This window comes from Isoptericola croceus, from assembly GCF_029382255.1.
GTDB classification, from domain to species: domain Bacteria; phylum Actinomycetota; class Actinomycetes; order Actinomycetales; family Cellulomonadaceae; genus Isoptericola; species Isoptericola croceus.
The window spans coordinates 113,226-168,855 of sequence record NZ_JARLLG010000009.1; the positions used below are offsets into that span (position 1 = coordinate 113,226).

General features: G+C 72.6%; 54 protein-coding genes (1 of these 54 running past the window's edge). 35 read left to right on the plus strand and 19 right to left on the minus strand.

Translation table 11 applies throughout. The features are described 5' to 3' along the window. On the plus strand, positions 1-349 hold the 3' portion of the coding sequence (locus PZC42_RS17195; protein WP_277212821.1) for an NUDIX hydrolase. The gene continues 149 nt to the left of window position 1, outside the view; the window shows 349 of its 498 coding nt (coding positions 150-498); the start codon falls outside the window, past its left edge; it ends in the stop codon at positions 347-349. A 10-nt stretch (positions 350-359) separates the two neighbouring features. After that, a complete protein-coding gene (locus PZC42_RS17200) occupies positions 360-767 on the plus strand; it encodes a pyridoxamine 5'-phosphate oxidase family protein (RefSeq protein ID WP_277212822.1) in 408 nt (135 codons plus the stop codon). On the opposite strand, the gene PZC42_RS17205 is transcribed toward PZC42_RS17200, so the two are convergent. Beyond that, on the minus strand, positions 752-991 hold the full coding sequence (locus tag PZC42_RS17205) for an RNA-binding S4 domain-containing protein (protein WP_277212823.1): 240 nt from the start codon (positions 989-991) through the stop codon (positions 752-754). The genes PZC42_RS17200 and PZC42_RS17205 overlap by 16 nt on opposite strands. Before the next feature lie 74 nt (positions 992-1,065). On the opposite strand from PZC42_RS17205, the gene hisD reads away from it, so the two are divergent. After that, a complete protein-coding gene (hisD, locus tag PZC42_RS17210; protein ID WP_277212824.1) occupies positions 1,066-2,388 on the plus strand; it encodes a histidinol dehydrogenase in 1,323 nt (440 codons plus the stop codon). A gap of 13 nt (positions 2,389-2,401) precedes the next feature. Here the strand turns inward: hisD and PZC42_RS17215 are convergent, their stop codons facing one another. Continuing rightward, entirely contained in the window at positions 2,402-3,259 is an 858-nt protein-coding gene (locus PZC42_RS17215; RefSeq protein ID WP_277212825.1) for an alpha/beta hydrolase, read from the minus strand. A 122-nt stretch (positions 3,260-3,381) separates the two neighbouring features. Between PZC42_RS17215 and PZC42_RS17220 the strand changes: the two genes are divergently transcribed. Continuing rightward, positions 3,382-6,750, plus strand: coding sequence for a hypothetical protein (locus tag PZC42_RS17220; RefSeq protein ID WP_277212826.1), 3,369 nt, complete (start codon positions 3,382-3,384; stop codon positions 6,748-6,750). Positions 6,751-6,807: 57 nt separating this feature from the next. Here the strand turns inward: PZC42_RS17220 and recQ are convergent, their stop codons facing one another. Then, positions 6,808-8,658, minus strand: coding sequence for a DNA helicase RecQ (recQ, locus tag PZC42_RS17225; protein WP_277212827.1), 1,851 nt, complete (start codon positions 8,656-8,658; stop codon positions 6,808-6,810). A gap of 120 nt (positions 8,659-8,778) precedes the next feature. Between recQ and PZC42_RS17230 the strand changes: the two genes are divergently transcribed. Beyond that, the gene (locus PZC42_RS17230; protein WP_277212828.1) at positions 8,779-12,066 is read left to right on the plus strand and encodes a DEAD/DEAH box helicase; all 3,288 of its coding nucleotides are present in this window, start codon (positions 8,779-8,781) and stop codon (positions 12,064-12,066) included. Here PZC42_RS17230 and PZC42_RS17235 read toward each other — a convergent pair. The 5 genes from PZC42_RS17235 to PZC42_RS17250 form a co-directional block, all read right to left on the minus strand. Beyond that, positions 12,063-12,743, minus strand: coding sequence for an ABC transporter ATP-binding protein (locus tag PZC42_RS17235; protein ID WP_277212829.1), 681 nt, complete (start codon positions 12,741-12,743; stop codon positions 12,063-12,065). The genes PZC42_RS17230 and PZC42_RS17235 overlap by 4 nt on opposite strands. Then, entirely contained in the window at positions 12,743-14,812 is a 2,070-nt protein-coding gene (locus PZC42_RS17240) for a bacteriocin-associated integral membrane family protein (protein ID WP_277212830.1), read from the minus strand. The genes PZC42_RS17235 and PZC42_RS17240 overlap by 1 nt, the downstream gene beginning before the upstream one ends. 74 nt (positions 14,813-14,886) lie before the next feature. Further along, the gene (locus PZC42_RS22700; protein WP_368860278.1) at positions 14,887-15,153 is read right to left on the minus strand and encodes a lactococcin 972 family bacteriocin; all 267 of its coding nucleotides are present in this window, start codon (positions 15,151-15,153) and stop codon (positions 14,887-14,889) included. A gap of 216 nt (positions 15,154-15,369) precedes the next feature. Further along, entirely contained in the window at positions 15,370-17,628 is a 2,259-nt protein-coding gene (locus PZC42_RS17245; RefSeq protein ID WP_277212880.1) for a RecQ family ATP-dependent DNA helicase, read from the minus strand. A 264-nt stretch (positions 17,629-17,892) separates the two neighbouring features. Next, a complete protein-coding gene (locus tag PZC42_RS17250) occupies positions 17,893-18,306 on the minus strand; it encodes a hypothetical protein (protein WP_277212831.1) in 414 nt (137 codons plus the stop codon). A gap of 52 nt (positions 18,307-18,358) precedes the next feature. On the opposite strand from PZC42_RS17250, the gene PZC42_RS17255 reads away from it, so the two are divergent. The 7 genes from PZC42_RS17255 to PZC42_RS17285 are packed head-to-tail and all read left to right on the plus strand — an operon-like array spanning position 18,359 to position 23,391. Beyond that, positions 18,359-18,829, plus strand: coding sequence for a QcrA and Rieske domain-containing protein (locus tag PZC42_RS17255; protein WP_277212832.1), 471 nt, complete (start codon positions 18,359-18,361; stop codon positions 18,827-18,829). 35 nt (positions 18,830-18,864) lie between these two features. Then, complete coding sequence (locus PZC42_RS17260) at positions 18,865-19,995, plus strand: histidinol-phosphate transaminase (protein WP_277212833.1); 1,131 nt, start codon at positions 18,865-18,867, stop codon at positions 19,993-19,995. Further along, a complete protein-coding gene (gene hisB / locus PZC42_RS17265) occupies positions 19,995-20,597 on the plus strand; it encodes an imidazoleglycerol-phosphate dehydratase HisB (protein ID WP_277212834.1) in 603 nt (200 codons plus the stop codon). Before PZC42_RS17260 ends, hisB begins: the two co-directional genes overlap by 1 nt. A 4-nt stretch (positions 20,598-20,601) precedes the next feature. Beyond that, positions 20,602-21,141, plus strand: a complete 540-nt coding sequence (locus PZC42_RS17270; RefSeq protein WP_277212835.1) for a hypothetical protein — start codon at positions 20,602-20,604, stop codon at positions 21,139-21,141. After that, positions 21,138-21,878 carry an imidazole glycerol phosphate synthase subunit HisH gene (gene hisH / locus PZC42_RS17275; RefSeq protein ID WP_277212836.1) on the plus strand — a complete coding sequence of 247 codons (741 nt, stop codon included), beginning with the start codon at positions 21,138-21,140 and terminating at the stop codon, positions 21,876-21,878. Before PZC42_RS17270 ends, hisH begins: the two co-directional genes overlap by 4 nt. Before the next feature lie 47 nt (positions 21,879-21,925). Further along, entirely contained in the window at positions 21,926-22,657 is a 732-nt protein-coding gene (gene priA, locus PZC42_RS17280) for a bifunctional 1-(5-phosphoribosyl)-5-((5-phosphoribosylamino)methylideneamino)imidazole-4-carboxamide isomerase/phosphoribosylanthranilate isomerase PriA (RefSeq protein ID WP_277212837.1), read from the plus strand. Beyond that, the gene (locus PZC42_RS17285) at positions 22,654-23,391 is read left to right on the plus strand and encodes an SseB family protein (RefSeq protein ID WP_277212838.1); all 738 of its coding nucleotides are present in this window, start codon (positions 22,654-22,656) and stop codon (positions 23,389-23,391) included. The genes priA and PZC42_RS17285 overlap by 4 nt, the downstream gene beginning before the upstream one ends. 10 nt (positions 23,392-23,401) lie before the next feature. On the opposite strand, the gene PZC42_RS17290 is transcribed toward PZC42_RS17285, so the two are convergent. The 5 genes from PZC42_RS17290 to PZC42_RS17310 form a co-directional block, all read right to left on the minus strand. After that, positions 23,402-24,142: a S1C family serine protease gene (locus PZC42_RS17290; protein ID WP_277212839.1), complete on the minus strand. Its 741-nt coding sequence runs from the start codon at positions 24,140-24,142 to the stop codon at positions 23,402-23,404. Beyond that, entirely contained in the window at positions 24,139-24,720 is a 582-nt protein-coding gene (locus PZC42_RS17295; protein WP_277212840.1) for a hypothetical protein, read from the minus strand. The genes PZC42_RS17290 and PZC42_RS17295 overlap by 4 nt, the downstream gene beginning before the upstream one ends. Position 24,721: 1 nt before the next feature. Continuing rightward, positions 24,722-25,084 carry a DUF1844 domain-containing protein gene (locus PZC42_RS17300; protein WP_277212841.1) on the minus strand — a complete coding sequence of 121 codons (363 nt, stop codon included), beginning with the start codon at positions 25,082-25,084 and terminating at the stop codon, positions 24,722-24,724. 115 nt (positions 25,085-25,199) lie between these two features. After that, on the minus strand, positions 25,200-26,648 hold the full coding sequence (locus PZC42_RS17305; RefSeq protein ID WP_277212842.1) for a catalase: 1,449 nt from the start codon (positions 26,646-26,648) through the stop codon (positions 25,200-25,202). A 65-nt stretch (positions 26,649-26,713) separates the two neighbouring features. Next, a complete protein-coding gene (locus tag PZC42_RS17310) occupies positions 26,714-27,157 on the minus strand; it encodes a Fur family transcriptional regulator (protein ID WP_277212843.1) in 444 nt (147 codons plus the stop codon). Positions 27,158-27,577: 420 nt separating this feature from the next. On the opposite strand from PZC42_RS17310, the gene infC reads away from it, so the two are divergent. The 12 genes from infC (at position 27,578) to PZC42_RS17370 (ending at position 38,641) form a co-directional block, all read left to right on the plus strand. Beyond that, entirely contained in the window at positions 27,578-28,246 is a 669-nt protein-coding gene (infC, locus tag PZC42_RS17315) for a translation initiation factor IF-3 (protein ID WP_277212881.1), read from the plus strand. Between the two features lie 100 nt (positions 28,247-28,346). Further along, a complete protein-coding gene (gene rpmI / locus PZC42_RS17320; protein WP_106267914.1) occupies positions 28,347-28,541 on the plus strand; it encodes a 50S ribosomal protein L35 in 195 nt (64 codons plus the stop codon). A 62-nt stretch (positions 28,542-28,603) separates the two neighbouring features. After that, the gene (gene rplT / locus PZC42_RS17325) at positions 28,604-28,987 is read left to right on the plus strand and encodes a 50S ribosomal protein L20 (RefSeq protein WP_106267912.1); all 384 of its coding nucleotides are present in this window, start codon (positions 28,604-28,606) and stop codon (positions 28,985-28,987) included. Between the two features lie 43 nt (positions 28,988-29,030). After that, on the plus strand, positions 29,031-29,906 hold the full coding sequence (locus PZC42_RS17330; RefSeq protein ID WP_277212844.1) for a TrmH family RNA methyltransferase: 876 nt from the start codon (positions 29,031-29,033) through the stop codon (positions 29,904-29,906). Positions 29,907-29,914: 8 nt separating this feature from the next. Beyond that, entirely contained in the window at positions 29,915-30,559 is a 645-nt protein-coding gene (locus PZC42_RS17335) for a 2'-5' RNA ligase family protein (RefSeq protein WP_277212845.1), read from the plus strand. Between the two features lie 89 nt (positions 30,560-30,648). Then, entirely contained in the window at positions 30,649-31,593 is a 945-nt protein-coding gene (locus PZC42_RS17340) for a metal ABC transporter substrate-binding protein (protein WP_277212846.1), read from the plus strand. Then, positions 31,590-32,333 carry a metal ABC transporter ATP-binding protein gene (locus PZC42_RS17345; RefSeq protein ID WP_277212847.1) on the plus strand — a complete coding sequence of 248 codons (744 nt, stop codon included), beginning with the start codon at positions 31,590-31,592 and terminating at the stop codon, positions 32,331-32,333. Before PZC42_RS17340 ends, PZC42_RS17345 begins: the two co-directional genes overlap by 4 nt. After that, entirely contained in the window at positions 32,330-33,247 is a 918-nt protein-coding gene (locus PZC42_RS17350; RefSeq protein ID WP_277212848.1) for a metal ABC transporter permease, read from the plus strand. The genes PZC42_RS17345 and PZC42_RS17350 overlap by 4 nt, the downstream gene beginning before the upstream one ends. Beyond that, on the plus strand, positions 33,244-34,140 hold the full coding sequence (locus tag PZC42_RS17355) for a metal ABC transporter permease (protein ID WP_277212849.1): 897 nt from the start codon (positions 33,244-33,246) through the stop codon (positions 34,138-34,140). The genes PZC42_RS17350 and PZC42_RS17355 overlap by 4 nt, the downstream gene beginning before the upstream one ends. Before the next feature lie 40 nt (positions 34,141-34,180). Further along, the gene (gene pheS / locus PZC42_RS17360) at positions 34,181-35,242 is read left to right on the plus strand and encodes a phenylalanine--tRNA ligase subunit alpha (RefSeq protein WP_277212850.1); all 1,062 of its coding nucleotides are present in this window, start codon (positions 34,181-34,183) and stop codon (positions 35,240-35,242) included. Next, positions 35,242-37,815 (plus strand): phenylalanine--tRNA ligase subunit beta, encoded by a 2,574-nt coding sequence (gene pheT, locus PZC42_RS17365; RefSeq protein ID WP_277212851.1) that lies wholly within the window; start codon positions 35,242-35,244, stop codon positions 37,813-37,815. Before pheS ends, pheT begins: the two co-directional genes overlap by 1 nt. Continuing rightward, entirely contained in the window at positions 37,808-38,641 is an 834-nt protein-coding gene (locus PZC42_RS17370) for an SDR family NAD(P)-dependent oxidoreductase (protein ID WP_277212852.1), read from the plus strand. The genes pheT and PZC42_RS17370 overlap by 8 nt, the downstream gene beginning before the upstream one ends. 6 nt (positions 38,642-38,647) lie before the next feature. Here the strand turns inward: PZC42_RS17370 and PZC42_RS17375 are convergent, their stop codons facing one another. The 6 genes from PZC42_RS17375 to PZC42_RS17400 all read right to left on the minus strand — a co-directional run bounded on the left by PZC42_RS17375 (position 38,648) and on the right by PZC42_RS17400 (position 43,832). Next, positions 38,648-39,427 (minus strand): LLM class F420-dependent oxidoreductase, encoded by a 780-nt coding sequence (locus PZC42_RS17375; RefSeq protein WP_277212853.1) that lies wholly within the window; start codon positions 39,425-39,427, stop codon positions 38,648-38,650. A gap of 9 nt (positions 39,428-39,436) precedes the next feature. Then, the gene (locus PZC42_RS17380) at positions 39,437-40,087 is read right to left on the minus strand and encodes a response regulator (protein ID WP_277212854.1); all 651 of its coding nucleotides are present in this window, start codon (positions 40,085-40,087) and stop codon (positions 39,437-39,439) included. Continuing rightward, entirely contained in the window at positions 40,084-41,232 is a 1,149-nt protein-coding gene (locus tag PZC42_RS17385) for a sensor histidine kinase (RefSeq protein ID WP_277212855.1), read from the minus strand. Before PZC42_RS17385 ends, PZC42_RS17380 begins: the two co-directional genes overlap by 4 nt. Before the next feature lie 14 nt (positions 41,233-41,246). After that, complete coding sequence (locus tag PZC42_RS17390; protein ID WP_277212856.1) at positions 41,247-41,888, minus strand: DUF2306 domain-containing protein; 642 nt, start codon at positions 41,886-41,888, stop codon at positions 41,247-41,249. A gap of 117 nt (positions 41,889-42,005) precedes the next feature. Beyond that, the gene (locus PZC42_RS17395) at positions 42,006-42,803 is read right to left on the minus strand and encodes a methyltransferase domain-containing protein (protein WP_277212857.1); all 798 of its coding nucleotides are present in this window, start codon (positions 42,801-42,803) and stop codon (positions 42,006-42,008) included. Positions 42,804-42,848: 45 nt separating this feature from the next. Beyond that, positions 42,849-43,832, minus strand: a complete 984-nt coding sequence (locus PZC42_RS17400) for a quinone oxidoreductase family protein (RefSeq protein WP_277212858.1) — start codon at positions 43,830-43,832, stop codon at positions 42,849-42,851. 72 nt (positions 43,833-43,904) lie between these two features. Between PZC42_RS17400 and argC the strand changes: the two genes are divergently transcribed. From argC to tyrS, 11 genes are all read left to right on the plus strand, one after another. Beyond that, on the plus strand, positions 43,905-44,984 hold the full coding sequence (gene argC, locus PZC42_RS17405; protein WP_277212859.1) for an N-acetyl-gamma-glutamyl-phosphate reductase: 1,080 nt from the start codon (positions 43,905-43,907) through the stop codon (positions 44,982-44,984). Beyond that, complete coding sequence (gene argJ / locus PZC42_RS17410) at positions 44,981-46,171, plus strand: bifunctional glutamate N-acetyltransferase/amino-acid acetyltransferase ArgJ (protein WP_277212860.1); 1,191 nt, start codon at positions 44,981-44,983, stop codon at positions 46,169-46,171. Before argC ends, argJ begins: the two co-directional genes overlap by 4 nt. Next, entirely contained in the window at positions 46,168-47,112 is a 945-nt protein-coding gene (argB, locus tag PZC42_RS17415; protein WP_277212861.1) for an acetylglutamate kinase, read from the plus strand. The genes argJ and argB overlap by 4 nt, the downstream gene beginning before the upstream one ends. Further along, entirely contained in the window at positions 47,109-48,365 is a 1,257-nt protein-coding gene (locus PZC42_RS17420) for an acetylornithine transaminase (protein ID WP_277212862.1), read from the plus strand. The genes argB and PZC42_RS17420 overlap by 4 nt, the downstream gene beginning before the upstream one ends. Beyond that, a complete protein-coding gene (argF, locus tag PZC42_RS17425; RefSeq protein WP_277212863.1) occupies positions 48,365-49,297 on the plus strand; it encodes an ornithine carbamoyltransferase in 933 nt (310 codons plus the stop codon). The genes PZC42_RS17420 and argF overlap by 1 nt, the downstream gene beginning before the upstream one ends. Further along, the gene (locus PZC42_RS17430; protein WP_277212864.1) at positions 49,294-49,830 is read left to right on the plus strand and encodes an arginine repressor; all 537 of its coding nucleotides are present in this window, start codon (positions 49,294-49,296) and stop codon (positions 49,828-49,830) included. Before argF ends, PZC42_RS17430 begins: the two co-directional genes overlap by 4 nt. Before the next feature lie 46 nt (positions 49,831-49,876). Next, a complete protein-coding gene (locus tag PZC42_RS17435) occupies positions 49,877-51,106 on the plus strand; it encodes an argininosuccinate synthase (RefSeq protein WP_277212865.1) in 1,230 nt (409 codons plus the stop codon). A 2-nt stretch (positions 51,107-51,108) separates the two neighbouring features. Further along, positions 51,109-52,569, plus strand: a complete 1,461-nt coding sequence (gene argH, locus PZC42_RS17440; protein WP_277212866.1) for an argininosuccinate lyase — start codon at positions 51,109-51,111, stop codon at positions 52,567-52,569. 4 nt (positions 52,570-52,573) lie between these two features. Next, positions 52,574-53,176 carry a uridine kinase family protein gene (locus tag PZC42_RS17445; RefSeq protein ID WP_277212867.1) on the plus strand — a complete coding sequence of 201 codons (603 nt, stop codon included), beginning with the start codon at positions 52,574-52,576 and terminating at the stop codon, positions 53,174-53,176. A 9-nt stretch (positions 53,177-53,185) separates the two neighbouring features. After that, positions 53,186-53,863: a DNA-3-methyladenine glycosylase gene (locus PZC42_RS17450; RefSeq protein WP_277212868.1), complete on the plus strand. Its 678-nt coding sequence runs from the start codon at positions 53,186-53,188 to the stop codon at positions 53,861-53,863. A 98-nt stretch (positions 53,864-53,961) separates the two neighbouring features. Then, a complete protein-coding gene (gene tyrS / locus PZC42_RS17455) occupies positions 53,962-55,221 on the plus strand; it encodes a tyrosine--tRNA ligase (protein ID WP_277212869.1) in 1,260 nt (419 codons plus the stop codon). Positions 55,222-55,630 lie beyond the last annotated feature (409 nt).

Consider the following 55,630-nt stretch of genomic DNA (forward strand, 5'->3'; position numbering starts at 1 on the left):
CGGCCACGTCGAACCGGGGGAGTCGGTGGTGGACGCCGCCGTGCGCGAGGCGCGCGAGGAGCTCGGGGTGGAGATCACCCCGGCGGACCTCGAGCCGGTGACGGTCTCGCACCGGGGGATCCCCGGCGGCCCGGCGCTCGAGCAGCGGGTGGACTTCTTCTTCGCGGCGAGCCGGTGGGAGGGCGACCCCGCACTGCAGGAACCGCACCGGGCCGCCGATCTGCGCTGGTTCCCGTTCGTGCACCTGCCCGAGCCGGTGGTGCCCCACGAGCTGGTGGTGCTCCGCGGTCTGCACGACGGCGCGGTGCCCCGCGTCCTGACCCACGGCTTCACCGACGCCGGAGCGTAGGCTCGCTCCCGTGATCCGACTCAACCCCGAGCAGCTCGTCTTCGTCACGGAGCGGCACCTGGCCACGCTGACCACCCTGCGTGCGGACGGCACGCCCCACGTGGTCCCCGTGGCCTTCACCTGGGACGCGGACGAGGGCGTGGTGCGGATCACCGCACGCCGCACGTCGGTCAAGGCCCGCAACGCGGCGCGTCGGTCGGCGGACGGGGCGCCGCCGCGCGCTGCGGTCTGCCAGGTCGACGGCGGGCGCTGGCTCACGCTCGAAGGACCGGTCGAGGTGGTCGAGGACGCCGACCAGGTCGCCGATGCCGTCCGGCGCTACGCGACCCGCTACCGCCAGCTGGAGCACGACCCGGCCCGGATCGTGCTGCGGCTCGAGCCGGACCGGGTCATGGCGTCCGCCTACATGTCGTCCTGAACCACGACGGCGGTCTCGTCCCCCTCGGGGCCGGAGACCGTCACGCGCGCCCCGGGCCGGAGCTGGCGGCCGCGCCGGGTCTCGGTCTCGCCGTCGACCTGGACGTCGCCGTCCGTCACGAGGTCGCGGGCGTGGTTCCCGGACTCGGCGAGGCCTGCCAGCTTGAGGAACTGGCCGAGCCGGATGACGTCGTCCCGGATGGGGACCTCGATCGGGGTGTCCATGGCACGCATTCTCCCAGGACCCGCCGTGCGGGACGACCGGCCGTGCCGATTCCGGTGGGTCCTACACTGGTGGCGTGATCCGACGTATCGACCTTCGTGGACAGGTCCTGTCCCGCACCGAGCTGCTCGGGGTGCTGCCGCGCCCCGAGGTGGGCGTGGAGCAGGCTGTCGAGACAGTGGCTCCCGTCCTGGCCGACGTCCGGTCCCGGGGCGCTGCGGCGCTGCGGGACCTGGCCGAGCGTTTCGACGGGGTTCGTCCGGAGCATCTGCGGGTGCCTCAGCGCGCGATCGACGAGGCCCTCGCGAACCTCGACCCGGCCGTCCGTGCCGGGCTCGAGGAGGCGATCGTCCGGGTGCGTGCCGTGCACGCCGACCAGGGGCCGGCCGAGCACACCACGGTCCTGGCGGACGGCGCCGAGGTGCGCCAGCGGTGGATCCCGGTGCAGCGCGTGGGCCTGTACGCGCCCGGGGGTCTCGCCGTCTACCCGTCGTCGGTGATCATGAACGTCGTCGCCGCCCAGGAGGCGGGCGTGCCCGCCCTGGCGGTGGCCTCGCCCCCGCAGAAGGACTCGGGTGGCCTGCCGCACGGGACGATCCTGGCCGCCTGCGCGCTGCTGGGGGTCGACGAGGTGTATGCCGTCGGCGGCGCGCAGGCCGTGGCGATGTTCGCCTACGGTGCGGCCGGGAGCGAGCCGGTCGACGGTGAGCTGCTGTGCGAGCCGGTCGACGTCGTCACGGGCCCGGGCAACGTCTACGTCGCGGCCGCCAAACGGCTCGTGCGCGGTGTCGTCGGGATCGACGCCGAGGCCGGGCCGACGGAGATCGCCGTCCTGGCCGACCACACCGCCGACGCGGGCCACGTGGCGCTCGACCTGATCAGCCAGGCCGAGCACGACCCGATGGCGGCCTCGGTCCTCGTCACACCGGCGGTGGAGCTCGCCGGCGCGGTGGAGTCCAAGCTCGTGGACCTGGCCGAGGCGACGAAGCACAGCACACGGGTCACGACGGCGCTCGCGGGCCCGCAGTCCGCGGTCGTGCTCGTCGACGACCTGGACCAGGGGCTCGCGGTGGTGGACGCCTACGGCGCCGAGCACCTGGAGATCCAGACCGAGGACGCCGCGACGCTCGCCGAGCGCGTCCGGTCGGCGGGGGCGATCTTCGTCGGCCCGTACTCACCCGTGTCCCTGGGCGACTACATGGCGGGCTCCAACCACGTGCTGCCGACGGGCGGCACGGCGCACTTCGCGAGCGGACTCGGCGTGCACGCCTTCCTGAAGTCGGTGCAGGTGATCGACTACTCCCGCGAGGCGCTCGCAGAGGTGGCCGACCGCCTGGTCGCCGTCGCGAACGACGAGGACCTGCCCGCGCACGGTGAGGCGGTGCGCGGGCGCTTCTGAGGTGCACCGGTCGTCACCGGTCGTCGACGGTTCGCTCGACCAGCCGTGCCACGGCGTCGGCGACCTCGGGCCCGAACATCACCGGGTCGTTGTGGTCCGCTCCGGGCAGCACGAGGTGCTCGGCGAGCCGTGGTGCGGCGTCGGCCACCGCACGGCTCTGGCCCGGTGGGACGACCGAGTCGGCGTCGCCCTGCACGACGGTGACCGGGACCTGGGTGGTGGCCACGTGCTCGCGCACCTCGTAGCGGTCGCGCAGCAGCGTGTCGATCGGCAGCACGGGGTAGTGGTGCGCACCGACGTCGGCGATCGAGGTGAAGGGTGAGCGCAGCACGAGTCCCGCCGCCGGCACCTCGCTGTTGAGCCGGGCTACCACGGCGGTGCCCAGGGACTCGCCGAGGTAGACGGTGCGTTCCGGCGGATAGCCACGGTCCTCCAGCGCCTCCAGCGCGGCGCGCGCGTCGGCGTGCAAGCCGTCGGCGGACGGGGATCCCGGGTTGCCGCCGTAGCCGCGGTACTCGAGCAGGAGCACCGCGAGCCCGTGGTCGGCCAGGTCCGCGGCGAGGTCCGCCCGCCCGAGACGGTTGCCCCCGTTGCCGGGGGCGAGCAGCACGGCGGTGTCGCGCTCCGGCGCTCCGGCGGTGGGCGGGACGAACCAGGCGGTGAGCTCGAGCCCGTCGGCGGTATGCAGCGCGACGTCCTCGCCGCCGTCGACGGCGGGTGCGGCAGGTCCGGGGTCGCTGCGGTCCGGGAAGTAGATCAACCGGTCCTGTCCCAGCCACGCGGCAACCAGCAGGAGGCCGGCGCCGAGCGTGAGCGCGCTGCCGGCCGCGAGCAGGCGACGCAGCCACCGTCGGTGCGGGTCGCCCTCCATCACCCCATCATCGCTGGCCGTGGATGAAACTCCCACCAGCCCGCCCCCGCGGGTCCCGCGCGGTCGTACGATCGACAGACCGACCAGGTGCCGGGAGCCGCGCGGCAGCAGGGGTGACGACGATGGCGCACGACGACTTGGGCACGACGGCCCACCCGGGCCGGCGACCGGCCTTGTCCCGGCGGCGTCTCGGGATGGTCGCGACCGCCGTCGCACTGGTCGCACTGGTCGTGCTCGTCGTGCGCCCGGCCGGATTCTGGCCAGGGATCCTCGGGAGCCTGAGCGGCGCGCCGTCGAGTATTCCGTCGACCGAGCCCGTCGGCGAGCCGGGCCCGGTCCCGGTGTGCGGCTTCCCGGTACTGGACGCCATCACGCAGGACGGCGTCGACGAGGCGGAGCTCGACGGGGTGCGCACGATCGTCGCCGACGTCGCGACCGTGGGGGACTCCGAGCCGGTGACGTTCCGCATCGCCGCGGGCAGCGCCTTCGTCCTCGAGCGGGAGGACGCGACGTACACGGTGACGCGGTACGACCTCGCGTCCGGCGACCGGACTGCCACCACGACGATCGAGCTCGAGGCCGACGACGACACCCAGCTCTTCAGCACCGACTACGTCGAGGTCGACGAGGCCGGCGACATCTTCCTGCTCGACACCTTCGCCGGTCGCCGGGACCTGCTCAAGGTGTCAGCCGACGGTACGGTCGACTGGCGCACCGCGCTCCCTCAGGGGCCGCAGACGACGGGCAGCGTGGTCGACCTCTACGGCGTGGTGCGCTGGGAAGGCGCGGCCGGCGCGGAGGTCGTCGGCGTCCAGGACGCGGGGGAGCTCCTGCATCGCGTGACCGGTGACGGGGAGCTTCTCGAACCGCTCGACCTCACGGGACGCGTCGTCGGGCAGCTCCCGGACGACCGCGTCGTCGTCGCGAGCGACGAGAGCGACGGGCAGGTGCACCGCGCCGGCCTGCGCGCGGTCGACGCCGCGGGCCGGACGAGCCTGCACCTCGGTGCGTCGTGGCCTGACGATCGGCCGTTCGCCGGTTCCGGCGTCGCGTGGACCGAGCCCTCCGGTGTCTCGACGGGTCCGGGCGACGAGGGGATCGTCGTGGCCGAGCCCGGCGTCGGATTCACCTGGTTCGGCGAGGACGGCGTCCAGCGCGGGGTGTGGCCCGACTCACGCCTCGACCAGAAGCAGCCGTTCGCGCTGTGGGAACGCACGCCGTTGCTGCGGGGCGGCGCTGACCCGCGCGCGCCGTACTACGTCCTCGCACGCGGCGAGGAGGGCGGCTTCGCGCTCACCGAGATCACTGCCGAGCGCATGGCGTTCCAGCTGACGGCGACCAAGGAGTACAACGCCACGAACGAGCCGGTGCTCGGTCGGCTGGGCCTCGGTGCCGGCCTCGTCGTCGACCGACCGCACGGCGTCTTTCCTGACGGTGCCGAGCCTGACGTGCGTGCTGTGTTCGACGACACGTGGGCGCCCTGGGCGGAGGACTACCGGTTGCGCTACCAGGTGCGTGGCGACCCGCGCGTGCCCGATCCCGTCGTGGGGGAGGAGACGATCGTCGACCTTCCCCCCGACGGCGGTGAGATCGTGCTCGACCTGCCCGGCACCCGCCCGGGCGTCTACGAGGTGGACGCCGCGCTCGTGCGGGCCGGCACGGGCGCGGCCGTGTCGGGCACGTGCCTGCGGTACACGGTCGCGGCTCCAGGCAGCCCGCTCGATCCCGCGACACTCGCCGACGGCGCCGACTGGGGTGGTGCCAAGCCGTTGCGCGGCGTGCAGCTCGCCGAGCAGCTCGGCATCGGCAGCCATCGCATGCAGCTCGACTTCTCGGCGATCGTGCCCGACCCGACCGAGGACCCGGACCCGGCGGCGCTCGTCTGGGACTCGCTGCCCGTCGTGACGGACCCGTCCGACGACGGCGGTGGGGACGAGGCGGGCGACGCCGACCCGTTCGCCGAGCTCGCCGCGGCAGCCGAGCTCGCGGCCGAGACCGACGTGCTGCTGATCGTTCAGGTGGGCCAGGGCGGCGAGGCGGAGCATGCGGCGGCCGCCGCCGGGACGTGGGAGGGCTGGGTACGACTGATCGCGGCGCAGGTGCAGGCCCGCGCCCCGACGTTGCGTCACTGGCAGCCGTGGAACGAGCCGAACGGTACGGGCTACGAGGACGCCGCGCGCTACGAGAGGGAGGTCGGCGCCCCGTTCGCGCGCGCGGTGCGGGCTGCCGTGCCCGGTGCCGTCGTCGTCGGCGGCAACACGCTCGGGATCGTCCCCGACTGGTGGGGCGACCTGGTTGCCGCGGGCGGGTGCGACTCGCTCGACGTGGTGGGCATCCACCCGTACACGGGGTTCAACCGCTCGTGGGAGGAGGAGGGGTTCTCCCTCGACGGTGCCGAGCTGGACCAGCTTCGTGATGCGATCGGCCCGTGCGGTGACGTGCCCGTGTGGGACACGGAGTCCGGCTGGTGGTCCGACGGCGTGGCGAACTTCCGCGCGTCGGCCTGGGACGTCGCGCGCAAGCTCCTGTGGTACGCCGTGGAGGACGTCGACGAGTGGACCTACTTCTTCTCGGAGGGCGGGTTCGGCGAGGCGGGCGTGTCGTGGTCACTGCTCCAGTACGGCGGGTACCTCAAACCAGCCGGCGCGGTCTTCGCCGCCACCGCCCCGTTCCTCGACGAGTTCGACGGCTTCACGCCGGTCGCGGTGGACGGGCCGGGCATCCATGCCGTGCGTGCGGACACCGCGGACGGCGTCGAGCTGCTCGCACTGTGGACCGAAGACCTCGCGCTCCCGGTGCGGGTCGGTGCGGGAGGAGGCAGTGCGGTGCGGGTCGACCTCCGGGATGCCTACGGTGCCGAACGCGCGATGGAGATCCCGGCTGGCGGGGCGGACATCGATCTGAACGGGGCGCCGGTCTTTCTCGTGGCTCCGGCGGGCACAGGGCTCGAGGTCGCCCCGGTCGAGACGTTCGGTCCGGACGTGCTCGAAGGACGGTCCGCCTCGGCCTCGTCGACGCACGACGACGCGAGTCCGCCGGCCGTGGTCACGTCCGGCACGCTTGCGGTGCGCGACCCGTGGCGGTCGGGGCGCCTCGCCGACGGGGCCGTCGACGAGGCCCCGTCCGTCGAGGTGACGACCGGCGGGCCCGTCGAGATCGACCGCGTCGCCGTCGCCACGGCGGGCATCCGCTGCTGCACGTCCGGGCTGCGCGACTACACGGTCTCGGTGCGGACGCCCGACGGCGGGTGGCGCGACGTCGCCGAGGTGCGCGACCAGTTCTGGGAGCGCGTGGCACTCGTCCGGTTCGACCCGGTCGAGGTCACCGCGGTCCGCGTCCGGGTCCCGATGACGACCGAGCGCGGTGTACCGGTCCTCGCGACCAACCAGACGGGCATCGTCGGCGGGCTGCACCCGCACTTCATCCCGTTGGCGACCGAGAGCGACTGGATCGCGGCCGTGAGCGCGATCCAGGCGTGGGCTCCGCCGTGATCTGGGCGAAGGGTCGTTGCGCGCCACTGCGGACACGGCGCGAAGGCGCCGGCCCGGTCACTCCTGGGCGGTGTGCAGGGCCGCCAGGAGGCCGTCGCCGTAGCGGTCCAGCTTTGCCTGGCCGACGCCGCTGATCCCGCGCAGCGCGTCCAGGTCCGCCGGCCGTCCGGCCGCCACGGCACGCAGCGTCGCGTCGTGGAACACCACGTAGGCGGGCACGCCCTGCTCCTTGGCGGTCGCCGCCCGCCAGGCGCGCAGCTGCTCGAAGACCTCCTGGTCGGCGTCCGACAGGGCGGCCACCTCTGAGCCTGCGCCACCGGCGCGTGCGTGCTTGCGCCCGCCGCCCTGGGGTCGCGGGTCGCGCCGCAGCCGTACCTCGCGGCGCCGGCCCAGGACCTCTGCGCTGGCTTCCGTGAGCAGCAGCGTGCCGTGGTTCGAGTCCACCTCCAGCAGACCCTGGGCCAGGAGCTGGCGCGCGACGGACCGCCACTCGCCGTCGGACAGGTCGTCACCGACGCCGAACACGGTGAGGCCGTCGTGCCCCCACTGGGTGATCTTGGGTGTGGACTTCCCCTGCAGGATGTCGACCACGTGCCCGACGCCGAAGCGCTGGTTGTGCTCACGGTCGAGCCGGTACACGGCCGACAGGAGCTTCTGTGCGGCGATGGTGCCGTCCCAGGCCTCGGGCGGGTTCGCGCAGGTGTCGCAGGCGCCGCATCCGCCGGGGTGGTCCTGGCCGAAGTAGCGCAGGAGCTGGGCTCGGCGGCACTCGACCGTCTCGCACAGCGCGAGCATCGCGTCGAGGTGGGACGAGAGCCGGCGGCGGTGGGTCGGGTCGCCGTCGGACTCGGCGATCATCTTGCGCTGCTGGACGACGTCGGCCAGCCCGTAGGCGAGCCACGCCGTGGACGGCAGGCCGTCCCGGCCGGCGCGGCCCGTCTCCTGGTAGTAGCCCTCCACGGACTTGGGCAGGTCGAGGTGCGCGACGAACCGGACGTCGGGCTTGTCGATGCCCATGCCGAACGCGATGGTCGCCACCATGATCACGCCGTCCTCGCGCAGGAACGTCGACTGGTTGGCCGCGCGCACGTGCGCGGGCAGGCCCGCGTGGTACGGCAGGGCGCGGATGCCCTGGTCGGTCAGCTGCTGAGCGGTCCTCTCGACCGACGCACGGGACAGGCAGTACACGATCCCGGCGTCGCCCGGGTGCTCCGTGCGCAGCAGGTTCAGCAGCTGTCTGCCCGGGTTGTCCTTCGGTGCGATCCGGTAGGTGATGTTGGGCCGGTCGAAGCTGGCGACGAAGTGCCGGGCATCTCCCAGGCCCAGGCGGGTGGCGATCTCGGCGCGGGTGTGCTGGGTCGCGGTGGCGGTCAGCGCGATGCGCGGGACGCCGGGCCAGCGCTCGGCCAGCTCGCCCAGCCGCAGGTAGTCGGGGCGGAAGTCATGGCCCCACTGGGACACGCAGTGCGCCTCGTCGATGGCGAACAGCGCGATCGTGCCCTGATCGAGCAGCCGGGCGGTGGACTCGACGCCGAGCCGTTCCGGCGCGAGGTACAGCAGGTCGAGCTCGCCCGACCGGTAGGCCTGCTCCACGGCGCGCCGCTCGTCCGGGTTCTGCGTGGAGTTCAGGAAGCCGGCCCGGACGCCGAGCGCGTCCAGGGCGTCCACCTGGTCCTGCATGAGGGCGATCAGCGGCGAGATCACCACGCCGGTGCCGCGCCGGACGAGTGCCGGGACCTGGTAGCACAGCGACTTGCCGCCGCCGGTCGGCATGAGCACGAGGGCGTCGCCGCCGCCTGTCACCGTCTCGATGATCTCCTGCTGGTCGCCGCGGAAGGAGTCGTAGCCGAAGACGTCACGCAGCACACGGAGTGCGGGCGCGGTCAGGACGGCGTCCGGGAGCGTCATGGCGGTCAGTGTGCCAGGGGCAGGTGACACGGCCTCTACGCGGCGCCGTGGGAGGAAAAAGTGTGCCAAGCGCGTCATCGACCAACCCGGTACCGCGGCACCACGTGCGAGCATGGGCGCATGCTTGCCCCGCCACCCCGGCTCGACCCGCTCGTCGTGGGCGGGATCGTCGGGACCACGACCTTCCGGCGGGCGCAGGGATACCAGCGGGCGGGGATGGTCGTCTCGTGGCGCTGGGACGCCGACGAGCTCGTCCTGACCGCCCGGGTCGCGGGGAGCGGTCCTCGGCCGTACAGCTGTCGGGTCTGGTTCGTCGTCGCGGACAGCCGCTACGCCTTCGAGGCCTCGACGTGCTCCTGCCCGGTGGCCGTGGACTGCAAGCACGTCGCGGCCACGCTGCTGCACGTCGCCCCGCACGGTGCCGAGGGCCCGGGGCGGCGCACCGCCGCGGGCTCCGGCTGGCGCGGCCGGCTCGCCGCCGTCACCGGAGCGGCCGGCCCGACGGCGGTACCGGAGGCGGGTGGTGTCCTGCCCGTCGCGCTGCGCTTCCGGCTCGACGGGGCGTTCGGCGACGCGGACCCGGAGCTCTCGGTGCGCCCGGTGGTCCCGGCCAGGAACGGCGGCTGGAAGGTTGCCCCGGAAGCGAGCTGGGACGCCCTGACCCGCGGCCTGTACGCGTTCGCCGGGGTGCGGGCGACACCGGCGCCCGAGGTGCGCCGATGGTTCGCCGACCTCGGGGCCACGCTCGCGGACGGCCTCCGGTCGCGGGACGCCTGGCGCCCGCTGTCCTCCGGTGGGCGCGGCCTCTGGCCGCTACTGGCGGAGGCCGCCGACCTCCAGATCCCCCTGGTCGGTCACGGCACGCACGACGAGGTCCACCTGGCCGGCACGGCCGCCGTCCGGCTGGAGATCGGGTCGTCCCACGACGGCGTGCGGCTCGTGCCGACCGTCGCCTTCGACGAGACCGACGCGGGCGACGGAGCCCAGGTCGGCGTCGTCGGGGACACCGGTCTGTTCGCCGTCGAGACGTCGTCCGGACGGACCGTCCTGCGGCTCGGCCCGGCTGCTCGCCGGCTCGGCGAGGGTGTGCGCGAGCTCCTCGCGCTCGGGCGGACCGACGTGCCGTCGTCGGACGTGGACGAGCTCTTCACCGAGCACCTGCCCGCCCTGCGCCGGGCCACACGCGTCGTCTCGGACGGCAGCGTGGAGCTGCCGGAGAACCCGCGGCCGGTCCTCGTGGCCACCACCACCTTCGCCTCGCCGGAGAACGCCGAGCTGTCCTGGGGCTGGCACTATCCGCGGGGTGACGGGGCGGTGCGGACCGTCCCCCTGGCGGGCGGCGCAGTCGACCCGACGCGCGACCCCCAGGTCGAGTCGGAGATCCGCGAGAAGGTCACCTCGGTGGTCCGGGGCGTCGCAGGGTTCGAACGGTTCGAGCTCAGCGAGCGTCAGCGGTTCACCGGGCTCGACGCGCTCGACCTGGCCCACGACGTGCTGCCTGCGCTCGCCGGCACCGACGTCCACCTCCAGGGTGACCAGGTGCCCGACTACCACCACCTCGACGGGCCGGCGCGGGTCGTGGTGGACGGCGCGCCGTCCGGGGGGTCCGACTGGCTCGACCTGGGCATCTCGGTGACGGTGGGCGGGCGGGAGGTGCCGTTCTCCAAGCTCTTCACGGCGCTGGCCCAGGGCCGCAAGCGGCTCCTGCTCGTCGACGGGTCCTGGATGATGCTGAACCAGCCCTCCCTGGGGCGGCTGCGGTCGCTCATCGAGGAGGCGACGGCGATGAGCGACAAGCCCGGGCGGCTGCGGGTGAGCCGCTACGACACCCAGCTGTGGACCGAGCTCGAGGACGTCGCCGACGAGGTGCAGGTCTCCGAGCGCTGGCGCCGGTCCGTGGTCGACCTGCACCTGCTCGCCGAGGGCGGCCGGACACCCGAGTCCCTCGAGGCTCCCGAGCAGCTGCGGGCCGAGCTGCGGCCCTACCAGCACCAGGCCTACGAGTGGTTGACGTACCTGTGGCGCCACCGGCTCGGGGGGATCCTCGCGGACGACATGGGCCTGGGCAAGACGGTCGAGACGCTCGCCTTCCTCGTCCGGGCCCGCGCCGAGGGCGCGACCGCCGGACGGCCCGCCGCGCCATTCGTCGTCGTGGCACCGGCGTCGGTGGTCGGCAACTGGGTCGACGAGGCCGCACGGTTCACCCCTGGATTGCGCGTCGTCGCGCTGCCCGCCACCACCAAGAAGCTGGGGCGCAGCCTGGCGGACGTCGCCGCGGGCGCCGACGTCGTCGTCACCTCGTACGCCGTGTACCGCCTCGAGTTCGAGGCGTTCGACGCGCTCGAGTGGTCGGGCCTGATCCTGGACGAGGCCCAGTTCGCGAAGAACCCTCGCACCCGGGCCAACCAGACCGCCCGGCGGCTCGACGTACCGTTCAAGCTCGCGATCACCGGGACGCCGCTCGAGAACAACCTCACCGAGCTGTGGGCGATGCTCGCCATCGTCGCGCCCGGACTGTACCCGTCGCTGCACCGGTTCCGGGCCGAGACGATCCGGCCCGTCGACGCCGCGGCGAAGGACGACGACGCCGCGGTCGTCGCGGCGGGGAACCGGGCGCTGGTACGTCTCAAGCGCCGTATCCGTGCGCTCATGCTGCGTCGCACCAAGGCGCAGGTCGCACCCGAGCTGCCTGCCCGGCAGGAACAGGTGCTGCGGGTGCCGCTCGCACCCGACCACCGCAAGGTGTACGACACCCACTTGCAGCGGGAGCGCCAGAGGCTGCTCGGCCTGCTCACCGACTTCGAGGCCAACCGCGCGGCCATCTTCCGGTCGTTGACGACGCTGCGCCGGCTCGCCCTCGACGCCTCCCTGGTGGACGAGGCCTACGCCGGGGTGACCTCCTCCAAGCTCGATACCGTCGTCGACCAGCTCACCGAGATCGCCGCCGAGGGCCATCGTGCCCTGGTGTTCTCGCAGTTCACGTCGTTCCTGCGACGCGTCGAGCGCAGGTGCGTCGACGCCGGGCTCACGGTGGCCTACCTGGACGGGAGCACCCGGGACCGGGCCGGAGTGATCCGCGGCTTCAAGCAGGGCACCGCACCGGTGTTCCTCATCAGTCTCAAGGCGGGCGGGTTCGGGCTCAATCTCACCGAGGCCGACTACGTCTACCTGCTCGACCCCTGGTGGAACCCTGCGGCCGAGGCGCAGGCCGTCGACCGCACGCACCGGATCGGCCAGACCCGGCACGTCGTGGTGACCCGCCTGGTCGCCGCGGACACCATCGAGGAGAAGGTCATGGCGCTCGCCCGGCGCAAGGCCGCGCTGTTCGACGCGGTGCTTGACGACGACGCCGGAACGTTCGCCGGCGCGTTGGGTCCGGACGACGTCCGCGGCCTGCTGGACGGCTAGCGTCGGGCCAGGCTCGGCGGAGCCGGTACGGTGAGAGCATTCCGGACCGCGTCGAGGTCAAGGATGCGATTGCACGACCTCGACACCGATTCGTCGTGAGTAGCGACCACGACCGTGGCCCCGTCAGAGGCGAGTTCGTGCAGCGTGGCTATCACCATGTCGGCATTGACGGTGTCGAGGGCACCGGTCGGTTCGTCCGCCAGGATGACGGCGGGCCGTCGGACGATCAGGCGAGCCAAAGCAACACGTTGCTGCTCACCACCGGACATCTGGTGGATGGGGTCTCGGCCGCGTCCGCTCAGGCCGACGCGTTCCAGTGCCGAGTCGACGTCGGCTCGCTGGACACGCCGACGCACACCACCATCGGCGAGCTGGACGTTGAAGTTGACATCGGCGTTCTCCACGAGGGCGTAGTTCTGAAACAGGTAGCCCAACACGTCGCGTCGGACGAGCCGGGCGGCTCGACTACCCAGGTCCGAGACGGATCGCCCCGCCACCATGATCCTCCCGCTGCTCGGGGCCTCCAGCAGGCCGAGGCAGTTGAGCAGTGTCGACTTTCCGGTACCGGACGCGCCGGTGAGCGCCAGGACCTCGCCCGACGCTATGTCGAAGGACAGCCGGTCGAAGAGGACTCGGTGACCGTACACCTTGCGCAGTGATCTCACGATGACGGACATCAGATGGCCTCTCGGTTGCGAGTACGGGACAGGCTTGCCGTGCGGGCAGACAGGTGAGCGATGAACACCAAGGTCGCGACGGCAACGAATGCGGCAAAGACGAAGGGCTGCATGGCACCAAAGGCTGGTGCCGCGGTGTCGACGATCTCGCGTCCGGCCATCTCGGATCGGGCGAGATCGGTCCGGTAAGTGTTCACCTGTGCCAGACCGATACTGCCCGCCAGTAGGACGAGCGAGCCCTCAGCGAACAGGATGCGCCGGTGCGTTCGCAGGAAGGACCAGCCATGGACGTAACTGATCAGCATGAGCTGGGCGTGGCGTTGGACGTAGGTCCGTCCTAGTCCGATCGCGACGACGATGGTGACCAGGGTGGCGACGCCCGCGGCGATGACCGACTGCCAGGCATTGGTGACTTGGTCGGCGTACCAGTCGGCGGCCTCCTGTGCGACAGGCCGGTAGGCGCTGATCATCGGCTGCACGGTCGGCTCCACGCCGGCCGCGGCAGCGACGTGGTCGGTGACGAGGACCCGATTCTGGGTCGCCCAGGAAAGATAGGTGTCCGGTGAGACGATCCCGGTGTCGTGGTTCAGGACGATGACGACGGAGTCATCGAGGAATCTCGGTGCTTGTCGGGTACCGGACTGAGCCTCGTAGGTGAAGTGCTGCTGACCGTCGGCGACGAGCTCGACCGTCACGGTGCTGGTCGGGGACCGAGGGTTCTCTCCTGACGCCGTGAAGTCGAGTTGCTCCCGGAGCCAGCGCTGAGTCGCGGCCATGACCGAAGCCTCATCCGCCGATCGGCCGGCAGGAAGGAGGATGCGCACCTCGTCACCGCCGACGGGATCGACGGCGGTGCCATCGGTCGACCTGATCGCATGGCGCGCGAGGTAGAGATCGTTCACGATGAGCACGTCGTCGGCGAGCTCATGAAGGCGTTCCGGCAGGACGAGCATCGCCGCGCCGGCCTCCTCCAGCGAGTTCAACCAGTACCCGGCGTCAAGCACCCGTGACTCGAACTCTTCCATATCCATGTGCCCGCCGAAGGAGATGCTGACCACGTCCTCGGCGGCCGCCCACGCCGCACGAGAAGCTTCGTATTCTCGGACGTGGGACAGCGCACCGTGGGCAGTGATGACGGCGATCACAGCGAGCAGCGTCGCCGGAATGCGCACCAGATAGAGCATGGGGGTCACATGCGGCGTCGGAGTCCTTCCTTTGATGCCGGCGACCAAGTCCACCGAGGCGACGGCGAACAACATCGTCAGATAGGCGGTGATGGCGCAGGCTGTGAAGACTGCTGCTGTCAGGATCGCCACGGGCGCCACGATCATAAGACGCCGCACACCGAGGTCCGTCACGACGAGTGCGATCGCTGCCAGGATCACTGCCGAGACCGAGACGAGGATCATCGGCCGGTGCGAGGCGAGATCGCGACGAGCGATCACGGCCAAGGAGGTTCCATGGAGCAGCTGGATCGCGTACCTGCGCGAGCCGGCCAGCACGCCGATCCCCGAGAGCAGCGAGACCAGTAGGACGGCGAGCGCCGAGGCATGCCCTGTCGGGGACGAGCCCACGAACTGAACGGTCGCAGCGAGTGCTGACGGTGCTGCGACGAGCGTCGTCTGGAGGCCCATCCCGTCGAAGCCCGTCTGCAAGGCGGTCGCCGACTGGCCAGAGAGCACTGCGTAAATGCCGCGGGGGTCGCGGCCCGTCAGCTCATCAAAACGGTGGACCTGTGTCTCCCGGGTTGAGCTGAATCGTGCGTAGCCTTCGTTGAGCCAGACGTTGCCGAGATCCGGGTGGCTGCTCGGTTCGACGTAGACGTGGCGTACGCCACCGGGATCGTGAAGGTCGCCCACGAGGCGGGCGACCGAACCGTGAGCTGCCGCCACGCCGCGGACGATCTCGGCGGCGTCGTCGCTGTGTGCGGCTTCGGTCGTACCCGATACCTCGATCCAGTGGGTCGGCCCCACGATGTCGAAGCTGTCGGCCTTGTCGAGATAGAGAGGCGGCACGGCAAGTGCCGCGAGAGTGATCAGGACGATCGCCATGACGAACGACCGGTTCATCGATACTCGCTTCGTGAGAGGGACCTTCCCGGAGGCTGGAAGCAGCCTCCGGGGTGGTTTGATCGGAAAGCGCCTCAGCAGAGCCGGTAGTAGGCCCGCGCAACTCCCGAACCGCTTCCATGTTTGGACACGGCAGTGGCGTAATAGCCGGCCGCCCTGCACGTGGATCGAACTAGTTGAGCGTCACCTCTACCCTTCGCGCTGGCACCATGCTTCTTCGTGTCGTGAAGGTACTCAGACTCGGTCGCCGAGGGGCCCATGTTGTACCACCAGTGCCCACCCTCGGGCGGGTAGACGGTGACGGCAAAGGCCGTCCCGGCTGTGGGAACAGCGAGCCCCATCGCGACCACGAGAGCGACGATTATGCGCGCCGAACGCTTTTCGGTTCGCCGTTCATCCTGCTTCGTTGCACAGACTTCTCCTTCGCGAGCTGTGGAAGGTTTCTCAGGAATCCGCGTATCAGCGCGGCGAGGAGAGCATCGCCAAGGGGGGACAAAAAGGACAACTTGGTGCGCGACGTGCGGCCGGGTTTTCCCACCTCCACCGGGCCAAGGCGGCTAGCGCACGCCCAGCACGAACGGGTGGACCGCTGCCGCTCCGGCCTGGCGCAGGAGCCTGGCCGCGACGGTGAGGGTCCACCCGGACTCGGTCCAGTCGTCCACGAGCAGGAGGCGGCGTCCGGGAAGCCCGGCGAGGGCGGCGTCGCCCAGCTCCAGTCGGAGCCGCTGCGCGACGCCGGCGAGGCGCATCGCCGAGTTCACGTCGTGCCGTCCCGGCTCCTCGGCGCCCGGTACCGGCCCGACGGCGCCGATCAACGGCACGCCCAGGTAGGACGCCAGCCCGTTCGCCAGGTGGTACGTCAGCCGGGGGCGGGTCACGGACCGCACCGCGACGACACCCTCGACGAGGAGTGGACGGTCCGGTCCGTCACTGCCGGCCCCGCCGTCGACTTCGTCGTCGTCCCCGCCCCCGGCCCGGATCGCGTCCCAGTCGTCCAGCACCCGCGCTGCCGCGGTGCGGAGCGCGGGCGGGGTCTCGCCGTCGGGCGTCGTGGGTGCGAACAGCTCGCGCACCGGCCCCGACCACCCGAGACCGTCGAAACGCGCCACCGCCCGGCCGGTCTCGGCGCGCTCCGCCTCGGGAATCTTGCCCTTGACGTCCAGGCCGAGGGTCGCCAGGCCGGAGGGCCACATCTTGCGGGGCTCGACCTCGACGCCCGGCCGGTCCATCTCGGAGCGGGCCTCGGCCACCGACTCGGTGGAGGGCGGCGGCGGGAGCGTGACGCCGCCGCAGCGGTCGCAGCGACCGCACGTCCAACCGTCCGGCAGCGCCGGGTCGTCGAGCTGTGCCCGCAGGAAACGCATCCGGCATCCGCCCGTGGCGACGTAGTCCAGCATGGCCTGGGCCTCCGTGCGGCGCGTCTCGGCGACCCGCTCGTACCGGGTCGCGTCGTAGACCCACTCGACCCCCGTGGCGACCCAGCCGCCCTTCACCCGCCGGACGGCCCCGTCGACGTCGAGCACCTTGAGCATCGCCTCGAGGCGGGAACGCTTGAGGTCGACGTACGTCTCGAGGGTCGCCGTCGACATCGTCTCGCCGGTCTGGGCGAGCGCGGCGAGCGTCGCACGCACCTGCGACTCGGCCGGGAAGGCCTGCGCGCCGAACCAGTCCCAGATCGCGCGGTCCTCGTGCCCGGGCAGCAGCACGACGACGGCGTCGTCCACACCACGGCCCGCACGGCCGACCTGCTGGTAGTACGCGATGGGCGACGACGGCGCCCCCATGTGCACGACGAACGCCAGGTCCGGCTTGTCGAAGCCCATGCCGAGCGCCGACGTCGCGACGAGGGCCTTGACCTGGTTCTCCTTGAGGTCCTCCTCGAGCTGGGCTCGCTGGGTGGGGTCGGTACGGCCGGTGTAGGCCGCCACCGCGAGCCCGGCGGAACGCAGCTGCGCGGCGACCTCCTCGGCGGCGGAGACCGTGAGGCAGTACACGATCCCGGACCCGTCGATCTCCTGCAGCGCCTCGACGAGCCATGCCACCCGGGTGGGCTGGTCCCCGAGCTCCAGCACCGCCAGGTGCAACGACTCGCGGTCGAGGGCACCACGCAGGACCAGCACGTCGTCGGTGGTCGCCAGGGCGCCGTCGGCGGTGGAGATCCCCTCGCCGTGGACCGCCATCTGCTCCGCGACGTCGCGCGTGACGCGCTCGTTGGCGGTGGCCGTCGTGGCGAGCACGGGGATGCCCGGCGGCAGGTCGGCCAGCAGGGTGCGGATGCGCCGGTAGTCCGGGCGGAAGTCGTGCCCCCAGTCGGAGATGCAGTGGGCCTCGTCCACCACGACGAGGCCGGCGTCGGCCGCCAGGCGGGGCAGCACCTCGTCGCGGAACGCCGGGTTGTTGAGGCGCTCGGGCGAGCACAGCAGCACGTCCACCTCGCCGGCGGCGATCTGGGCGTGCACCTGGTCCCACTCGGTGACGTTCGAGGAGTTGATCGTCACGGCGTGGATGCCCGCACGGGCGGCGGCCGCGATCTGGTCACGCATCAGGGCGAGCAGGGGGGAAACGATCACCGTCGGTCCGGCGCCGCGCGAGCGCAGCAGGCTGGTCGCCACGAAGTACACGGCGGACTTGCCCCACCCGGTGCGCTGCACGACCAGCGCGCGGCGGTGGAACGCCACCAGCGCCTCGATGGCGCTCCACTGGTCGTCGCGCAGCTCGGCGTCGTCCCGCCCGACGAGCGCCCGCAGCGCCTCGGTCGCCTGCTCGCGGAGCGTGCCACCCGCCCCGCCCGCGGTGTCCATCAGACCGCGCAGCATGGCGAGCTTGGCCCGCTTGGCAGCGTCCGCACGGTCGGTCGGCGCGGGTGCTGCGGCCGTCGCGGGGGCGAGCCTCGTGCCGTCCGGCAGTGCAGCGCCGTCCGGCGGTGGGGTGAGGTCGTCCTCGGGCGGGGGAGCGTCGTCGTCCGGTGGGACGTCGTCGTCGGTCCAGGTGGGTACGAGGTCGGCGTACGGGTCGTCCGAGGAGGTCACCCTGCGATCGTAGGGGGAGCGGGCGACACGCCGCCGCGGCCGTCCACAGCCTCAGTGCGCCTGCTCGCGGACCAGCGCCACGGTCGCCGCGACGACGGCGAGCAGCTCCGCGGCTGCGGCGATCAGCTCGTTCGGTCCCACCAGCTGCGACGAGACGCCCAGCAGGTCCGACGTGGCCGACGTGACGAACGCGAGCAAGGTCGCGGCCGCGAAGACGATGCTGCCCACCAGCGGCAGCCAGTGCCGCCAGGTCAGCAGCAGCACCGCCAGGACCACGCCGCCGACGGCGTTGACCAGGAACAGCGGCCCCACGATGTCGAGGTCGTCGTAGCCACGGGTCCACAGCACGAGGTGCACGAGGGCGGACACGAGCACACCGATGGCGGCGAGGGAGCGCCACACCCACGAGGGGCCGACGGCGGATCGGCCCCGGGGCGCTGGCACCGGGCCGGTGGGGGCGTCCATGATGGACATGCTGCCACCCGGCATGAGCTGCGTCACCACGAGGAGTCACTTCATGAGCGAGATCACCACCTCCCTGAGCGGGTCCACCGGCGCCGGGTGCTGCTCACGGCGGCAGGTGCTGCGGGGCGCGGGTGTCGCGGCCGGCGCAGTGGTCGGCGGCGGTGTGCTCGTGGCGTGCGCCGAGGGCACCGATCCTTCCCGTTCGGTCGACGACGTCGCCACGTCCGGTCCCGGCGAGGTGCTGGTCGCGCTCGCGGACGTGCCGGTCGGCGGAGCGGTGAGCGCCGAGGTGGCGGGAGTGCCGGTGCTCGTGACCCAGCCCACCGAGGGCGAGGTGCACGCCTTCAGCGCGGTCTGCACCCACCAGGGCTGCACCGTCACGCCCGGGGACGGGGTGCTCGAGTGCCCGTGCCACCGGTCGGTGTTCTCCCTGACCGACGCCTCGGTGGAGTCCGGCCCGGCGCCCGAGCCCCTCGGTGAGATCGCCGTCGAGATCTCCGGGAGTGACGTCGTCGTCTCCTGAGCGGACGTCCGTCCTGCCGCTCGTAGACTAGGGCGGTGACCACCCCCGACGCTCCGGCCCTGCCGCTGCGCCCCGAGCTCGCCGACGAGGTGCCCTACGGTGCCCCCCAGCTCGACGTGCCCGTGCGGCTCAACGTCAACGAGAACCCCTACGCGCCGTCCGAGGACGTCGTGGCGACCATCGCCGCGCACGTGGCGGAGGCGGCCCGCACGCTGAACCGCTACCCCGACCGCGACTTCACCGCGCTGCGCGCCGACCTGGCCGCGTACCTGGCCGTCGAGTCGGGCGTGCGCCTCGACCCGGCCCAGGTGTGGGCCGCCAACGGGTCGAACGAGGTCATGCTGCACCTCCTGCAGGCCTTCGGCGGGCCGGGCCGCACGGCGGTGTCCTTCGCGCCGACCTACTCCATGTACCCCGAGTACGCCCGCGACACCCACACCCGCTGGGTGACCGGACGCCGGGCCGAGGACTTCACGGTCGACACCGCGGCGGCGGTCGCCCTGATCGAGGCCGAGCAGCCGTCGGTGATCCTGCTCGCGAGCCCCAACAACCCCACCGGCACGGCGCTGGACATCGCGACGATCGAGGCGGTGCTGGACGCTGCGGCGCGGGTGCCGGCCGTCGTCGTGGTCGACGAGGCCTACGCCGAGTTCCGGCGGGCCGGGACACCGTCGGCCCTGGCGCTGCTCGACCGGTACCCGCACCTGGCCGTCACGCGCACGATGTCCAAGGCGTTCGCCGCGGCCGGGCTGCGGCTCGGCTACCTCGCGGCGTCGACCGACCTCGTCGACGCGCTGCGGGTGGTCCGGCTGCCCTACCACCTGTCCGCCGTCGCTCAGGCGACCGCCCGCGCGGCGCTGGCGCACCGCGACTCGCTGCTCGCCCAGGTGGCGGACCTGCGTGCGGAGCGCGACGCGCTCGTGGCATGGTTGCGTCGGCAGCAGGTCGGCGGACGCCCTCTGCGGGTGGCGCAGAGCGACGCGAACTTCGTCCTCTTCGGGACGTTCGACGATCGGCACGCCGTCTGGCAGGGGCTGCTGGACCGCGGCGTGCTCATCCGTGAGACCGGCCCCGAGGGCTGGCTGCGTGTCTCGGTGGGAACGCCCGGCGAGACGCAGGCGTTCAAGGACGCGTTGACCGACGTGATCGGCGAGAGGGAGAACTGATGGCTGACCGCACCGCGCGCGTGGAGCGTGCCACGAGCGAGTCGAGCGTCGTCGTCGAGCTGAACCTCGACGGCAGCGGTCGCACCGACATCTCGACCACCGTGCCGTTCTACGACCACATGCTCACGGCGCTCGGCAAGCACTCGCTGATCGACCTCACCGTCAAGGCGACGGGCGACACGCACATCGACGCCCACCACACCGTCGAGGACACGGCGATCGTGCTCGGCGAGGCCCTGCGGGCCGCGCTCGGTGACAAGCAGGGGATCTCCCGGTTCGGCGACGCGCTGGTCCCGCTCGACGAGGCGCTCGCCCAGGCCGTGGTCGACGTCTCCGGGCGCCCGTACCTGGTGCACTCCGGGGAGCCCGCCGGGCAGGAGTACCACCTGATCGGCGGTCACTTCACCGGCTCGCTCACCCGGCACGTGCTGGAGTCGATCGCCCACCACGCCGCCATCTGCCTCCACGTGCGCGTCCTGGCCGGCCGCGACCCGCACCACATCGTCGAGGCACAGTTCAAGGCCCTCGCCCGCGCGCTGCGGGCCGCCGTCGCCCGCGACCCTCGCGTCGAGGGCATCCCGTCCACGAAGGGTGCGCTGTAACCGCATGACCGCCGCTACTCCTGACCAGCCGGGCCACCCCGACCTGCCGCAGGTCCCCGACGACATCGAGATCCCCGATGACCTCTCGGGCCTGGGTGCGTCGCAGGACCCGGAGATCGCCGTGCTGATCACCCAGGTCGCCACCGCCGAGCCGCTCGCGGCAGCGTGCGTGCTCGCCGACGTCGAGGTCGATGCCGTGCCGACACCGGTCGGTGCGCTCGCCGTGCTGCGAGACCGGAGCGGCGACGCCCCGGAGCGAGCGGCCGCCACGGTCTCGCAGCTGGTCGCAGGTGTGCCGCTGATCCTCGTCACCCGGCACGGCGAGCAGCTGACCTGCCGCCGGTTCGCCGACGGCGCCGACGACGGCGAGCTTCCCGCCGGGCTCGTGCTCGGTGGGGCTCCCGAGGCGCTCGAGGACCTGCTGACCGGTCACGTGGCGCTCGCCGACCTCCCTGGCGTCGTCCCGTCGTCGGGCATCGGTCGGCTCAAGGCCGTGCGGATGCTCTCGCAGGTGGCGCGCAAGGGACGGAAGAAGAAGCGATGACGAACGCTCCCGACCTGCTGCCCGACGGCGGGGCCGCGGCGGAGCTCAACGCGCGGCCCGTGCCCTCCGGAGGTCCGGCCGACCGGCCTCGCGTGGTCGTGCTGGACTACGGTTTCGGCAACGTCCGGTCCGCCGTGCGGGCCCTGGAACGGGTCGGGGCCGACGTCGAGCTCACGGCCGACCGGCACGCCGCGGCGGAGGCAGACGGACTGGTGGTCCCTGGCGTCGGCGCGTTCGCCGCGTGCATGGAGGGCCTGCGGGCCGTCGGTGGGAACCAGCTCGTGGACCGCAGGCTGGCCGGCGGCCGACCGGTGCTCGGGGTCTGCGTCGGCATGCAGGTGATGTTCGGCGCGGGTGTCGAGCACGGTATCCGGGCGGACGGCCTGGGAGAGTGGGACGGCGTCGTCGAGCGGTTGGACGCGCCCGTGGTCCCACACATGGGCTGGTCCGGGGTCGAGGCCCCCGCGGGCTCGACCCTCTTCGCCGGGGTCGAGCAGGAGCGCTTCTACTTCGTGCACTCCTACGCCGCCCAGACCTTCACCCAGGGGCACGACGAGTCGGCCGACCCTCGTTACACGCCACCGCTCGTCACCTGGTCGTCCCACGGACCGACCGGGTCGGCGGTGCGCTTCGTCGCCGCGGTCGAGGACGGTCCGCTGTCCGCCACGCAGTTCCACCCCGAGAAGTCCGGCGATGCCGGCGCCACCCTGCTCGAGAACTGGGTGCGGTCGCTGTGACGCGTCCCGGCCACCCCGAACACTCATCACGACTGGAGACCTGACGCATGACCGAACGCCTCGTGCTGCTGCCCGCCGTCGACGTCGCCGACGGCCAGGCCGTCCGCCTCGTCCAGGGGGAGGCCGGCTCGGAGACCTCGTACGGCGACCCGCGCGCCGCCGCCCTCGACTGGCAGGCCGGGGGTGCGGAGTGGATCCACCTGGTGGACCTGGACGCCGCGTTCGGCCGCGGTTCCAACGCCGAGCTGCTGGCGAGCGTCGTGGGGGAGGTCGACGTCCAGGTCGAGATCTCCGGCGGCATCCGCGACGACGCCTCGCTCGAGCGGGCTCTCGCGACCGGCGCCCGGCGCGTCAACATCGGCACCGCGGCGCTGGAGGACCCGGAGTGGACGGCGCGCGTCATCGCCGAGCACGGTGACAAGGTCGCCGTCGGGCTCGACGTCCGCGGCACGACGCTGGCCGCCCGGGGCTGGACGCAGGAGGGCGGAGACCTCTGGGAGGTCCTGGCACGCCTGGACGACGCGGGCTGCTCGCGGTACGTGGTGACCGACGTCACCAAGGACGGCACGCTGCGCGGACCCAACGTGGAGCTGCTGCGCCAGGTGGCCGCGCGGACCCCTGCCAAGGTGGTCGCCTCCGGCGGGATCTCCTCCCTGGCGGACCTCCAGGCGCTCCGCGCCCTGACCGGCGACGGGGTGGAGGGTGCGGTCGTGGGCAAGGCGCTCTACGCCGGCGCCTTCACGCTGCCCGAGGCGCTCGACGTCGCGGGAAGGCCATGAAGTCCATCCAGCCCACGAGCCAGTTCGCCGGCGACGACGGCTCGGCGGACGCCGAGCTGACACGTCGGCTCGACGGTCTGCGAGCCGGGACGACACCGCTGCGTGACGTCGTCGCGCGGCTCGCGGAGACGCGGGTCCTCGTGCCGGTGCTGGCCGAGGTGGAGGCGACCGGGACCGTCACCCGTGACGGCACCGAGCACACGGTCGACAAGGAGGCCTCCTCGGGCGTCGTGGCGCTGGAGTCCGCGGACGGGCGGCGCGCGCTGCCCGTCTTCACCTCGGTGGCCTCGATGCAGGCCTGGCGCACCGACGCCCGTCCCGTGCCGGTCGAGGCGGCCCGGGCGGCGCTGTCGGCCGTCAACGAGAAGTGGTCCCTGCTGGTGGTCGACCCGGCCGGCCCGGTCACCGCGCTCGTCCCGCGTCCCGCTGTCTGGGCGCTGGCCCAGGGGGTCGAGTGGCGGCCCGCCCTGGTGCCCACGGCCGACGGCATGGTGGTCGACCCGGAGGTGGCCCGTGCCGTCGGGGACGCCGCCGCGCCGGTGCAGCACGTCGTCCGTGCCTCGGCCGAGCCGGGGCGCACGGCAGAGGTCGCGGTCGTCCTGGCGCTGGACCCGGGGTTGGACCGGGCGGGCCTCGACGCTGTGCTCGGCCAGGTGAACGCCCGGCTGGCGGCGGCCAAGGTGGTCGCGGACCGCGTGGACTCGCTCGAGCTGCGCATCGCCGCGGCGCGCTGACGCCGCTCGGTCAGCAGGGCGGGAGCTCGGTGAACGACGACGTGTCGTCGAGCATCTCGCGCAGCGTCGACTGCGGCACGAGCAGCGACCGCCCGTCCGTCGTCTTCGCGTAGACGACGCCGATGACCTCGCCGTCGTCGTCCAGGGCCGCCGAGCCGGACGACCCGGGCTCGACGGCCGCGTCCGTGACCAGCACCTCCCCGAGGTTCTCGTGGAGGGGGTCCCTGGTCGTGCCGATGACCTGCCCGACGGTCACGGTCAGGCGGCCGCCCGCCGGGTAGCCCACGACCGTCACGTCGTCACCCTGCTCGGGGTCCTCGTCGGCGATCTGCGGGAACGAGGGCAAGGGGTCCTCGGTGCGGACGACGGCGAGGTCGGCCAGCGCCGCCGTGCTCGCCGCCGACACGTCCAGGTCTCGTCCGTCGTAGGTGCTGACCTGCAGGGACTCGGAGTCCGCGACGACGTGGCGGTTGGTGATGAGGGTGTGCTCGTCGACGGCGAACCCGGACCCGGTCGACAGGGCGCTGCAGCCGACGTTGCGGATGCGCACCGCCATCCGCTGCACGGCGTCGAAGCCGTCAGGGGAGAGCTGGTCGGACCCGTCGGCCGCCAACGTGGGAGGCGCGACGGACGGCACGACGTCCCGGGGGACCGGCGGCGGCATCTCGGGGAGCACCGAGCACGAGCCGGCGACGACCGCGGCAGCGGTGAGGGCCGCGAAGCGCGTCGCGCGTCGCGCACCGGGCCTCACTGCGCGAGCTCCTGCTGGAGCCGGGTGTTCGCGTCGTTGGCCTCGTCGCAGAGCGCCTCGACGTCGGAGGCGAACCGCTCGAGGTCCTCCGGGTCGTAGGCCTCGCGGTCCTCGAGGTACCCGATGAGCTGGGACTGCGCGGCCGTGCACTGCCCCAGCGCGGTGGCGACCACCCCGGCTGCCTCGCTGACACGCCGCTGGTAGTCGAGGTACTGCTGGCTGGCGACGTTCTCGTCACCGAGCTGAGCCTTCTCGTCCGCGAGGTCGGTGATCCGGGCGGTGGCGGTGTCGAGCTGTTCGCGGGCGGCGACGAGCTCGGCCGTGACCCCGTCGAGCTCTGCCTGGAGCGACGCGACGTCCTCCGCGTAGCCGTGGGCCTCGGCCTCCCACTGCGCGGCGTGGTCCTCCCAGGCCGACGTCGTCCGCCACAGGTAGCCGGCTGCGACGAGCGCGCCGACCAGCAGGACGGCGAGCACGACGGCGGTGACGTGCGCAGCCCGCCCACGCGGGCGGGTGCGTCGTTGCGGGACAGGAGCGACCTCCGGCGCCGGCTCCCACGGAACCGAGGGCTGGGACATGTCAGACGACGGAGCCCGTGTACTTCTCACCTGGTCCCTCGCCGGGCTCGTCCGGGATGATCGAGGCCTCCCGGAAGGCGAGCTGGAGCGAACGCAGGCCGTCCCGCAGGGACCGCGCGTGCTGGTTGCCGATGTCGGGGGCGGACGCGGTCACCAGCGCGGCGAGCGCGGTGATCAGCTTGCGCGCCTCGTCGAGGTCGAGGTGCTCGGCGGAGTCCTCCTCGGCGAGGCCGCACTTGACGGCGGCGGCGCTCATGAGGTGCACGGCGGCGGTCGTGATGACCTCGACGGCGGCGACGTCGGCGATGTCGCGGGTCGCCGCTTCAGCGCCCTGGGCGGCACCGGGATCGGTGATGTGGCTCATGGGGTCCATCTTGGCACCTTCGAGGGCAGGAACGGCCCGAGGCCGGAGCCGCACGCGGCGGCCCCGGCCTCGGGTGGGAGGGTCGCCGGTCAGGACCGGCGCCGCGGGACGTCCGTCAGGACGCGACCTCGGTGCGCAGCTTGGCACCCAGCTCGGCGTCCACGCTCGTCCAGTACTGGAAGAACCGCTCGCGGATCCCGTCGACGGTGATCGCCTTCCCCTGGCCGGTGAGGGTCTCCAGGAAGCGCGCGCGGGCCGCGTCGTCGAAGACCTCGCGGTACAGGGTGCCCGCCTGGCCGAAGTCGTCGTCCTCGGAGTGGAGGCTGTACGCCGCCCGCATCAGCTCGCCGTCCGTCTCCCACGTCGCCTCGGTGCCGCGGGCCGGGTCGGCGGACGGGCCGCCGAACGAGTTCGGCGTGTAGACGGGGTGCTCGGGGCCGTTGAAGTGGTACTGCATCGGGCCCTCGTGCATGTAGTTGCTCACGGAGGCGGCGTGCGGCTGGTTCACCGGCAGCTGGTTGAAGTTCGCGCCGATGCGGTGGCGGTGCGCGTCGTTGTAGGCGAACACGCGGGCCATGAGCATCTTGTCGGGCGAGATGCCGGTGCCCGGCACCTGGTTGCCCGGCGAGAAGGCGGCCTGCTCGATCTCGGCGAAGAAGTTCCGGGGGTTGCGGTTCAGCGTGAAGGTCCCGACCTTGATCAGCGGGTAGTCCGCGTGCGGCCAGACCTTCGTCATGTCGAACGGGTTGAACCGGTACGTCTTGGCGTCCTCGTACGGCATCACCTGGACCTTGACGTCCCACGAGGGGTGGTCGCCGCGCTCGATCGCCTCGTAGAGGTCGCGACGGTAGTAGTCCGCGTCCTCTCCGGCGATGCGCTCCGCGTCCTCGGCGGACATGTTCTCGACGCCCTGCTGGGAGATGAAGTGGTACTGCACCCAGAACCGCTCGCCCGCGGCGTTGACCCACAGGTAGGTGTGCGACCCGTAGCCGTTGAGGTGGCGCCAGGACGTCGACAGGCCACGGTCGCCCATGAGGTAGGTGACCTGGTGCGCCGACTCCGGCGACTGGGTCCAGAAGTCCCACTGCATGTCGGCGTCCCGCAGGCCGGACGCGCCGAGCCGCTTCTGCGAGTGGATGAAGTCGGGGAACTTCATCGCGTCGCGCAGGAAGAACACCGGCGTGTTGTTGCCGACGATGTCGAGGTTGCCCTCGGTGGTGTAGAACCGCAGGGCGAATCCGCGCACGTCACGCCAGGTGTCGGGGGACCCCTGCTCGCCGGCCACGGAGGAGAACCGCAGGACGGTCTCGGCCTTGGCTCCGGGCTGGAACACGGCGGCGCTGGTGTACTGCGACACGTCCTCGGTGACCTCGAACTCGCCGAAGGCGCCGCCGCCCTTGGCGTGCGGGTTGCGCTCGGGGACGCGCTCGCGGTTGAAGGAGGCGAGCTTCTCGACCAGATAGCGGTCGTGGAGCACGGTGGGTCCGTCGGACCCGACGGTCAGCGAGTACTGGTCGCTGGCGACCGGGGTGCCGGTCTGCGTGGTCGTGAAGGGTGTCGTCACGGGTGGCGTCCTCTCTCAGGGCTTTCAGGGGCTTTCAGGGGCTTGCAGGGGTTCTTCAGGGGGTGTCAGGGGCCGTTGGCGCACTCGGGGCACAGGCCCCAGAAGGTCACCTCGGCGAGGTCGACGGCGAAGCCGTGGGTTTCGCTCGGTGTCAGGCACGGGGAGTGGCCGACGGCGCAGTCGACGTCGGCGACCAGGCCGCAACCACGGCACACGATGTGGTGGTGGTTGTCGCCGACGCGGCGCTCGTACCGGGCGGGGTGCCCGGCGGGCTCCATGCGGCGCAGCAGCCCTGCCGTGGCGAGGGCGTGCAAGGAGTCGTAGACGGCCTGCACCGACACGGCGCCGAGGTCGGCGCGCACGGCGCGGACGACGTCGTCGGCGGTCGAGTGCTCGTGACCGTCGAGGGCGCGCAGCACGGCGAGCCGGACGCCGGTCACTCGCAGGCCGGCGCCACGGAGGAGCTCGTGCTCCGGTGGTGCCGGGACGGCGGCGACGGCGTGGGCCATGCCTGCAGCCTACGGCGTTCTCTGGAATGATTCCAGTATCGAAGCGTGACGCACACGACATCATGGGCTGCGGTCGAGGGCTCGCCGGCCCCCGGTGGTCCCGTGCTAGTCTCATGTGTTGACCGACCCGTCCGCGCTGCGGCCGGGTGCAGCAAAGTGGAGATCATCCCACCCGAGCACCGACGAGCGCCGCACCGTGAGGGCAGCGCCGACAGGGGCCGGGTCCGGTCGGACGGCTTCTGTCGTCCTGCCCCGGTTGTCGGCGCCCAGCGTCCGGCGTCACCGGACCGATGGCCTCCACCTGTTCGCTCAGGTCGGGGGCCTTCCCTCGTTCCTGGCGGTCTTACGACGACTTCTAGGAGCATCACCATCAGCGAGCCTCGCATCAACGACCGGATCCGCGTCCCCGAGGTCCGGCTCATCGGCCCGGGCGGGGAACAGGTCGGCGTGGTCGCCACAGGGGTCGCCCTCAAGCTGGCGCAGGACGCCGACCTCGACCTCGTCGAGGTGGCGCCGGAGGCCCGGCCCCCCGTGGCCAAGCTCATGGACTTCGGCAAGTTCAAGTACGAGTCCGACATGAAGGCGCGCGAGGCGCGTCGCAAGCAGGCGAACACGCTCCTCAAGGAGATCCGGTTCCGCCTCAAGATCGACCCGCACGACTACGCCACCAAGAAGGGCCACGTCGAGCGCTTCCTCTCGGCCGGCGACAAGGTCAAGGTCATGATCATGTTCCGTGGTCGTGAGCAGTCTCGCCCCGAGATGGGTGTGCGTCTGCTGCAGCGGCTCGCGGACGACGTGGCCGAGCTCGGCTTCGTCGAGTCCATGCCGAAGCAGGACGGTCGCAACATGACCATGGTGCTCGGGCCGGTCAAGAAGAAGGCCGACGCCAAGAGCGAGCAGCGCAAGCGCTCCGCGGAGGTCAACGCTCAGCGCAAGACCAAGTCCGAGGTCAAGGCAGAGGCTCGTGCCCGCGCCGCCACGGAGGAGGCGCCCGCCGCGCCGGCCGAGGAGGCCGTCCCGGCGCCGGAGCAGGACGAGTCGACGCCGGCACCCCGGCCCGGCCCCAAGCCGAGCCCGCAGTCCAGCTGAGGCTCGACAGACCACCTGACACCGGGCCGGCGCACCGGCCGCGGTCAGCATCACGTCCCCGCCTTCGGGTGGGTGACCGACACGAGGAGAGACGGCAGTCATGCCGAAGAACAAGACGCACTCCGGCTCCAAGAAGCGCTTCCGGGTGACCGGCAAGGGCAAGCTCATGCGCGAGCAGACGAACGCTCGCCACTACCTCGAGCACAAGTCGAGCCGCCGCACGCGTCGGCTCGCCGTGGACCAGGACGTCGCACCCGCTGACGTCAAGCGAATCAAGAAGCTGCTCGGCAAGTGAGCCACGCCGGCGGACGATCCCGCCGGTAGCCATCTTCCGACCCGAACTGCAAGGAGCATCACGTGGCACGCGTGAAGCGGGCGGTCAACGCCCACAAGAAGCGCCGTACGACCCTCGAGCGCGCCAGCGGCTACCGCGGCCAGCGCTCGCGCCTGTACCGGAAGGCCAAGGAGCAGGTCACCCACTCCTTCGTCTACTCGTACCGCGACCGGAAGGCCAAGAAGGGCGACTTCCGCAAGCTGTGGATCCAGCGCATCAACGCTGCGTCCCGTGCGCAGGGGATGACCTACAACCGCTTCGTCCAGGGCCTCAAGGCCGCGGGCGTCGAGGTCGACCGCCGCATGCTCGCTGAGCTCGCGGTCAACGACATCGCAGCGTTCAACGCGCTGGTCCAGGTCGCGAAGGACGCCCTCCCCACGGACGTCAACGCGCCCAAGGCCGCCTGAGCCTGCGTCGCAACACCCGGACGCCCGGACAGCCCACCTGCCGATGCCTCGCATCCCCGACGTGACGCTCGCCAACCCGCGAGCGGCGCGCGTGAAGCAGGTCAGGGCCCTGTCCGGGCGTCCTGCGCGTTCCGCGCACGGCCAGCTGCTCGTCGAGGGTCCGCAGAGCGTGCGGGAGGCGGTGCGGTACGCACCGGCCGCCGTGCGGGACCTGTACCTGACCGAGGCCGCCGCTCGCCGCTATACCGAGATCCTCGACGCTGCCCAGACGGCCGGCCTGTACGTGCACGTCGGCACGCCCGAGGTGCTGACGGCCATGAGCCCGGACGCTCAGGGCGTGCTCGCCGTCGTGCGGGCGGAGCGGCCGACGCTGGCTGCCGAGCTCGCCGTGCTCGCAGCCACGGGTGACGGGCGCCGTCGTGCGCTGCTGATCGCGGTTCTGGCGACGGTCCGCGACCCCGGGAACGCCGGCACGGTGATCCGCGCGGCCGATGCCGCCGGTGCCGACCTCGTCGTCCTCGCCGGCGACAGCGTCGACGTGCACAACCCCAAGGCCGTGCGCTCGACGGCCGGCTCGCTCTTCCATCTGCCGGTCGTGTCCGGTGTGTCGCTCGGCGACACGGTCGACGCCGTCCGCGCGGCCGGGTGCACCGTGCTCGCTGCGGACGGCGCGGGCGACCATGATCTCGATGATCTTCTGGACGTCGCCGGTCCCACGGCCGGCCGGCCGGCGGGCATGCCGGACCTGGCGGCGTCGACGGCCTGGATCCTCGGCAACGAGGCGTGGGGTCTGCCCGAGGCCGACCGTGCGCTCGCCGACGCCGTGGTCCGCGTGCCGATCCGTGGCCGTGCCGAGTCGCTCAACCTCGCTACGGCAGCCACCGTGTGCCTGTACGCGTCGAGCCGCGCCCAGCGCTGACCGTGTCCGTGCGACTCTTCACCGCGGTCTATCCGTCCGTCGAGGCGTCTGACCACCTCGACCTGGCGCTCGACGGGGTCGGGGGAGCGTTGGCAGTGGGCCGTCCCGACCCGGCCGCCGGGTTGAGGTGGGTGCCGCGCGAGCAGCGCCACGTCACGCTCGCCTTCCACGGTGAGGTGCCCGACGGCGCGGTGAGCGGCTACGTCGACGTGTTGCGTGCGGCGCTGGTGCCCGTCGGCGTGTTCGACCTGGCGTTGGCCGGCAGCGGTTGGTTCTCCGGTCGCACCTGGTGGGTGGGCGTCAGCGGCGAGGTCGAACGGCTGCGGGCCGTCGCCGCGCTCGTGGCCGGAGCCTCCGTCGAGTCGGGCATCGGTGCCGCCACCCGAGCGTCCGGGCGTCCTCATCTCACGGTCGCGCGCGCCTCTGTCGCGCGCCGGGCCCCAGGAGCACCGGGGCGGCGTGGGCGGGTGTCGCCGGAGCCGTCGCCGTGGCAGCGGAGCTCCCGGGCGCTGGCGGTCTACCGCGGACCGGCCTGGTCCGTGACGACGGTGCGCGTCGTGTCCTCGCGGCTCGGTGCAGGCCCGTCGGGCGGCCCGCTGCACACCGTGGTCGCGGAGGTGCCGCTGAGGTCCGGGGAGCTCGCCGCACCCTGAGCAGACACCCGGCACGTCGTGCGTACGGACGTGCTACCTTGAGATTTCGGATAGCCGAAAAGATGGATGCGGATATGGGAGGTCGATCGGTGCGCGGTAGGTACAGGGCACGCACGGCGTGCGGTGTCGGGGTCGGGATGCTGGTGGCCGCCGCGGCGGCCTGCGCTCCTGCCGGGGCGGACGGCTCGTCCGAGGACCTCACGGTCTACGCCACGACCGGCTACCTGGCCGACGTCGTGGCGAACGTCGCTCCCGACGCCACGGTGACCACGATGGTCGGACCGGGCGGTGACCCGCACACGTTCCAGCCTTCCACGGGGGACATCGTGCGGCTCCGCGAAGCCGACCTCGTCCTGTGGAACGGGCTGCACCTCGAGGCGCAGATGATCGACCAGCTCGAGAGCCTCGACTCCCAGCTCGCCGTGGGCGACCACCTGCCCGCGGACCTGCTGCTGTCCTGGCCCGAGCAGGGACCGGACGACGAACCGCTGCACGACCCGCACATCTGGAACAGCCCGCAGGCCTGGACCGCCGTCGTCGCCCTCGTCGCCGACGAGCTCGCGCAGCTCGACCCCGACCGGGCCGAGGAGTACCAGCAGCGTGCGCAGACGTACATCGCCGAGATCGACGAGGCGAGCGAGCACGCGGCCGAGCTGCTCGCCGACGTCCCTGAGCCGCGCATCCTGGTGACGGGGCACGACGCCTTCGCCTACTTCGGCCAGGCCTACGGCCTGGACGTCCGTGCGACCGACTTCCTGTCCACCGAGGCGAGGCTCAGTGCGACCGAGCTCAGCGCCCTCGCCCGCATGGTGGCCACCGAGCAGGTCCCGGCGGTCTTCCGCGACAACCAGGCCAGCCCGCAGGCGATCACGAGCCTGGTCGAGGCGGTCGAGGCGCTGGGTGGTGACGTCGTCGTCGCCGACGCGGAGCTCTACGCCGACAGCCTCGGCGCCGAGCCCGGTGTCGACACCTATCTGGGAGTCGTGGAGCACAACGCGCGCACCGTCGCCGAGGCGCTGAGGCGAGCCCCGTGACCGAGGCCGCCTGCCGGGTCTCCGGGCTGAGCGTCGTCTACCGCACCGACGCCGTGCTCGTCGACGTCGACCTGACCGTGCCGGTGGGCGCGGTGATGGGGGTGGTCGGACCCAACGGAGCCGGCAAGTCCACCCTCGTCAAGGCCATGCTCGGCCTGGTCCGCCCACTGACCGGCACGGTGGAGTTCTTCGGCCGGTCGCTGGGCGAGGTGCGGGCACGCGTCGGCTACGTCCCCCAGTCGAGCGCGATCGAGGCGGACTTCCCGATCACGGTGCACGACGCGGTGCTCACCGGTACCTACGGGGAGCTCGGGTGGTGGGGTCGGCCACGGCGCGCCGAGCACCACCGCGCGGACCAGGCGCTGGACCGGGTAGGCCTGGTCGAGCTCGGCCGACGGCCCATCGGCGAGCTCTCCGGTGGTCAGCGTCAGCGGGTGCTCCTTGCCCGCGCGCTCGTGCAGGATCCGGCCCTGTTCGTCCTGGACGAACCGTTCCAGGGGGTCGACGCGCACAGTCAACGAGCGATCGCCGACGTGCTGGAGGAGCTGCGGTCCGACGGCCGGACCGTGCTCGCGGTCCATCACGACCTCGCCACGGTCCAGGAGCACTGCGACCATGTCACGCTGCTCAACCGACACGTGATCGCCAGCGGCCCGCGGGCCGAGGTCTTCACCCGCGACGCCGTCCGCACGACCTACGGGGCCGCGACGAGCGACGAGTTCGGCGGGCTGCCGGCATGACCGTGCTCGACCTGTTCACGGACCACACCTACCGGACCGTCATCGCCGGGACGAGCCTGGTCGGGCTGGTCGCCGGAGCCTGGGGAGTCTTCGCCTACCTGCGTAAGCAGTCGCTCATCAGCGACGTCGTCGCCCATGCGGCGCTCCCCGGCACCCTGGTGGCCTTCCTCGTGGCCGTCGGCCTCGGGCTGGACGGTCGCGCGATGCCCGCACTGGTCGTCGGTGCCGTCGTGTCCGGAGTCCTGGCCGTGGCGGCGACCCACGCGATCATCCGGTGCTCCCGGGTGCGTGCCGACGCGGCGATGGCCGTGGTCCTCACGACGTTCTTCGGCGCCGGCATGCTGCTGCTGCGTCACATCACCGACGGGCCGTACCCCGGCAAGGGCGGGATCCAGGGGTACCTGTTCGGCGACGCCTCGACCCTGACGCTCGCTGACCTGCGCGCGATCCTCGTGGTCTGCGGTGCGGCGCTGCTGGTGCTGGTGCTGTGCTTCAAGGAGATCTCCCACCGTGCCTTCGACGCCGAGCACAGCGCGATCGGAGGCCGCGACGGGCGGCTGGTCGACGCCGTGACCTTCGCGACGATCGCCGTGGCGACCGTGATCGGGATCAAGGCCGTCGGACTGGTCCTGATGGTGGCCTTCGTCATCACACCACCGGCTGCCGCACGGCAGTGGACCAGGTCCGTACGGTCCATGACCGTGCTCAGCGCCACCTTCGGGGCCATGAGCAGCGGTATCGGTGCCGCCTTGTCGATCGTGTGGGCGCTACCGACCGGCCCGGTCGTGGTCCTGGTGCTCTTCGTGATCCTCGTCGTCTCGCTCGTCGCGGCCCCGCGGCGCAGCATCGTGGTCCGGGCGCTCGCTCGCCGGCGCGCCCGGCGCGCGCTGCGCGAGTCGCTGGTGGCGGCATGAGCTTCGTCGTCGGTGCCGGGCTGCTGGCCGTGGTCACCGCGGTGGCCTGTGCCCTGCCGGGGATGTTCGTGGTCCTGCGCCGCGACTCGATGCTCGTGGACGCCATGAGCCACGCGGTGCTGCCCGGCATCGTGGTGGGGTACCTGATCACGCACGACCTGCGCTCGCCCGTGCTGGTGATCGGTGCTGCCGTGGCCGGGCTCCTCGTCGTGCTCGGCAGCGAGCACCTCGCCCGGACGGGACTGCTGACCGGTGACGCGCCTCAGGGCCTCGTCTTCCCCGCGTTGTTCAGCATCGGCGTGGTCCTGGTCTCGACCCGGGCGACGAACGTGCACCTGGACACGCACGCGGTGCTCGTGGGTGACCTCAACCTGGCCGCGTTCGAGCACCTGAGCGTGAGCGGGGTCTCGATCGGCCCGCGCTACCTGTACGTCATGCTGGCCGTGCTGCTCCTCGTCGTGGTCTTCCTCGCCGCGACCTGGCCCCGGCTGGTAGCCAGCACCTTCGACGCCCCGCACGCGACGCTGCTCGGTCTGCGGGCCCCGACGCTCGGGACCGCTCTGATGTTCCTGGTCGCGGTCACCGTCACCGCCGGCTTCCACGCCGCCGGCGCCGTCCTGGTGGTCGCCCTGGTCGTCGTGCCGGGGGCGACGGCGCTGCTGCTCGCGAGGTCGGTGTCGGGGATGCTCGTCTGGACGGTCGTGGTGGCTGTCGCGGGAGCCGTGGCCGGCTTCGTCGTCGCCTACCTGACGGATGCGCCGACGTCGGCGGCGATGGCGGTGCTCTACGGAGCCGTGTTCGCCGTCGTGCTCGCCGTCGTGCGTGGCCGTGGACGACGGCAGGGCGGAGCGCGAGGACGTCTGCGCGCACTCGTCGCGACGGGCCACGACTAGACTGGCGGGCGCCGCTCTCACCCCTCGCAGGAAGGCAAGCATGACTGCGCCTGAAACGCTGCCCGACCCGTTGGACACCGCCGCCCTGGACGCGGCGGTCGCCACCGCCCTCGCGGACGTCGCCGCAGCGCGCGACCTGGACGACCTGAGGTCTGCCCGTACCCGGCACACCGGGGACCGGAGCGTGCTGGCCCTGGCCAACCGGGCCATCGGTGGGCTGCCCGGTCCGGACAAGGCCACCGCCGGCAAGAACCTCGGCCCGCGCCGCGGGCAGATCGCCCGCGCCCTGGCGGCGCGCCAGGTCGAGCTGGAGGCAGAGCGCGACGCGCGGGTGCTCGTCGAGGAGACGGTCGACGTCACGCTGCCGACGGACCGCTCGCCGCTCGGTGCCCGGCACCCGATCGAGCTGGTCCAGGAACGGGTCGCCGACTTCTTCGTCGGCCTCGGTTGGGAGATCGCCGACGGCCCGGAGGTCGAGGCCGAGTGGTTCAACTTCGACGCCCTGAACTTCGGCCCCGACCACCCGGCACGCCAGATGCAGGACACGTTCTACGCCCAGGACCCGGACGGCAAGCCGAACAACCTGGTGCTGCGCACGCACACCTCGCCGGTGCAGGCGCGCTCGCTCCTCGAACGCGGTGTGCCCCTCTACATCGCCTGCCCGGGCAAGGTGTTCCGCACCGACGCCCTGGACGCCACCCACACCCCGGTGTTCCACCAGGTCGAGGGGCTCGCGGTGGACAAGGGCCTGACGATGGCGAACCTGGTGGGCACGCTCGACGCCTTCGCCCGGGCGATGTTCGGTCCCGAGGCCCGCACGCGGCTGCGTCCGAGCTTCTTCCCCTTCACCGAGCCCAGCGCCGAGATGGACCTGTGGTTCCCGCAGAAGAAGGGCGGGGCCGGCTGGATCGAGTGGGGCGGTTGCGGCATGGTCCATCCCAACGTGCTGCGCGCTGCCGGGGTGGACCCCGAGGAGTACTCGGGCTTCGCCTTCGGCATGGGCATCGAGCGCACGCTCATGCTGCGGCACTCCATCGCTGACATGCACGACATCGTGGAGGGCGACGTGCGCTTCTCCCTCCAGTTCGGGACGGAGATCTGATGCCCCGCATCGTTGCTGACTGGCTCGCCGACCATGTCGACCTGCCCGCGGACCTGACGACGGAACAGCTCGCTGCCGACCTGGTGCGGGTCGGTCTCGAGGAGGAGGAGATCCACCCGGCTGCCGTCTCGGGTCCTCTCGTGGTGGGCCGCGTGCTCGAGCTCACCGCCGAGCCGCAGAAGAACGGCAAGACGATCAACTGGTGCCGCGTCGACGTCGGTCCGGAGCACAACGACGCGGACGGCGCTCGCGGGGTGGTGTGCGGTGCGCACAACTTCGACGTCGGTGACCTCGTCGTGGTGTCGCTACCCGGAACCGTGCTGCCCGGCGGGTTCGAGATCGCTGCGCGCAAGACGTACGGCCACGTCTCGGACGGCATGATCTGCTCGGTCCGTGAGCTCGGGATCGGCGAGGACCACGACGGCATCCTCGTGCTCACCCGCGCGGGCTTCGACGCGGCGTCCCTGGCCCCGGGCCAGGACGCGATCGCCCTGCTCGGGCTGGGCGACGAGGTGCTCGAGATCAACGTCACGCCCGACCGCGGCTACGCGTTCAGCTACCGCGGTGTGGCACGTGAGTTCGCGCACTCCACGGGCGCCGCCTTCACGGACCGCGGGCTGCCGGAGTCGCTGCCCACGCCACCGCCCGGCCCGACGGCGGACGGGTTCGCCGTCGAGGTGGACGACGCCGCGCCGATCGACGGCCGGGTCGGTTGCGACCGGTTCGTGACCCGCGTGGTGCGCGGTGTCGACCCCTCGGCGACGACCCCGCCCTGGATGAAGCGTCGGCTCGAGGGCTCGGGCATGCGTTCGATCTCGTTGGCCGTCGACGTGACCAACTACGTCATGCTCGACCTGGGCCAGCCGCTGCACGCCTACGACCTCGACCAGGTCGCCGCGCCGATCGTGGTGCGCCGTGCGGTGGCGGGGGAACGGCTGACCACGCTCGACGACGTCGACCGGACGCTGGACGGCGAGGACCTGCTCATCACCGACTCGCCCGCCGGAGAGCGCGGTGCCCGGGTGCTCGGGATCGCCGGTGTCATGGGCGGCGCCTCCTCCGAGGTGAGCGCCACGACGACGGACGTCCTGGTGGAGGCGGCGCACTTCGACCAGATCACGGTGGCCCGCTCGGCACGCCGTCACCGGTTGCCGTCGGAGGCCGCCAAGAGGTTCGAGCGCGGTGTGGACCCGCGGTTGCCCGCGGTCGCGGCGCAGCGCGTCGTCGACCTGCTGGTCGAGCTCGGCGGCGGTACCGCGGACCCGGCGGTCAGCGACCTCGACACCACGGTGGCTCCCGCGGCGATCGAGCTGGACGTCACGCTGCCGTCGCGCACGGCCGGTGTGCCCTACACGCCCGACCAGGTGAACGGCATCCTGTCCCAGATCGGCTGCACGATCGCCGAGGGCGTGGCGGGCTACGTGCTGGTCACGCCACCGACCTGGCGGCCCGACCTGACGGAACCGGCGACCCTGGTCGAGGAGGTCGTGCGGATCGCCGGCTACGACCAGATCCCGTCGGTGCTCCCCGCCGCAGCAGGTGGTCGAGGACTGAGCCCGGAGCAGCGCACCCGCCGTTCCGTGGCCCGTGCGCTCGCGGACGCCGGCCTCGTCGAGGTGCTGTCGTACCCGTTCGTGAGCGAGGCGGACCTCGACGCCCTCGGACTTCCGCCCGACGACGCCCGTCGTACTGCCCTGCGGCTGGCGAACCCGCTGGCGGAGGACAAGCCGCTGATGCGGACCAACCTGTTGGTCACGCTCCTGGAGACCGCACGGCGCAACGTGTCGCGCGGTCTGGGCGACGTGTCCGTGTTCGAGATCGGTCTCGTGACGCGCCCCGCGGTGGACGCCCCAGCGGCACCGCAGCTGCCGGTCGGCGTCCGGCCCGCACCGGACGAGCTCAGCATGCTGGCCGAGGCCGTGCCCGACCAGCCGCGCCGCGTCGCGGGAGTGCTCGCCGGCGCGGCCGCTCCGGCGGGATGGTGGGGGCCGGGCCGCAGCGTGGACTGGGCCGACGCGCTCGAGGCCGCCCGGCTCGTGGCCACGACGGCAGGGGTCGAGCTGACGGTCAGCAACGACCGGGATCACCTGCCCTGGCACCCGGGCCGGTGCGCACGGCTGGAGATCGGGACGGGCGAGGCCCGGCGTACCGTCGGGCATGCCGGTGAGCTGCACCCTCAGGTCGTCGAGAGGCTCGGGCTGCCGGCCCGCACGGCGGCCTTCGAGGTGGACCTGTCCGCGATGGTCGCCGCCGCGAACGGCGAACCCGTGGTGGCGGCGCCGGTCTCGGCGTTCCCTGCCGCCAAGGAGGACTTCGCCTTCGTCGTCGACGCCTCCACCCCGGCCGCCGACGTGCGTGCCGCGATCGTGGCGGGTGCGGGCGAGCTGCTCGAGGACGTCGCGCTGTTCGACGTCTTCACCGGCGAGCAGGTCGGCGAGGGCAAGAAGTCGCTGGCGTACTCCCTGCGCCTGCGCGCGGCCGACCGGACGTTGTCCGCCGACGAGGTGCGGGCGGTGCGCGACGGCGTCGTCGAGGCGGCCTCCGAGAGGATCGGGGCGGTGCTGCGTGGCTGAGCAGGTCCCGCCGGCCCGGACGGCACTGGTCACCGGTGCGAGCCGCGGCATCGGCCGCGCGGTCGCGCTCGACCTGGCGGCGCGCGGGGTGAGTCTTGCCCTGGTGGCACGTGACGAGTCGGCGCTGCGCGGCGTGGCCGACGACGCCGAGCGGGCCGGCGGCCGCGCCGTCCCCGTGGCGGCAGACGTCGCCGACCCGGACGCGGTGCGCCGCGCCGTCGACGTCGCGGAGTCGGCTCTCGGCTCGATCGACCTGCTGGTCAACAACGCCGGGATGATCGAGGAGGACCTGCCGCTGTGGGAGGCTGACCCGTCGCAGTGGTGGTCGGTGTTCGAGGTGAACGTGCGCGCGCCGTTCCTCTTCGACCGCTGCACGGTGCCGGGCATGCTCGCCCGAGGTGGTGGGCGCATCGTCGACCTGGCCTCGGGGGCGAGCTCGCACGAGATGCGTGGTGGCTACAGCGCCTACAGCGCGAGCAAGACCGCGCTGGTACGGATGGGCGCCCATCTGCACGGCGACGGGTTCGGACGAGGGCTGCGCGTCTTCGAGCTGGCCCCTGGTGTGGTGCGCACCGACATGTCGACGTCGATGCCGATCCATGCCGGCCGCACGCAGTGGACCGAGGAGTCCGCGGTGACCGACCTGGTCGGTGCCATCGCCGAGGGCCGCCTCGATGCGTGCTCGGGCTGGTTCCTGCGTGCTTCGCACGACACGCCGGAGTCGTTGCGGCGCCTGGCGGCGGGAGCACCGGCGACGGCCCGCCGGCTGCGTGTGCTGCCCGCCGGGCCCCAGGACCCGCTCGCCGGTGACCTGACCGGGCGCTGACCCGGCTCAGGACCGTTCGTCGCGCCAGGCGACCCACGGCCTCACGAGGTCCAGGTCGAAGTCCGGCCCGCTGGTGCCGATGGTGAACAGCGTGGCGCCGGCGGCGGTGAGATCGTCGGCCACCTCCTGCGGCGGGCGCTTGACCCCGACGGACCGTTCGACGAGGCGGGCCGTGTCCCGCCCGACGTCGGCGCCGTGCGCGTCGAGGATGCCCGACTTGCGGCGCAGGGTGTCGGCGCTGCCGAAGGAGTGCCAGACGTCGGCGTGCTTGGCGACGAGACGCAGCGTCTTCTTCTCGCCACCGCCGCCGATGAGCAGCGGGATCTGACGCACCGGCGCGGGGGCGCCTGCTGCGAGTCGTGCGCGGATGCGGGGCAGCGCGTCGCCGAGGGCGGCGATGCGTGTACCGGCCGTGCCGAACTCGTAGCCGAACTCCCGGTAGTCCCTCTCGTTCCAGCCGGCGCCGATGCCCAGGATGAGCCGCCCGCCGCTGATGTGGTCGACGGTACGGGCCATGTCGGCCAGCAGGTCGGGGTTGCGGTAGCCGTTGCCCGTGACCAGCGCACCGATCTCGACCTGTTCGGTCTGCTCTGCCCAGGCGCCGAGCATCGTCCAGCACTCGAAGTGCTGGCCGTCCGGGTCCCCGGAGAGCGGGAAGAAGTGGTCCCAGTTGAAGACGATGTCGACGCCGGCGTCCTCGGCGCGCAGCACCGTGTCGCGGATCGTGGCGTAGTCGGCGTGCTGCTGGCCGAGCTGGTAGGCGATGCGCACCGGGCGTGGGGTCACGCTGGCACGCTAGCTCCCGGTGAGGCCGGACTCAATGGCCCAACGCGCGACCTCGACGCGGTTGCGGGTGCCGGTCTTGGCCAGGACGGCGCCCAGGTGGGTCTTGACGGTGCTCAGGCTCAGGTGCAGCTCGGCGGCGACCTCACCGTTGGTGCGCCCGGCCGCCACCCGGCGCAGCACGGCCTCCTCGCGGTCCGTCAACGGTTCTGCGGGTGCCGGGGGGCGGGGCGCGCTGTCGGCGAAGTGGGCGAGCAGCCGCACCGTGACCGTCGGGTCGATGAGCGCGTCCCCGGCGGCAGCCGCTCGCACGGCCTGTGCGAGCAGGTCCGGGCCGGCGTCCTTGAGCAGGAACCCTCGGGCGCCGGCCCGGAGCGCCGCGTGGACGTGCTCGTCCAGGTCGAACGTGGTGATGACCACCACGGGGATCGGGTCGGCGACACCGGGTCCGGCGATCTCCCGGGTCGCGGCGACGCCGTCGAGCACGGGCATGCGGAGGTCGAGCAGGCAGACGTCGGGGCGGTGGGCGCGGGCGAGGCGCACGGCCTCGCCACCGTCGGAGGCCACCGCGACCACCGAGATGCCGTCCTGTGCGTCCAGGATGGTCCTCAGGCCGGTGCGGACGATCTCCTGGTCGTCGGCCAGCAGCACCCGGATCGTCACGAGGTCGCCCCGGCGGGCAAGGTCGCTGCGACGGTCCAACCACCGGCGGGATCGGGTCCGGCGGTGCAGCGGCCTCCGAGGAGGGCGGCGCGCTCCGCCATCCCCGTCAGGCCGTGCCCGGCCGCCGGCGGGGCCGCCACCGGGGGGCCGTCGTCGTGCACACGCAGGAGCAGGCTGCCCTCCACACGGTCGAGGCTGATCTGCACCTGCGTCGCCGTCGCGGCGTGCCGCCGGGTGTTCGTCACCGCCTCCTGGGCCAGGCGGTAGACGGCCGTGGCGAGCGTCGCCGACACCGGGCCGACGTCGTCGGCCACCTGGACGTGCACGGCCGGGCCGTGACGGCCGTCCGGACGCGCCAGCGCTGCCAGGTCGGCCAGGCCTGGGGCGGGGCGCCGCAGGGGCTCGTCGTCCTCGGCGCGCAGCGCCCCGACGATCGTCCGCATCTCGCCGAGCGCGGCCCGTGCCTCCTGCTCGACGGACCGGAGGGCGTCGAGTGCGGCGGGTGGGTCGGCGGTGGCGACGACCTGGCCGGCCTGCGCCCGCACGGCGATCGCCGAGAGGGTGTGCGCGAGGGTGTCGTGCAGGTCGCGGGCGATGCGGGCGCGTTCGTGCAGCCGCGCCCGGTCGAGGTCGCGGCTGCGCGCCGCGACGCGGTACCGCACCAGCTCGCCGAGCACGGCGACCAGGACCAGGAACGCGGCCCCGCCCAGCAGGTCGCTGGTGCCTCCCGTCGGCACGAGGGCCGAGACACCGAAGCCGCCGAGGAGCAGCACCGAGCCCAGCGCGATCGCCCGCCCCGATCCCCAGCGGAAGAGTGCGTAGGGGGCCAGGATCAGGGCGACGGCGGTGTACAGGGTGGTGGGGACGTGCCCGGCGGCGAGCTGGGAGAGCTCGAGCGCGCTGCCGCCGAGCGTCGCGAGCGCCACCAGACCCAGTGGGTGGACACGGCGCCAGGGCAGCGCCGCGAGCGCCACGACGGTGACCGCGACGGTCGCCGCCGGCCAGACGACGTCGGTGCGCAGCACACCCTCGAGCACGGCGACCGTGACGAGTGCACCGCCGAGGAGCCAGTCGCGGCGACGTGGCGGCGCCGCCCCGGGGGCAGGGCCGCGGTCCAGAAGGCGCCGGACCCCGGTTCGCTGCACGTGGTCGATCCTATTCATGACCGCCTCCGTCGGGCGATGACCCACTCGGCGACGGCGGCGTTGATCCCCCAGCCGAGGCCCATGGCGAACGGATGGACCCAGCTCGGGGGGTCGTCGAGGTTGATGGTCGGTCCGGCGGTGAGCACCTGGGTGCCGGCCCCCATGCCGAGGGCGTAGGCACGGGTCATCCAGGCGCCGTGCTGGGCGTACCGGTGCCGCGCCAGGGCGATGACGGCCAGGGTGAGCTGGGCGAGCATCGCCGCACCGACCACGTACCTGATGACCGACAGGGCGCCGTCGTGACCGGGCGGCATGTCGTAGGTGGCGGTCATCCAGATGCCGCTGCCCGCGGCGAGGGCACCGGCCGGGACGAGAGCGACCCCTGCCGCACGGTGCCAGGCGTGGTGGTCGCGGCGGACGCGCAGGGAGAACTGGAAGGCGCCGACGACGGCGTAGAGGGTGGCGGCCACGACGTGGACGACGATCGGGGCGGGGTCGGCGACGAACCGGGCGTTGTCGACCGTCGCCTCGCCGAGGTCGCCGAGGCGCCATGCGCTGGCGGCAGCGGGGACCGCGGCGAGGACGAGCAGACCGGCCACGGCCAGCCGGTTGCGGGTGTCGGACGCGCTGCTGCGCGGGCTTGCTGTCGTGGTCATGGAACCGATCGTGCGGTGCGGGGCGGCGCCGGCACATCGGCCGAGGGGCCGGGGCAGGCTGGCCGACCGGCCGGAGGTTTCCGGCCGGCCGGTGCTCGGCCGGCCAGAGGCGCTCGGTCAAGCGGCGCGGGTCGCGACGGCGAACACGCGCCGGAAGGCGAGCGGCGTCCCGTAGGCCTGCTCCGGGTAGGCCGCGCGCAGTGCCGCGCCGTACTCCGTCTCGAACGCCGCGCGCAGGGTGGTGCCGTGGGCGACGTCGTGGGCGGCCAGGGCGTGCAGCGTGGGCTGCGCCCCCGTGGCCGAGATCCATCGCAGCACCGGGTTCGGCCCGTCGAGCACGTGCGTGTACGTGGTCTCCCAGGCGTCGACGGACCAGCCCGGGGCGGAGAGGAGGTCGAGGTACTCGGCGGGGCCGGCCGTCGTGCGCCGTGGCACGGGGCCGACGACGGCGGCGTACGGCGCGCGAGCCGCGGTCTCCCGCAGCAGCGTGTGGCTGGGCGCGTCGTGGTTGCCGGGGACCTGCAGGGCGAAGGTCCGCGTGGCCGTCGCCGCCAGGGGGGCCAGGAGCTCGCGGTGCCCGGGGACCCACTGCAGGGCCGCGTTGCTGATCACGAGGTCGGCACCGGTGACGCTCGTGCGGCCACGCGCGTAGTCCCTCAGGTCGGCGAGCTCGTAGCGGGCGCCGGGGTCGGTGTTCTCGGCGACCGCCCGCTCGACCATGGCGGGGGAGGCGTCGAGGCCGAGGACGTCCGCGGTGGGCCACCGTGCACGCAGGAGCGCGGTGAGGTGGCCGGGTCCGCAGCCGAGGTCGACCACCGTGGCGGGTTCGTCGGGGACACGGGCGAGGAGTTCGGCGAACGGGCGGGAGCGTTCGTCGGTGTACTGCAGGTAGGCGGCAGGGGACCAGTCGGCCACAGCAATCTCCTTTGATGTCGAGTATCTTGACATCAAGATATACCGCTACGGCAGGAGCAGCACCTTGCCGGTCGTCGAGCGGCCCTCGAGAGCCGTGTGCGCCGCGACGGCGTCCGCCAGCGGGTACGTCGAGCCCACGCGAACGTCCAGGTCGCCCTCGGCCGCCGCGCCGAGGACGGCGCCCGCGCGCCACTCGAGCTCGGCGCGGGTCGCGGTGTAGTGCCCGAGCGTGGGCCGTGTGACGTACAGCGACCCGCCCGCGTTGAGCCGCTGCAGGTCGAACGGGGGTACCTGGCCGGAGGCGCCGCCGAACAGCACGAGCGTCCCCCGTCGGCGCAGGGACGCGAGAGAGGCGTCGAACGTCGCCGCGCCGACGCCGTCGTACGCCACGTGCACCCCGGCGCCGTCGGTGAGCTCGCGCACGACGGCGGGGAGCTCGGTGGCGAGGTCCTCCATCGTCGCGTAGTCGATCGTGTGGACGGCGCCCGCCGCGGCGGAGAGCGCGGCCTTCTCCGGCGACGACACGGTGGTCACCACCCTGCCGCCGCGTGCCGCGGCGAGCTGGGTCGCGAGCAGCCCGACGCCGCCGGCCCCGGCGGTGAGGAGGACGTCATGGCCGAGGCCCACCTCGAAGGTCGAGGCGACCAGGTAGTGGGCCGTCATGCCCTGCAGGGGGAGCGCCGCGGCTGTCGTCAGGTCCAGCCCGGCGGGGACGCGGACCGCGACGGCGGCACGGACGACGGCGAGCTCGGCGTACGAACCGGGGGCTTCGTGCCAGGCCACCCGGTCCCCGACGGCGAACCCGGCCACGTCCGGCCCGCAGGCCTCCACCGTGCCGGAGCCCTCGACGCCGACGACGTGCGGGAAGTCCATCGGGTAGACGCCGGCACGCCGGTAGGTGTCGATGAAGTTCACCCCCGCGGCAGCCACCCGCACGAGCAGCTCGCCCGGCCCGGGCTCCGGGTCGGGGCGCTCGGTGTACTCCAGGACCTCGGGACCGCCCGCGGCGCGGGCCACGACTGCACGCATGGTCCGAGCCTACGACCTCGCTGGCATGGAATATCTTCGCCAGCGTTCGCATAGGTATGTATAGTGGTGCGCATGGTCAGCACACCGGACGCCCCCACCCGGCTCCGCGTCGCCGTCGCCGGTGCGTCGGGCTACGCCGGCGGAGAGTTCCTGCGCCTCGCCGCGGCGCACCCGCACCTCGACGTCGGAGCGGTCACCGCCCACTCCAACGCGGGCAGCCGTCTGGGTGAGCTGCAGCCGCACCTGCGGTCGCTGGCCGACCGCGTGCTCGAACCCACCACGGCCGAGGTGCTCGCCGGGCACGACGTCGTCGTGCTCGGGCTGCCGCACGGCGCGTCCGGCGAGATCGCCGCCCAGCTGCCCGACGACGTCCTCGTCCTCGACCTCGGCGCCGACCACCGGCTCGTCTCGGCCGCGGACTGGGAGTCCTTCTACGGCTCCGCCCACGCCGGGACGTGGCCGTACGGTCTGCCGGAGCTGGTCCACGCCGACGGGTCGCGCCAGCGCGACCACCTGGTCGGTGCCCGCCGCATCGCGGTACCCGGGTGCAACGTGACCGCCGCCACCCTCGGCCTGCAGCCCGGGGTTGCGGCCGGGCTCGTGAGTCCGACCGACATCGTCGCCGTCCTCGCCAACGGCTACTCCGGCGCGGGCAAGGCGCTCAAGCCGCACCTGCTCGCGGCCGAAGGCCTCGGCGCCGCCGCGCCCTACGCCGTCGGCGGCACCCACCGGCACATCCCCGAGATCGCGCAGAACCTGCGCACCGCAGGAGCGCCGGAGGTCTCGATCAGCTTCACCCCGACGCTCGTGCCGATGTCGCGCGGAATCCTCGCCACCCTCACCGCGCGGCTGGCTCCGGGCCACGACGGCGCGAGCCCCGACGACGTCCGCGCCGTCTGGGAGCAGGCCTATGCCGACGAGCCCTTCGTCGACCTCCTGCCCGCATGGCAGTGGCCCTCGACGGCGGCGACCCTCGGTGCCAACACCGCGCTGGTGCAGGTGGCCCTCGACGAGGCCGCCGGCCGCGTCGTCGTCGTGGTGGCCCTCGACAACATCGTCAAGGGCACCGCCGGCCAGGCGGTCCAGGCGATGAACCTCGCACTCGGCCTGCCGGAGACGGCCGGTCTCGTCACCGAAGGAGTCGCACCGTGACCGTCACCACCCCGCAGGGGTTCCGGGCCGCCGGTGTCGCCGCCGGTCTGAAGTCGACCGGCGCACGCGACGTCGCGCTCGTCGTCAACGACGGTCCGCGGCGCACCGCAGCCGCCGTGCTCACGTCCAACCGGGTGCAGGCCGCCCCCGTGGTCTGGACCCGGCAGGCCGTGTCCGACGGCGCGGCCCGCGCCGTCGTGCTGAACTCCGGCGGAGCGAACGCCTGCACCGGTCCAGAGGGTTTTGCCGACACGCACCGCACGGCCGAGCACGTCGCCGCGGTCCTGAGCGCGTCCGCGACGCGCCCGGAGGACGAGGTCGGTGCTGGCGACGTCCTCGTGTGCTCCACCGGCCTCATCGGCCTGCGGCTCGACCTGGAGGCCCTGCTGGGCGGCGTCGACACCGCCGCGGGCTCGCTGGTGCCCGACGGCGGCACGGACGCCGCGCAGGCCATCATGACCACGGACACGGTCGCCAAGACCGCGGTCGCCGCGCGGCAGGGGTGGAGCGTCGGTGGCATGGCCAAGGGGGCCGGCATGCTGGCCCCCGGCCTCGCCACCATGCTCGCCGTCATCACCACCGACGCGGTGGTCGACGCCGCCACGGCGGACTCCGCCCTGCGTGCCGCCACCCGGACGACGTTCGACCGGGTCGACTCCGACGGCTGCATGTCCACGAACGACACGGTGATCCTGCTGGCCTCCGGCGCGTCCGGGACCGAGGTCAGCGAGCCCGAGCTGACCGAGGCGGTCGGCGCGGTCTGCGCGGACCTCGCCCGACAGCTCGTCGCCGACGCCGAGGGAGCGAGCCACGACATCGCGGTCACCGTGGCGAACGCCACGACGGAGGACGCCGCGGTCGCCGTGGCGCGGGCCGTGACGCGGTCCAACCTGTTCAAGGCCGCGATCTTCGGCAACGACCCCAACTGGGGACGCATCATCTCTGCCGCAGGCACCGTCCCGGAAGACGTCGCCCCGTACGACCCGCTGGCGCTCGACGTCACGGTCAACGGGGTCCAGGTGTGCCGCGGGCAGGGCGTGGGCGAGCCCCGCGAGCTGGTCGACCTCGCGGCCGGCCGCGAGGTGCACGTGGAGGTCGACCTGCACGCGGGCGACGCGACCGCCACGGTCTGGACCAACGACCTCACGCACGACTACGTCCACGAGAACAGCGCGTACTCCTCATGAGCGATCCCCAGGCCCATCACCCCGCCTTCGACACGCGCACCGGCCTGCGCCCCGACCAGAAGGCCGAGGTCCTCATCGAGGCGCTGCCCTGGTTGCAGGAGTTCGCCGGGGCGCTCGTGGTGGTCAAGTACGGCGGCAACGCCATGATCGACGACGACCTCAAGGCGGCGTTCGCCCAGGACATGGTCTTCCTGCGCCAGGTCGGCCTGCGACCGGTCGTCGTGCACGGCGGTGGCCCGCAGATCTCGAAGATGCTGGACCGCGTCGGCATCACCTCGGAGTTCCGGGGCGGGCTGCGCGTCACCACGCCCGACGCCATGGACGTGGTGCGCATGGTGCTCACCGGCCAGGTGCAGCGCGAGCTCGTCGGCCTGCTCAACGCCCACGCGCCGAGGGCCGTGGGGCTCTCGGGCGAGGACGCCGGCCTGTTCGCCGCCGTGCGTCGCCAGGCCACCGTGGACGGCGAGCTGGTCGACGTCGGCCTGGTGGGGGACGTGGTGCGGGTCAACCCGTCCGCGGTGCAGGACCTGCTCGACGCCGGTCGTATCCCGGTGGTCTCCACCGTCGCGCCCGACATCGACGACCCCACCCAGGTGCTCAACGTCAACGCGGACACCGCCGCATCGGCGCTCGCGGTGGCGCTCGGCGCGAAGAAGCTCATCGTGCTCACTGACGTCGAGGGTCTCTACACGAGCTGGCCCGACCCTGCCTCGCTGGTGGAGCAGATCACGGCCGGCGAGCTGGCGAGCCTGCTCCCGACGTTGACCTCGGGCATGGTGCCGAAGATGGAGGCGTGCCTGCGCGCCGTCCAGGGTGGCGTGCCGCGCGCCTCGGTGATCGACGGCCGACTGCCGCACTCCGTGCTGCTGGAGGTCTTCACCTCGCGTGGCAACGGCACGATGGTCGTCCCCGACCCCGACCCTGTGAAGGCCGACGCATGAGCAAGATCACCACCACGCAGCGCGACCTGAGCACCCAGGGGTGGACGGAGGCGTACACCCGCTCGGTGATGGACACGTTCGGCCCGCCGCAGCGCATCCTGGTGCGCGGTGAGGGGGCGTACGTGTGGGACGCCGAGGGAACGCGGTACCTCGACCTGCTCGCCGGGATCGCCGTCAACGCCCTGGGCCACGCGCACCCGACCCTCACCGCGGCCGTGAGCGCCCAGCTGGGCACGCTCGGGCACGTGTCGAACTTCTTCGGGACGCCCACGCAGATCACGCTGGCCGAGCGTCTGCTGCAGCTCGCCGAGGCGCCGGAGGGCTCCAAGGTGTTCTTCACGAACTCCGGCACCGAGGCCAACGAGGCGGCCTTCAAGATGGCGCGCCGGACGGGGCGTACCCGGGTGCTGGCGCTCGAGGGCGGGTTCCACGGGCGGACCATGGGTGCGCTCGCCCTGACCCACAAGCCGGCGTACCGCGAGCCCTTCGAGCCCCTGCCCGGCGGGGTCGAGCATCTGCCCTTCGGCGACACCGACGCCCTGGAGGCCGCGTTCTCACCGGCGGTCGTCGCCGAGCGCGGCGAGGTCGCGGCGCTCGTGGTCGAGCCCCTGCAGGGCGAGGCGGGCGTGCGCGCGCTGCCCGAGGGCTATCTCGCCCTGGGGCGGCGGCTCACGAGCGCAGCCGGCGCCCTGCTCGTGCTCGACGAGGTGCAGACCGGCATGGGGCGCACCGGCTCGTGGTTCGCGTTCCAGCAGCAGGAGATCGGCGGGGGTGTCGTGCCCGACGTCGTCACGCTCGCCAAGGGTCTCGGTGGCGGATTCCCCGTGGGCGCCGTCATCGCCCTCGGAGAGCACGCCGCGACGCTGCTCGGGCGAGGCCAGCACGGCACCACGTTCGGCGGCAACCCGGTGGCCGCCGCAGCGGCGCTCGCCACCATCGGCGTCATCGAGCGGGACCGCCTGCTCGCCCACGCCCAGGAGGTCGGTGAGGTGCTGCGCCGGGCGGTCGCGGCGGGGGAGAACCCGCTGGTTCGAGGCGTCCGCGGGCGAGGGCTGCTGCTGGCCGTCGAGCTCACGCGTCCGGTGGCGCCGCAGGTGGCTGCGGCCGCGCTGGACGCCGGCCTCATCGTCAACGCGGTCGCTCCCGACGCGATCCGGCTGGCACCGCCCCTGGTGCTGACCGTCGACCAGGCCCTGGACGCCGCGCGGTTCTTCGCCGGCGTGACCGTACCCGAGAACCCGGAGGAGGAGTGATGCCCCGCCACTTCCTGCGCGACGACGACCTCACGCCCGCCGAGCAGCACGACGTGCTCGAGCTCGCCATGGCGTTCCGCGAGGACCGCACCGTGCGCACACCGCTCGCCGGCCCGCAGGGCGTGGCCCTGCTCTTCGACAAGCCGACGCTGCGTACCCAGCTGTCCTTCTCGACGGGGATCGCCGAGATGGGAGGCTTCCCTGTCGTGGTCGACGGCCGCCTCGCCCAGGTGGGCGAGCGCGAGTCCGTCACGGACGTCACCCGGGTGCTCGACCGGCAGGTCGCCGCGATCGTGTGGCGCACGTACGGCCAGCATCGGCTCGAGGAGATGGCCGCCGTCTCCCGCGTCCCGGTCGTGAACGCGCTGACGGACGACTTCCACCCGTGCCAGCTCCTGGCAGACCTGGTCACGATCGCGCAGCACCGCGGAGGCCTGTCGGCCCTGCCGGGCCAGCGCCTCGTCTACGTCGGTGACGCGGCCAACAACATGGCGGTGTCGTACCTGCTCGCCGGGGCGACCGCCGGTCTGCACGTCGTGGTGTGCGGCCCTGACGGGTACCTGCCGACGGACGACGTCGTGGACCGCGCCGGCCGGATCGCCGCGACCACGGGCGGGTCCGTCGCCGTCACCACAGACGCCGAGGCCGCCGTCGCCGGTGCCGACGTCGTGGTGACCGACACGTGGGTGTCCATGGGCGACGAGGACTCCGCCGCGCAGCGGGTGGCGGACCTGCTGCCGTACCAGGTCACCGCCGAGCTCATGGCGCGCGCGAAGGACGACGCGATCTTCCTGCACTGCCTCCCGGCGTACCGTGGCAAGGAGGTCGCCGCCGAGGTCATCGACGGCCCCCGGTCCGTCGTCTGGGACGAGGCGGAGAACCGCCTGCACGCCCAGAAGGCGGTCCTGACGTTCCTGCTGGAGCAGGGATGACCACGACGCCCGCCCACGGCCCGCTCACCACGAGGGCGGCCCGCCACGCCCGCATCGTGGAGATCGTGCGGCGCACGGCGATCCACTCCCAGGCGGAGCTCGCCCGCGAGCTCGCCGACGAAGGACTCACCGTCACCCAGGGCACCCTGTCCCGGGACCTCATCGAGCTGCGGGCCGAGAAGGTCCGCAACGCCACCGGCACCCTCGTGTACGCCGTGCCCGGGGAGGGCGGGGACCGCAGCGTGCGGGCAGCCGGCGTCGGCGGCCACGACGACGGGTACCTCGCGGCCCGCCTGGCCCGGCTCTGTGCGGACCTGCTCGTCTCGGCCGAGGCGTCCGGCAACCAGGTCGTGCTGCGCACCCCGCCGGGAGCGGCCAACTACCTGGCCTCCGCCATCGACCACTCCGTCTTTCCCGGGGTCCTCGGCTGCATCGCCGGGGACGACACGATCCTGGTGATCGCCCGTGATCCCGCCGGCGGCGACGAGCTCGCCACCCGGTTCCTCGAGCTCACCGCGTCACCTGACGCCTGAGCCTGTCAGACTCGACCCCTACCGCACAGCTAAGGATGAAACCCTCATGACTGAACGCGTCGTGCTCGCCTACTCCGGCGGCCTGGACACCTCCGTCGCGATCGGCTGGATCGCCGAGGCCACCGGTGCCGAGGTCGTCGCCGTCGCCGTCGACGTCGGCCAGGGTGGCGAGGACATGGAGATGATTCGCCAGCGCGCCCTCGACTGCGGTGCCGTCGAGGCGTACGTCGCCGACGCGCGCGACGAGTTCGCCGACGAGTACTGCATGCCCGCGCTCAAGGCCAACGGTCTGTACCTCGACCGGTACCCGCTCGTCTCCGCGATCTCGCGGCCGGTGATCGTCAAGCACATGGTGCGCGCCGCCCGGCAGTTCGGGGCGCAGACCGTGGCGCACGGCTGCACAGGCAAGGGCAACGACCAGGTCCGCTTCGAGGTAGCCACCACCTCGCTCGCGCCCGACCTCAAGTCGATCGCCCCGGTGCGCGACCTGGCCCTGACGCGGGAGAAGGCGATCGACTACGCCGAGAAGCACGACCTGCCGATCGCGACGACGAAGAAGAACCCGTTCTCGATCGACCAGAACGTGTGGGGCCGGGCCGTCGAGACCGGCTTCCTCGAGGACATCTGGAACGAGCCGACCAAGGACGTCTACTCCTACACGGACGACCCGACGTTCCCGCCGGTCGCCGACGAGATCGTCGTCACCTTCGCCGAGGGCGTGCCCGTCGCGCTCGACGGCGTCGCCGTCTCCCCGCTCCAGGCGATCATGGAGATGAACCGCCGCGCCGGCGCCCAGGGCGTGGGCCGCATCGACATCGTCGAGGACCGCCTCGTGGGCATCAAGTCTCGCGAGGTCTACGAGGCGCCGGGTGCCATGGCGCTCATCGCCGCCCACCAGGAGCTCGAGAACGTCACCCTCGAGCGCGAGCAGGCACGTTTCAAGAAGGGCGTCGAGCAGCGCTGGTCCGAGCTCGTCTACGACGGCATGTGGTTCAGCCCGCTGAAGAAGAACCTCGACGTGTTCGTCGACGAGACCCAGAAGTACGTCTCCGGCGACATCCGGATGGTCATGCACGGGGGCCGCGCCACCGTGACGGGACGCCGCTCGGAGGCGGCGCTGTACGACTTCAACCTCGCCACCTACGACGAGGGCGACTCGTTCGACCAGTCGCACGCCAAGGGCTTCATCGAGATCTACGGCCTGGCCGCCAAGCAGGCCGCCGCGCGCGACGAGCGCTTCGGCAACGGCCCGGACTTCGGCGTCGGGGACCTCTGAGCATGGCCGACATCGAGAAGCACTCCGACGGCGGCACGGACGGCACCCTCGACGCGCCGGCCTCGGTGAGCCTGTGGGGCGGCCGGTTCGCCGGCGGCCCCGCGCCGGAGCTGCAGGCACTGTCGCAGTCCACCCACTTCGACTGGCGGCTCGCGGCGTACGACGTCGCGGGCTCGCGGGCGCACGCGCGCGTGCTGCACCGGGCAGGTCTGCTCGACGACGACGAGCTCACGGCCATGCTCGACGCCCTCCGCCGGCTGGAGGCCGACGTCGAGGCCGGGACGTTCCTGCCCCAGCTCGGCGACGAGGACGTCCACACCGCCCTCGAGCGCGGTCTGATCGAGCGTGCGGGTGACGAGCTCGGCGGCAAGCTGCGGGCCGGACGGTCGCGCAACGACCAGATCGCCACGCAGGTGCGGCTGTACCTGCGCCAGAACGCGCGCACGATCGCCCAGCAGGTCGTCACGGTCGTCGACGAGCTCATCACCCAGGCGCAGGGCGCCGGTGACGCCGTGATGCCGGGCCGCACGCACCTGCAGCACGCTCAGCCGGTCCTGCTGGCGCACCACCTGCTGGCACATGCGTGGCCGTTGCTGCGCGACGTCGACCGGCTGATCGACTGGGACGTGCGGGCTGCGCGCTCGCCCTACGGGTCGGGGGCGCTCGCGGGTTCCTCACTGGGTCTGGACCCGGCCGCGGTGGCCGCGGAGCTCGGCTTCGACGGTCCGGTGGAGAACTCGATCGACGGCACGGCCGCGCGCGACGTCGTCGCGGAGTTCGCGTTCGTCGCCGCCATGATCGGGGTGGACCTCTCGCGGCTCTCCGAGGAGATCATCGCCTGGAACACCAAGGAGTTCGGGTTCGTGCGGCTCGACGACGCGTGGTCGACCGGGTCGAGCATCATGCCGCAGAAGAAGAACCCGGACATCGCCGAGCTGGCCCGAGGCAAGTCCGGGCGGCTGATCGGTGACCTGACGGGTCTGCTGGCGACGCTCAAGGGGCTGCCGCTCGCCTACAACCGCGACCTGCAGGAGGACAAGGAGCCGGTCTTCGACCAGGTCGACACGCTCACGGTGCTGCTGCCGGCGTTCGCCGGGATGGTCCGGACCCTGACGTTCGACACCGACCGGATGGCCGAGCTCGCTCCCCAGGGGTTCTCCCTGGCCACCGACGTCGCCGAGTGGTTGGTGCGTTCCGGCGTGCCGTTCCGGGTGGCGCACGAGGTCGCCGGCAGCTGCGTGCGTGTGTGCGAGGAGCGCGACATCGAGCTGTGGGACCTCTCGGACGCCGACCTCGCGGCCATCTCGAGCCACCTCACCCCCGAGGTGCGCGAGGTGCTGACCGTCGAGGGTTCCGTCGCCTCGCGCGACGCCGTCGGCGGTACGGCCCCGGTGCGGGTCACCGAGCAGCTCGAGGCCGCCAAGGAGCGGGCCACGGAGTACCGGTTCTGGGCCGAGGGCTGACCGGATGAGCGTCGGTCCGGACGTGCTCGCCGCCGTCGTGCGGCGGGTGCGGGCGGCACCGGCGCGCCTCCCGGGGCCGGGTGCGTCCCTGCCGTGGCGCCGCACCCGGCTCGTCTGTGTGGACGGCCCGGCGGGCTCGGGAAAGACGACGCTCGCGACCCAGGTCGCCGTCGAGCTCGCCTGCCAGGTCGTGCACATGGACGACCTCTACGAAGGTTGGGTGGCCGGGCCCGACGGCGGGGCGCAGCGACTGCGTGAGTGGGTGCTGGAGCCGCTCGTCGCCGGGAGGCCGGGGGAGTACCGGCGCTACGACTGGGCGGCGGCCGGCTGGGCGGAGCAGCATCGTGTGCCGCCGGCGCCGTTCCTGGTGGTGGAGGGCTGCGGGGCTGCCGCTCGGCAGGTCGATCCCTGGGCGGCCCTGCGCATCTGGGTGGAGGCCGAGGACGACGTGCGGCTGCGTCGCGGGCTGGCGCGCGACGGTGCGGCCGCCCGAGCGCACTGGCTGCGGTGGATGACCGACGAGGCCGCGCACTACGCTGCCGAGCAGACGCGGGAGCGGGCGGACGTCGTCGTCGACGGCTTCGGGCGCCTGCGTGCGACCGCCTGAGGAGGGGTGATGGGCGAGGCCTCGAGCGGAGCACCCGAGGCAGGTCCGGTGCCGTCGCAGGTCCCGGGCCCGTCCTGGTACGCGCGCAGCGTGCACGAGGTCGCGCGGGACCTGCTGGGCGCCTACCTGGTGCGACGGCACCCGGACGGAGACGTCGTCGTCCGCCTCACCGAGGTCGAGGCCTACGGAGGGACGGACGACCCGGCGTCACACGCTTTCCGTGGTCCGACGGCGCGCAACCGGTCGATGTTCGGTCGCCCGGGCCGCCTCTACGTCTACCGACACCTGGGGCTGCACCACTGCGTGAACCTCGTGTGCGGATCGGTCGGGGACGCCGGGGCGGTCCTGCTGCGTGCCGGCGAGGTCGTCGAGGGCCGGGAGCTGGCCCGGCGACGGCGTGAGGCGGCGGGCGTGTGCGACTCCGACCGGCAGATCGCTCGCGGTCCGGCTCGCCTCGCCGTCGCGCTGGCGATCGACCTGGACGACGACTCGGCCGACACGACGGAGTCCGGGGGCGACGTGGCCGTCCAGCTGCCGGTCGACCCGCTGCCGCGCACGATCGCGACCGGACCCCGCGTCGGTGTCGGAGGCGATGGTGCGGACCCTGCGCGCTTCGGCTGGAGGTCGTGGCTCGTCGACGAACCGACCGTCTCGGCCTACCGGCCCGTCGCGCGGCGCGTGCGCTGAGATGTGCGGCCGTCGGGACGTGTGGTGCGGGTGCCGACGTCGGGCAGACTAGGGGCGCGACCCGGCCGGGTCGCACGAATCGTCTGAAGGAGCACACGGTGACCGACGTTCTCGACGAGCTGCACTGGCGAGGCCTGGTGGCGCAGACCACCGACGAGGCCGCGCTGCGGGACGCGCTCTCGGAGGGCCCGATCGTGTATTACTGCGGCTTCGACCCGACGGCCCCCAGCCTCCACCACGGGCACCTCGTGCAGCTGCTCGTGCTGCGGCACCTGCAGCGCGCCGGACACCGCGCCGTCGCGCTGGTGGGTGGCGCCACGGGGATGATCGGCGACCCCCGCCAGTCGGGCGAGCGGGTGCTCAACACCAAGGAGACCGTGGCCGAGTGGACCGAGCGCCTCCAGGCGCAGGTGTCCCGCTTCCTCGACTTCGAGGGCGACAACCCGGCGATCCTGGTCAACAACCTCGACTGGATCGACGGGCTGTCGGCGATCGACTTCCTGCGGGACGTCGGCAAGCACTACCGGCTCGGCACGATGCTGGCGAAGGACACCGTGGCACGCCGGCTGAGCTCGGACGAGGGGATCAGCTTCACCGAGTTCAGCTACCAGATCCTGCAGGGCATCGACTTCCTGGAGCTGTACCGGCGCCACGGCGTGACCCTGCAGACGGGCGGCAACGACCAGTGGGGGAACCTCCTGTCCGGCGTCGAGCTGGTGCGCAAGACCGAGGGCGAGGCTGTCCACGTCCTGACGACACCGCTGATCACCAAGGCGGACGGCACCAAGTTCGGCAAGACGGAGGGCGGGGCGGTCTGGCTCGCTGCCGACATGATGAGCCCGTACGCGTTCTACCAGTACTGGCTCAACGCCTCCGACGCCGACGTGGTGGCGTGGCTCAAGATCTTCACGTTCCGCACCCGCCAGGAGATCGTCGAGCTCGAGCAGGAGGTGGCCGAGCGTCCCTTCGCCCGGGCGGCGCAGAAGGCGCTCGCCGCGGACGTCACGACGCTGGTCCACGGGCAGGAGGCGACCGACGCCGTCATCGCCGCGAGCCAGGCGCTCTTCGGACGCGGGGAGCTGACGGGGCTCGACGCGGAGACGCTCGGCGCCGCGACGGCCGAGCTGCCGCGCGCCGACGTCTCCGCGGGGACCTTGGTGCTGGACGCGTTGGTCGACAGCGGACTGGTGGCCTCGCGGGCCGCAGGACGTCGCGCGATCGCCGACGGCGGCGCGTACGTCAACAACGTCAAGGTCGTGTCCGAGGATGCCGAGCTGCGTCCGGAAGACCTGCTGCACGGCCGGTACGCGGTGCTGCGGCGCGGCAAGAAGACGCTCGCTGTCGCCGTCTCTCGGTGACCGAGGAGCCGTGAAACCTGCTCTGGCCTGCGGATTTGGTCCGCAGGCCAGAGCATGTGTAATGTTCTGGTCGTTCGCCCGGCAGGGAGGAACGAACACCGAGGAGACAGCCCGTCGGGCTGGGTACCGGTGGTCGGTCCCGCAGGTGGATGACCTCGAACCTTCGATCGGGTACAGTATTGTGTCCGATCAGTCGAGGACCCGGCAGTACTTTCCCGTCGACTTGGCTCGCTGAGAGCGGTTGACGGAGTGGAACAGTGCGGGTAAGGTTGAAGGGTTGCCCCGGACGGGGTCGGGATGGTTGTCCTGATCTTGGATGGTGTGCGTCGGTTGTTTGAGAACTCAACAGTGTGCTTGATAGTCAATGCCAAATTATTGAACCCTTTTGTGGGTTCTTTTGGATACAGAT

Bases quoted from the DNA above. Each gene is read 5' to 3' on its own strand.
- PZC42_RS17205 (WP_277212823.1), bottom strand. From the start codon at position 991: ATGGACACCCCGATCGAGGTCCCCATCCGGGACGACGTCATCCGGCTC.
- PZC42_RS17215 (WP_277212825.1), bottom strand. From the start codon at position 3,259: ATGGAGGGCGACCCGCACCGACGGTGGCTGCGTCGCCTGCTCGCGGCC.
- PZC42_RS17220 (WP_277212826.1), top strand. From the start codon at position 3,382: ATGGCGCACGACGACTTGGGCACGACGGCCCACCCGGGCCGGCGACCG.
- recQ (WP_277212827.1), bottom strand. From the start codon at position 8,658: ATGACGCTCCCGGACGCCGTCCTGACCGCGCCCGCACTCCGTGTGCTG.
- PZC42_RS17230 (WP_277212828.1), top strand. From the start codon at position 8,779: ATGCTTGCCCCGCCACCCCGGCTCGACCCGCTCGTCGTGGGCGGGATC.
- PZC42_RS17235 (WP_277212829.1), bottom strand. From the start codon at position 12,743: ATGTCCGTCATCGTGAGATCACTGCGCAAGGTGTACGGTCACCGAGTC.
- PZC42_RS17240 (WP_277212830.1), bottom strand. From the start codon at position 14,812: ATGAACCGGTCGTTCGTCATGGCGATCGTCCTGATCACTCTCGCGGCA.
- PZC42_RS22700 (WP_368860278.1), bottom strand. From the start codon at position 15,153: ATGGGGCTCGCTGTTCCCACAGCCGGGACGGCCTTTGCCGTCACCGTC.
- PZC42_RS17245 (WP_277212880.1), bottom strand. From the start codon at position 17,628: ATGCTGCGCGGTCTGATGGACACCGCGGGCGGGGCGGGTGGCACGCTC.
- PZC42_RS17250 (WP_277212831.1), bottom strand. From the start codon at position 18,306: ATGGACGCCCCCACCGGCCCGGTGCCAGCGCCCCGGGGCCGATCCGCC.
- PZC42_RS17255 (WP_277212832.1), top strand. From the start codon at position 18,359: ATGAGCGAGATCACCACCTCCCTGAGCGGGTCCACCGGCGCCGGGTGC.
- hisB (WP_277212834.1), top strand. From the start codon at position 19,995: ATGGCTGACCGCACCGCGCGCGTGGAGCGTGCCACGAGCGAGTCGAGC.
- PZC42_RS17270 (WP_277212835.1), top strand. From the start codon at position 20,602: ATGACCGCCGCTACTCCTGACCAGCCGGGCCACCCCGACCTGCCGCAG.
- hisH (WP_277212836.1), top strand. From the start codon at position 21,138: ATGACGAACGCTCCCGACCTGCTGCCCGACGGCGGGGCCGCGGCGGAG.
- priA (WP_277212837.1), top strand. From the start codon at position 21,926: ATGACCGAACGCCTCGTGCTGCTGCCCGCCGTCGACGTCGCCGACGGC.
- PZC42_RS17285 (WP_277212838.1), top strand. From the start codon at position 22,654: ATGAAGTCCATCCAGCCCACGAGCCAGTTCGCCGGCGACGACGGCTCG.
- PZC42_RS17295 (WP_277212840.1), bottom strand. From the start codon at position 24,720: ATGTCCCAGCCCTCGGTTCCGTGGGAGCCGGCGCCGGAGGTCGCTCCT.
- PZC42_RS17300 (WP_277212841.1), bottom strand. From the start codon at position 25,084: ATGAGCCACATCACCGATCCCGGTGCCGCCCAGGGCGCTGAAGCGGCG.
- PZC42_RS17310 (WP_277212843.1), bottom strand. From the start codon at position 27,157: ATGGCCCACGCCGTCGCCGCCGTCCCGGCACCACCGGAGCACGAGCTC.
- rpmI (WP_106267914.1), top strand. From the start codon at position 28,347: ATGCCGAAGAACAAGACGCACTCCGGCTCCAAGAAGCGCTTCCGGGTG.
- PZC42_RS17330 (WP_277212844.1), top strand. From the start codon at position 29,031: ATGCCTCGCATCCCCGACGTGACGCTCGCCAACCCGCGAGCGGCGCGC.
- PZC42_RS17350 (WP_277212848.1), top strand. From the start codon at position 32,330: ATGACCGTGCTCGACCTGTTCACGGACCACACCTACCGGACCGTCATC.
- PZC42_RS17355 (WP_277212849.1), top strand. From the start codon at position 33,244: ATGAGCTTCGTCGTCGGTGCCGGGCTGCTGGCCGTGGTCACCGCGGTG.
- pheS (WP_277212850.1), top strand. From the start codon at position 34,181: ATGACTGCGCCTGAAACGCTGCCCGACCCGTTGGACACCGCCGCCCTG.
- pheT (WP_277212851.1), top strand. From the start codon at position 35,242: ATGCCCCGCATCGTTGCTGACTGGCTCGCCGACCATGTCGACCTGCCC.
- PZC42_RS17390 (WP_277212856.1), bottom strand. From the start codon at position 41,888: ATGACCACGACAGCAAGCCCGCGCAGCAGCGCGTCCGACACCCGCAAC.
- PZC42_RS17400 (WP_277212858.1), bottom strand. From the start codon at position 43,832: ATGCGTGCAGTCGTGGCCCGCGCCGCGGGCGGTCCCGAGGTCCTGGAG.
- argC (WP_277212859.1), top strand. From the start codon at position 43,905: ATGGTCAGCACACCGGACGCCCCCACCCGGCTCCGCGTCGCCGTCGCC.
- argB (WP_277212861.1), top strand. From the start codon at position 46,168: ATGAGCGATCCCCAGGCCCATCACCCCGCCTTCGACACGCGCACCGGC.
- PZC42_RS17420 (WP_277212862.1), top strand. From the start codon at position 47,109: ATGAGCAAGATCACCACCACGCAGCGCGACCTGAGCACCCAGGGGTGG.
- argF (WP_277212863.1), top strand. From the start codon at position 48,365: ATGCCCCGCCACTTCCTGCGCGACGACGACCTCACGCCCGCCGAGCAG.
- PZC42_RS17430 (WP_277212864.1), top strand. From the start codon at position 49,294: ATGACCACGACGCCCGCCCACGGCCCGCTCACCACGAGGGCGGCCCGC.
- PZC42_RS17435 (WP_277212865.1), top strand. From the start codon at position 49,877: ATGACTGAACGCGTCGTGCTCGCCTACTCCGGCGGCCTGGACACCTCC.
- argH (WP_277212866.1), top strand. From the start codon at position 51,109: ATGGCCGACATCGAGAAGCACTCCGACGGCGGCACGGACGGCACCCTC.
- PZC42_RS17445 (WP_277212867.1), top strand. From the start codon at position 52,574: ATGAGCGTCGGTCCGGACGTGCTCGCCGCCGTCGTGCGGCGGGTGCGG.
- PZC42_RS17450 (WP_277212868.1), top strand. From the start codon at position 53,186: ATGGGCGAGGCCTCGAGCGGAGCACCCGAGGCAGGTCCGGTGCCGTCG.